The organism is Desulfolithobacter sp. (assembly GCF_054025815.1).
Map to the genome: position 1 here is coordinate 1 of NZ_JBPMMS010000046.1, position 57671 is coordinate 57671.

General features: G+C 57.1%; 51 protein-coding genes and 1 tRNA gene (1 of these 52 running past the window's edge). 36 read left to right on the plus strand and 16 right to left on the minus strand.

Annotated features, from left to right (window positions below; translation table 11 throughout):
• Positions 1 to 1011, minus strand: a 1011-nt coding sequence (locus ACXJJY_RS12650) for a hypothetical protein (RefSeq protein ID WP_456388564.1), incomplete at its 3' end; no start/stop codon positions are given.
• Positions 1012 to 1096: 85 nt separating this feature from the next.
• The gene (locus ACXJJY_RS12655) at positions 1097 to 1948 is read right to left on the minus strand and encodes a hypothetical protein (RefSeq protein ID WP_456388566.1); all 852 of its coding nucleotides are present in this window, start codon (positions 1946 to 1948) and stop codon (positions 1097 to 1099) included.
• A gap of 632 nt (positions 1949 to 2580) precedes the next feature.
• Here ACXJJY_RS12655 and nifH point away from each other — a divergent pair.
• The 17 genes from nifH (at position 2581) to ACXJJY_RS12740 (ending at position 19943) form a co-directional block, all read left to right on the plus strand.
• Entirely contained in the window at positions 2581 to 3405 is an 825-nt protein-coding gene (nifH, locus tag ACXJJY_RS12660; protein ID WP_456388568.1) for a nitrogenase iron protein, read from the plus strand.
• Between the two features lie 67 nt (positions 3406 to 3472).
• Positions 3473 to 3829, plus strand: coding sequence for a P-II family nitrogen regulator (locus ACXJJY_RS12665; protein ID WP_456388570.1), 357 nt, complete (start codon positions 3473 to 3475; stop codon positions 3827 to 3829).
• The gene (locus ACXJJY_RS12670) at positions 3826 to 4200 is read left to right on the plus strand and encodes a P-II family nitrogen regulator (RefSeq protein ID WP_456388572.1); all 375 of its coding nucleotides are present in this window, start codon (positions 3826 to 3828) and stop codon (positions 4198 to 4200) included. The genes ACXJJY_RS12665 and ACXJJY_RS12670 overlap by 4 nt, the downstream gene beginning before the upstream one ends.
• Positions 4201 to 4214: 14 nt before the next feature.
• Entirely contained in the window at positions 4215 to 5855 is a 1641-nt protein-coding gene (gene nifD, locus ACXJJY_RS12675; protein ID WP_456388573.1) for a nitrogenase molybdenum-iron protein alpha chain, read from the plus strand.
• Positions 5856 to 5888: 33 nt separating this feature from the next.
• A complete protein-coding gene (nifK, locus tag ACXJJY_RS12680; protein WP_456388575.1) occupies positions 5889 to 7262 on the plus strand; it encodes a nitrogenase molybdenum-iron protein subunit beta in 1374 nt (457 codons plus the stop codon).
• 98 nt (positions 7263 to 7360) lie between these two features.
• A complete protein-coding gene (locus ACXJJY_RS12685; protein WP_456388577.1) occupies positions 7361 to 8509 on the plus strand; it encodes a dinitrogenase iron-molybdenum cofactor biosynthesis protein in 1149 nt (382 codons plus the stop codon).
• A 20-nt stretch (positions 8510 to 8529) separates the two neighbouring features.
• Positions 8530 to 8829, plus strand: coding sequence for a (2Fe-2S) ferredoxin domain-containing protein (locus tag ACXJJY_RS12690; protein WP_456388579.1), 300 nt, complete (start codon positions 8530 to 8532; stop codon positions 8827 to 8829).
• 104 nt (positions 8830 to 8933) lie between these two features.
• Positions 8934 to 9392: a GNAT family N-acetyltransferase gene (locus ACXJJY_RS12695; protein ID WP_456388581.1), complete on the plus strand. Its 459-nt coding sequence runs from the start codon at positions 8934 to 8936 to the stop codon at positions 9390 to 9392.
• Between the two features lies 1 nt (position 9393).
• Positions 9394 to 9873 (plus strand): hypothetical protein, encoded by a 480-nt coding sequence (locus tag ACXJJY_RS12700; RefSeq protein WP_456388583.1) that lies wholly within the window; start codon positions 9394 to 9396, stop codon positions 9871 to 9873.
• A gap of 62 nt (positions 9874 to 9935) precedes the next feature.
• Positions 9936 to 10157, plus strand: a complete 222-nt coding sequence (locus tag ACXJJY_RS12705) for a Nif11-like leader peptide family natural product precursor (RefSeq protein ID WP_456388585.1) — start codon at positions 9936 to 9938, stop codon at positions 10155 to 10157.
• Positions 10158 to 10495: 338 nt separating this feature from the next.
• On the plus strand, positions 10496 to 11506 hold the full coding sequence (locus tag ACXJJY_RS12710; protein WP_456388587.1) for a transglutaminase-like domain-containing protein: 1011 nt from the start codon (positions 10496 to 10498) through the stop codon (positions 11504 to 11506).
• A 76-nt stretch (positions 11507 to 11582) separates the two neighbouring features.
• Positions 11583 to 12254: a 4Fe-4S dicluster domain-containing protein gene (locus ACXJJY_RS12715; RefSeq protein ID WP_456388589.1), complete on the plus strand. Its 672-nt coding sequence runs from the start codon at positions 11583 to 11585 to the stop codon at positions 12252 to 12254.
• Entirely contained in the window at positions 12251 to 15301 is a 3051-nt protein-coding gene (locus ACXJJY_RS12720) for a molybdopterin-dependent oxidoreductase (RefSeq protein ID WP_456388591.1), read from the plus strand. Before ACXJJY_RS12715 ends, ACXJJY_RS12720 begins: the two co-directional genes overlap by 4 nt.
• Before the next feature lie 238 nt (positions 15302 to 15539).
• Complete coding sequence (gene nifE / locus ACXJJY_RS12725) at positions 15540 to 16904, plus strand: nitrogenase iron-molybdenum cofactor biosynthesis protein NifE (protein ID WP_456388593.1); 1365 nt, start codon at positions 15540 to 15542, stop codon at positions 16902 to 16904.
• A 19-nt stretch (positions 16905 to 16923) separates the two neighbouring features.
• Positions 16924 to 18288: a nitrogenase component 1 gene (locus ACXJJY_RS12730; RefSeq protein ID WP_456388595.1), complete on the plus strand. Its 1365-nt coding sequence runs from the start codon at positions 16924 to 16926 to the stop codon at positions 18286 to 18288.
• 70 nt (positions 18289 to 18358) lie between these two features.
• On the plus strand, positions 18359 to 19636 hold the full coding sequence (locus ACXJJY_RS12735; RefSeq protein ID WP_456388597.1) for a radical SAM protein: 1278 nt from the start codon (positions 18359 to 18361) through the stop codon (positions 19634 to 19636).
• A gap of 106 nt (positions 19637 to 19742) precedes the next feature.
• On the plus strand, positions 19743 to 19943 hold the full coding sequence (locus tag ACXJJY_RS12740; RefSeq protein WP_456388599.1) for a hypothetical protein: 201 nt from the start codon (positions 19743 to 19745) through the stop codon (positions 19941 to 19943).
• Here ACXJJY_RS12740 and nifA read toward each other — a convergent pair.
• Positions 19921 to 21558, minus strand: coding sequence for a nif-specific transcriptional activator NifA (gene nifA, locus ACXJJY_RS12745; protein ID WP_456388601.1), 1638 nt, complete (start codon positions 21556 to 21558; stop codon positions 19921 to 19923). The two genes, ACXJJY_RS12740 and nifA, sit on opposite strands and share 23 nt — an antisense overlap.
• 470 nt (positions 21559 to 22028) lie before the next feature.
• On the opposite strand from nifA, the gene ACXJJY_RS12750 reads away from it, so the two are divergent.
• Both ACXJJY_RS12750 and ACXJJY_RS12755 read left to right on the plus strand, forming a co-directional pair.
• Positions 22029 to 22637, plus strand: a complete 609-nt coding sequence (locus tag ACXJJY_RS12750; protein ID WP_456388603.1) for a tetratricopeptide repeat protein — start codon at positions 22029 to 22031, stop codon at positions 22635 to 22637.
• A gap of 44 nt (positions 22638 to 22681) precedes the next feature.
• Positions 22682 to 22840 carry a hypothetical protein gene (locus ACXJJY_RS12755; protein WP_456388605.1) on the plus strand — a complete coding sequence of 53 codons (159 nt, stop codon included), beginning with the start codon at positions 22682 to 22684 and terminating at the stop codon, positions 22838 to 22840.
• A gap of 28 nt (positions 22841 to 22868) precedes the next feature.
• Here the strand turns inward: ACXJJY_RS12755 and ACXJJY_RS12760 are convergent, their stop codons facing one another.
• The 4 genes from ACXJJY_RS12760 to ACXJJY_RS12775 all read right to left on the minus strand — a co-directional run bounded on the left by ACXJJY_RS12760 (position 22869) and on the right by ACXJJY_RS12775 (position 27986).
• Positions 22869 to 24665 carry a YgiQ family radical SAM protein gene (locus ACXJJY_RS12760; RefSeq protein WP_456388607.1) on the minus strand — a complete coding sequence of 599 codons (1797 nt, stop codon included), beginning with the start codon at positions 24663 to 24665 and terminating at the stop codon, positions 22869 to 22871.
• Positions 24666 to 24742: 77 nt separating this feature from the next.
• Entirely contained in the window at positions 24743 to 26899 is a 2157-nt protein-coding gene (locus tag ACXJJY_RS12765) for a cation:proton antiporter domain-containing protein (protein WP_456388609.1), read from the minus strand.
• A gap of 51 nt (positions 26900 to 26950) precedes the next feature.
• Positions 26951 to 27409 carry a hypothetical protein gene (locus ACXJJY_RS12770; protein ID WP_456388611.1) on the minus strand — a complete coding sequence of 153 codons (459 nt, stop codon included), beginning with the start codon at positions 27407 to 27409 and terminating at the stop codon, positions 26951 to 26953.
• A gap of 367 nt (positions 27410 to 27776) precedes the next feature.
• On the minus strand, positions 27777 to 27986 hold the full coding sequence (locus tag ACXJJY_RS12775; RefSeq protein ID WP_456388613.1) for a hypothetical protein: 210 nt from the start codon (positions 27984 to 27986) through the stop codon (positions 27777 to 27779).
• 337 nt (positions 27987 to 28323) lie between these two features.
• Between ACXJJY_RS12775 and ACXJJY_RS12780 the strand changes: the two genes are divergently transcribed.
• Positions 28324 to 29247, plus strand: coding sequence for a helix-turn-helix domain-containing protein (locus ACXJJY_RS12780; RefSeq protein ID WP_456388615.1), 924 nt, complete (start codon positions 28324 to 28326; stop codon positions 29245 to 29247).
• Between the two features lie 55 nt (positions 29248 to 29302).
• Complete coding sequence (locus ACXJJY_RS12785; RefSeq protein WP_456388617.1) at positions 29303 to 29704, plus strand: hypothetical protein; 402 nt, start codon at positions 29303 to 29305, stop codon at positions 29702 to 29704.
• A gap of 70 nt (positions 29705 to 29774) precedes the next feature.
• On the opposite strand, the gene ACXJJY_RS12790 is transcribed toward ACXJJY_RS12785, so the two are convergent.
• The 4 genes from ACXJJY_RS12790 to ACXJJY_RS12805 all read right to left on the minus strand — a co-directional run bounded on the left by ACXJJY_RS12790 (position 29775) and on the right by ACXJJY_RS12805 (position 32901).
• Positions 29775 to 29851: transfer RNA gene (locus ACXJJY_RS12790), tRNA-Met, on the minus strand.
• A 53-nt stretch (positions 29852 to 29904) separates the two neighbouring features.
• Complete coding sequence (locus tag ACXJJY_RS12795) at positions 29905 to 30357, minus strand: acyl-CoA thioesterase (protein ID WP_456388619.1); 453 nt, start codon at positions 30355 to 30357, stop codon at positions 29905 to 29907.
• Complete coding sequence (locus ACXJJY_RS12800) at positions 30357 to 31589, minus strand: cofactor-independent phosphoglycerate mutase (protein WP_456388621.1); 1233 nt, start codon at positions 31587 to 31589, stop codon at positions 30357 to 30359. The genes ACXJJY_RS12795 and ACXJJY_RS12800 overlap by 1 nt, the downstream gene beginning before the upstream one ends.
• Positions 31590 to 31593: 4 nt before the next feature.
• Complete coding sequence (locus ACXJJY_RS12805; protein ID WP_456388623.1) at positions 31594 to 32901, minus strand: homoserine dehydrogenase; 1308 nt, start codon at positions 32899 to 32901, stop codon at positions 31594 to 31596.
• A 360-nt stretch (positions 32902 to 33261) separates the two neighbouring features.
• Between ACXJJY_RS12805 and ACXJJY_RS12810 the strand changes: the two genes are divergently transcribed.
• The 9 genes from ACXJJY_RS12810 to ACXJJY_RS12850 all read left to right on the plus strand — a co-directional run bounded on the left by ACXJJY_RS12810 (position 33262) and on the right by ACXJJY_RS12850 (position 43898).
• The gene (locus ACXJJY_RS12810) at positions 33262 to 33936 is read left to right on the plus strand and encodes an adenylate kinase (protein WP_267927775.1); all 675 of its coding nucleotides are present in this window, start codon (positions 33262 to 33264) and stop codon (positions 33934 to 33936) included.
• 113 nt (positions 33937 to 34049) lie between these two features.
• Positions 34050 to 34988, plus strand: a complete 939-nt coding sequence (hemC, locus tag ACXJJY_RS12815; RefSeq protein ID WP_456388625.1) for a hydroxymethylbilane synthase — start codon at positions 34050 to 34052, stop codon at positions 34986 to 34988.
• A 23-nt stretch (positions 34989 to 35011) separates the two neighbouring features.
• The gene (gene cobA / locus ACXJJY_RS12820) at positions 35012 to 36574 is read left to right on the plus strand and encodes a uroporphyrinogen-III C-methyltransferase (protein ID WP_456388627.1); all 1563 of its coding nucleotides are present in this window, start codon (positions 35012 to 35014) and stop codon (positions 36572 to 36574) included.
• A 27-nt stretch (positions 36575 to 36601) separates the two neighbouring features.
• Positions 36602 to 37045, plus strand: coding sequence for a cereblon family protein (locus ACXJJY_RS12825; protein ID WP_456388629.1), 444 nt, complete (start codon positions 36602 to 36604; stop codon positions 37043 to 37045).
• Between the two features lie 42 nt (positions 37046 to 37087).
• The gene (locus ACXJJY_RS12830) at positions 37088 to 37612 is read left to right on the plus strand and encodes a hypothetical protein (RefSeq protein ID WP_456388631.1); all 525 of its coding nucleotides are present in this window, start codon (positions 37088 to 37090) and stop codon (positions 37610 to 37612) included.
• Between the two features lie 114 nt (positions 37613 to 37726).
• Complete coding sequence (locus ACXJJY_RS12835; RefSeq protein WP_456388633.1) at positions 37727 to 38425, plus strand: hypothetical protein; 699 nt, start codon at positions 37727 to 37729, stop codon at positions 38423 to 38425.
• A 404-nt stretch (positions 38426 to 38829) separates the two neighbouring features.
• Positions 38830 to 40476: an FG-GAP-like repeat-containing protein gene (locus ACXJJY_RS12840; RefSeq protein ID WP_456388635.1), complete on the plus strand. Its 1647-nt coding sequence runs from the start codon at positions 38830 to 38832 to the stop codon at positions 40474 to 40476.
• A 645-nt stretch (positions 40477 to 41121) separates the two neighbouring features.
• The gene (locus ACXJJY_RS12845; protein WP_456388637.1) at positions 41122 to 42393 is read left to right on the plus strand and encodes a porin; all 1272 of its coding nucleotides are present in this window, start codon (positions 41122 to 41124) and stop codon (positions 42391 to 42393) included.
• Between the two features lie 98 nt (positions 42394 to 42491).
• Complete coding sequence (locus ACXJJY_RS12850; protein ID WP_456388639.1) at positions 42492 to 43898, plus strand: MFS transporter; 1407 nt, start codon at positions 42492 to 42494, stop codon at positions 43896 to 43898.
• 7 nt (positions 43899 to 43905) lie between these two features.
• On the opposite strand, the gene ACXJJY_RS12855 is transcribed toward ACXJJY_RS12850, so the two are convergent.
• Complete coding sequence (locus ACXJJY_RS12855; protein ID WP_456388641.1) at positions 43906 to 45756, minus strand: sensor histidine kinase; 1851 nt, start codon at positions 45754 to 45756, stop codon at positions 43906 to 43908.
• A 255-nt stretch (positions 45757 to 46011) separates the two neighbouring features.
• Here ACXJJY_RS12855 and ACXJJY_RS12860 point away from each other — a divergent pair, with 255 nt between their 5' ends.
• The 6 genes from ACXJJY_RS12860 (at position 46012) to cooS (ending at position 53391) form a co-directional block, all read left to right on the plus strand.
• On the plus strand, positions 46012 to 46449 hold the full coding sequence (locus tag ACXJJY_RS12860) for a HEAT repeat domain-containing protein (protein ID WP_456388643.1): 438 nt from the start codon (positions 46012 to 46014) through the stop codon (positions 46447 to 46449).
• 89 nt (positions 46450 to 46538) lie between these two features.
• Positions 46539 to 48527 carry a DNA repair helicase YoaA gene (gene yoaA / locus ACXJJY_RS12865; protein ID WP_456388645.1) on the plus strand — a complete coding sequence of 663 codons (1989 nt, stop codon included), beginning with the start codon at positions 46539 to 46541 and terminating at the stop codon, positions 48525 to 48527.
• Positions 48528 to 48647: 120 nt separating this feature from the next.
• Positions 48648 to 49661: a polyprenyl synthetase family protein gene (locus ACXJJY_RS12870; RefSeq protein ID WP_456388647.1), complete on the plus strand. Its 1014-nt coding sequence runs from the start codon at positions 48648 to 48650 to the stop codon at positions 49659 to 49661.
• A 2-nt stretch (positions 49662 to 49663) separates the two neighbouring features.
• Positions 49664 to 50614, plus strand: a complete 951-nt coding sequence (locus ACXJJY_RS12875) for a divergent polysaccharide deacetylase family protein (RefSeq protein WP_456388649.1) — start codon at positions 49664 to 49666, stop codon at positions 50612 to 50614.
• A gap of 59 nt (positions 50615 to 50673) precedes the next feature.
• A complete protein-coding gene (locus ACXJJY_RS12880; protein ID WP_456388651.1) occupies positions 50674 to 51330 on the plus strand; it encodes a Crp/Fnr family transcriptional regulator in 657 nt (218 codons plus the stop codon).
• Between the two features lie 183 nt (positions 51331 to 51513).
• Complete coding sequence (gene cooS, locus ACXJJY_RS12885) at positions 51514 to 53391, plus strand: anaerobic carbon-monoxide dehydrogenase catalytic subunit (RefSeq protein ID WP_456388653.1); 1878 nt, start codon at positions 51514 to 51516, stop codon at positions 53389 to 53391.
• A gap of 121 nt (positions 53392 to 53512) precedes the next feature.
• On the opposite strand, the gene ACXJJY_RS12890 is transcribed toward cooS, so the two are convergent.
• From ACXJJY_RS12890 to ACXJJY_RS12905, 4 genes are all read right to left on the minus strand, one after another.
• Positions 53513 to 54874, minus strand: a complete 1362-nt coding sequence (locus ACXJJY_RS12890) for an NAD(P)(+) transhydrogenase (Re/Si-specific) subunit beta (RefSeq protein WP_456388655.1) — start codon at positions 54872 to 54874, stop codon at positions 53513 to 53515.
• Positions 54871 to 55164, minus strand: a complete 294-nt coding sequence (locus tag ACXJJY_RS12895) for an NAD(P) transhydrogenase subunit alpha part 2 (RefSeq protein ID WP_456388657.1) — start codon at positions 55162 to 55164, stop codon at positions 54871 to 54873. The genes ACXJJY_RS12890 and ACXJJY_RS12895 overlap by 4 nt, the downstream gene beginning before the upstream one ends.
• A gap of 10 nt (positions 55165 to 55174) precedes the next feature.
• On the minus strand, positions 55175 to 56311 hold the full coding sequence (locus ACXJJY_RS12900; protein WP_456388659.1) for a Re/Si-specific NAD(P)(+) transhydrogenase subunit alpha: 1137 nt from the start codon (positions 56309 to 56311) through the stop codon (positions 55175 to 55177).
• Between the two features lie 169 nt (positions 56312 to 56480).
• Positions 56481 to 57671, minus strand: partial view of a uracil-xanthine permease family protein gene (locus tag ACXJJY_RS12905; RefSeq protein WP_456388661.1) — the 3' portion only. It continues 72 nt past the right edge of the window; the window shows 1191 of its 1263 coding nt (coding positions 73–1263); its start codon lies beyond the right edge, outside the window — the gene reads right to left on this strand; its stop codon occupies positions 56481 to 56483.

Genomic DNA, 57671 nt, shown 5'->3' on the forward strand with positions numbered 1-57671 from the left:
GGGAGGTATAGGGCTGGAGGACTTGAGACGCTTGGCTATGCGCTCCAACCTGTTGTTCTTGAGACAGTAGCCATTTATCCCCTCGAGAGTAACAGGAAATGGCGTTATGTTCTCAAAGGCATCAAGTTCAGCGCCATGCAGCCAGTCCCGGAAACCGGCAATCTTCTCACCGGCAAATGCCCCGTACTGGATACGGATAGGGATGGGAACGGAACTGTCTGCCACCTGGATGTTAAGGGTCCCTGCCACTCCCTCAGCAGCTATCTGGGCCAGAATGGCCTCAACCTCATCCTGGGAGAGTGAAAGGGTCATACGCAGAGGCTGCCTGAGATGGGCCGGCAGGGTGACGCTTATCCTTTCAGGCCCTATGGCAAAACCTGCACTCAGGGGAGCCATATCCACAGAGGCCCCCAGTCCCTTGATGGATTTGATCTCAAGCCTGTCTTGGGGTTTCAGACTGAAGGACTCCCTGAGTATTGCCTTGAGCAGGGCTGTATCACCGGTGTGATAGGGGGCTGCCAACTCTGCCACAAGGGTAACTGATGGTTTTCCAGGCTCAGCCTGCTGGTTGTACTGGACGGATAAATGATATCCTCCCCTGTCATAAACCAGAAGGAACTCCCTTGGGATATAATAGAACACATTACCTGCAGCCCTGTCCTGGAAGATCATGTGACTGTCCCATCCGGCAGCAGCAGAGATATCCTGCAGCAGTTCTGCAGATTCAATAACATCTGCGAGATCAATGGCTGCAGCAGGATCAGGCCCTTCAGGTTCTGCAGGTTTTACAGGAATAACAGGTCTTGGCAGTTTATGGACGGGAAAAGGCCTTACCTTCAGGGGTTTTAGCAGAAATTTTCTGTTTTCCGGCAGTTTCAACGTCTGGACCTGACGCAGTTTATACACAGGTTTGACATTATCCTGGGCAGATGCAGGCAGGAAAAAGGGCAGAAAAAAGAGAGAATAGCCTGACAGAAAGAGAATCAGGGAAAACAGTTTCAGCAGCTTCATAAATAAGCCCTCCCCTGTTGAACTATGTATGAGAGGCCCACCTGCAAAGTAATAACAGGAGACAGTAGGGCCATGATCTCTGTAGTTAGCGGCCTATAACGCCAGGGAGTTGCAGCACAGGTTTTTCCTGCTTCTCTTCTATCTGCCTGGGTGGCTGCTGTACGACTCCCGGTTTCACTGCCGGATTCACAGGCTTCAAGATGGTGCCAGGCAGAACAGGCCTTAGGGCCGGTTTTTTGCCTCCGGGAATCGCTGTTCCAGGGCCAGAACCTGAGCCCGTCTCCTGGACCTGCCCCTCTTCCAGTTCAACAGCCTCCTCCTGGACAGGATGCTCAGGCTCGATAATCTCTATTTCGGAACTGGTCGTCCAGGTCTTGGGAAAATCAAACACCAGGTGCCCGAATGGACGGTCCGGATTGCTTTCCCGCACCAGAAAGAGCTGAATCTGGTCTGAAAAAACGGTCTGTGCACTGTCGCTGAAACCGGACTCATTCCAATCCGACGCATTGCCCCATTCGTTCTGGGTGTGCAGGGGTCGGCTGATGGTGAGCCGGACAAGACCACGGCGCCCTGTAACCGGAGCAACAGAGCTGACAAAACCATCCAAAGGGACCCCGCCCCGAAAAACCTTGGCCTGCACAGAAACCCCATCCGCCCGTTTAACGTTTTCATAGGCCACTTCCAGGATGATGGAATTGCCGCGCCGCTCCACCAGCCTGACCTGACCTATTTTTCCCTTGTAGTTACCAAGCCATTCGTCAAAAGACTCCTGAACCATCTCCCTGGCGACACCGCCAAAAATATTGAAAATATCGGACAGAACACCGTTTTGCTGTCCCGAATCCCCCTGGGCGGCAAAAACAGCTTGCCCCTGGGGCAGAACCGGTACGGTCACGCTGAAAAACAAAACAACAAGAGTCAAACAAAACGGCTTCATTTTGAACCTCCACTCTTTCCACGGGCTGTGAAGCAGCCGGATGCACAGTACACTTCTGTTTTTCAACAGTCTTGCAATCTCCGGCTACATGACCACTGATGATTTCAATCTGCAGTGGCTAGTATCAACCATTGCATAAAACAGAAAAAAAACCAGCATTAGTTCAATAAAAACCCTGAGCAGTTTATGATGTCAAGATAATTATGACGACTCGCCATACCTGCCTTATATTTCGCAACAATATCAATCTGTAAAAGAAAAATCATCCCCACCTGCAGGCCAGTTCTGCCGGTTTATCGCAAATTGCCACAGCTCTCTCCTTTTCTTCCAGGCAAACGCTCTCCGTACGGACCATCTTTAAAGTATGATGGACTCTTTATCACTCCCCTCCAACATCCAGACAAAAATGTCACTCCTGTTCACAGTTGTCCTCTTATTCACAAAACTGATCCTGCAACCTGTGAAGAACACGGTAAACCAAGCTCTGCAAACCACAGGAAACATACTGATTTAACAGTAAAAAAATAAAACATCCAATCAGGCACGCCCCTTGCCATATCAAGGGCACACCACAGACAAGTACACATCCGGAACACCCGGCAGACCATCCATTTTTACAAGGAGGCAATATTATGAGAAAGGTAGCAATTTACGGAAAAGGCGGTATCGGCAAGTCCACCACCACCCAGAACACAGTTGCAGGACTGGTTGAAATGGGACGCAAGGTCATGGTGGTTGGCTGCGACCCCAAGGCAGACTCCACCCGACTGCTTCTTGGTGGCCTGGCCCAGAAATCGGTCCTTGATACCCTGCGCGAAGAAGGCGAAGACGTTGAACTCGAGGACATCCGCAAAGCAGGGTACGGTGGCACCTGGTGTGTCGAATCAGGAGGACCGGAGCCGGGTGTGGGCTGTGCCGGACGCGGTATCATCACCTCGATCAATATGCTGGAATCCCTTGGCGCCTACGAGGAAAGCGAAGAACTTGACTACGCCTTCTACGATGTTCTCGGCGACGTGGTCTGCGGCGGATTTGCCATGCCCATCCGCGATGGAAAGGCCGAGGAAATCTACATCGTCTGTTCCGGCGAAATGATGGCCATGTACGCGGCAAACAACATCAGCAAGGGTATCGTCAAGTTTGCCCAGTCCGGTGACGTCCGGCTCGGTGGCCTGATCTGCAATTCACGTAAGGTGGATAATGAAAAGGAGATGATCGAAAAATTCGCCGAGAAACTGGGGACCCAGATGATTTACTTCGTCCCCAGGGACAACGATGTGCAGCGGGCGGAGATCAACAGGCAGACCGTCATCCAGTGGAATCCCGACGTCCCCCAGGCCAAAGAGTATCGTGGCCTTGCCAAAGCCATCGACGAAAACGACCAGTTTGTCGTCCCCACCCCCCTGGAAATCGAGGAGCTTGAGAAACTCCTGATGGACTTTGGCCTGATGGCATAGAGAACTTCTGCCGACCTGACCAGGCCCGGCTGCCTGGTTCACCCACAACTCAACCTGGAGATACACCATGATAATGATCAGAGCAATTGTCCGGCCGGAAAAGGCCGATGAAGTCCTCGCCGCCCTTATGGACGCTGGGTATCCGGCCGTAACCAAATACGCTGTTGCCGGGCGCGGCAAGCAGCGCGGCATCAAGATCGGAGACGTGACCTACGACGAAATTCCAAAAACCATGCTGATGAGCGTGGTCAACGGGGAAGACAGGGATTTCGTCATCCAGACCATCATGGATACAGCACGCACCAGCCCCGCCGGTGCCTTTGGTGACGGCAAGATCTTTATCAGCGAAGTCGAGGAAGTCTATACCATCAGCAGCGGAAAAAAGGAGCCCGAATCTCCTGCCGGGGAAGAGGTGGCGTCATGAAAGAGATCATTGCTGTCGTACGGATCAACATGATGAACCAGACCAAGCAGGCCCTGTCCGACGCAGGAATTGACGCCTTCTTTGCCCACGAGGCCCAGGGACGCGGTAAAGGGTTTGTCAACCCGCAGGTCCTCAAAGGTGCGGAGGAAGGGTACGAAGAAGCTGCCGCCCTGTTGGGCGAAAAAGGCAAACTCTACCCCAAACGAATAATCACCGCAGTGGTTCCTGATGCCAGGGTCCCCGAGGTGGTCAAGACTATCATCGCAACCAATCAGACAGGCAAGCCAGGTGACGGGAAAATTTTTGTCCTTCCGGTCAAGGATTCTGTCCGGGTGCGGACAGCAGAAACCGGCGAGAAAGCCATTGTCTGACAAGGAGAAGATCTATGGGAAGTGTAACCGAGAAAAAACCAGTGCAATGGGACCCCGCTGACATCAAGGAGGAACTGCTCAAGAAGTATCCGCCCAAGGTCGCCCGCAAACGTGCCAAGCAGATATTGATCAACGAGGCGCAGGAAAATGAAACTCCGGAAATCCTGGCGAATGTAAGGACCATCCCGGGTATCATCACCATGCGCGGCTGCACCTATGCCGGATGCAAGGGAGTTATCCTGGGCCCCACCCGCGACATCGTCAACCTGGTTCACGGCCCGATCGGCTGCAGCTTTTACGCATGGCTGACCAGGCGCAACCAGACAGATGCCGGAGAGAATGGAGAGCAGTACATGAACTACACCTTCTCCACCGACATGCAGGATTCGGATATCATTTTCGGTGGCGAGAAAAAGCTGGAACAGGCGATCCAGGAAGCTTACGACACCTTTCACCCCAAGGCGATAGGGGTTTTTGCCACCTGTCCGGTGGGGCTCATCGGTGATGACATCCACACCGTGGCCAGGAAGATGAAGGACAAATTCGGTGACTGCAACGTGTTCGCCTTCTCCTGCGAGGGATACAAGGGTGTTTCCCAGTCTGCCGGACATCATATAGCCAACAACCAGATATTCAGACATATCGTCGGCACGGAGGACGAGCCCAGGGAAGGAAAATACAAAATCAACCTGCTGGGTGAATACAATATCGGTGGCGACGGTTTCGAGATCGATCGAATCTTGACCAAGTGTGGAATCACCAACCTGGCGACCTTTTCCGGCAATTCCACCTATGACCAGTTTGCCTCCTGCCATCAGGCCGACCTGAGTTGTGTCATGTGCCACCGCTCTATCAACTATGTGGCCGACATGCTTGAGACCAGGTTCGGTATTCCCTGGATCAAGGTAAACTTTATCGGAGCCGAGGCCACGGCCAAGAGCCTGCGCAAAATTGCCGCCTACTTCGGCGACCAGGAGCTTATTGACCGGGTGGAAGAAGTCATTGCCGAGGAAATGCCGGCAGTGAAGGCGGCCCGCGAAGAAGTTCTGCCCCGGACCAGAGGCAAAAGCGCCATGCTCTTTGTAGGCGGTTCCAGGGCGCATCATTACCAGGAGCTGTTCAGGGAGATGGGCATGAAAACCATCTCGGCCGGCTACGAATTCGCCCACCGGGATGACTACGAGGGCCGTCACGTCCTGCCCAACCTCAAGGTGGATGCGGACAGCCGGAACATCGAAGAAATCGAGGTGGAACCGGATGAGAGACGCTACCGGCCACGGAAAACCACTGACGAGCTCAGGGAACTGGAAAAGACAGGTCTCAAGTTCAAGTCCTACGAAGGGCTGCTGCCGGATATGGAAGAGGGAACACTGATCATCGATGACCTGAACCAGTACGAGGCGGAGAAACTGGTGGAACTGATGAAGCCAGATATCTTCTGCGCCGGCATCAAGGAGAAGTTCTCCATCCAGAAGCTGGGCATCCCCATGAAACAGCTCCATAGCTATGACTCCGGCGGTCCCTATGCCGGTTTCAAAGGCGCCATCAACTTCTACAACGAGATCGACCGGCTGGTCAACAGCCGGGTGTGGAGCTACATGAAGGCTCCATGGCAGGAGAATCCCCAGCTCTCCGGTGCCTACGTCTGGGAATAACCATTCACCCTGCTTTTCAAAGAGGTTAGACAAATGCTACTGAGACATACACCAAAAGAAATAACCGAGCGCAAGGCCCTGACCATCAATCCGGCCAAGACCTGCCAGCCCATCGGTGCCATGTACGCGGCTCTGGGGATACACGGCTGCCTGCCCCACAGCCACGGCTCCCAGGGCTGCTGCGCCTATCACCGCAGCACCCTGACCCGGCACTACAAGGAACCCGTATCCGCAGCCACAAGCTCCTTCACAGAAGGTGCCTCGGTATTCGGTGGCCAGGCCAACCTGATGCAGGCGTTCAACAACATCTTCACTGTTTACGAACCCGACGTTATTGCCGTCCATACCACCTGCCTGTCCGAAACTATTGGCGATGACCTGAAACAGATACGGAAAAAAGCGCTCAAAGAGGGAAAGATTCCGGAGAACAAGTATGTTCTCTGCGCCTCTACCCCAAGTTACGTCGGTTCCCATGTCACTGGTTTTTCCAATATGGTCAAGGCCATGACCGAACTGGCCGAGTCAACCGGCAGGAAAAACGGCAAGGTCAACATCATTCCCGGGTGGGTGGAACCAGCGGACATGGAGGAGATCAAACGGATGGCCGACCTGCTCGGAATCGATACCATTCTGTTTCCCGATACTTCCGGAGTATTGAACTCTCCCCTGACGGGAAAGTACAACATGTTTCCCCAGGGTGGCACCACCATCGAGGAGCTGAAAGCCACCGGCGATGCCGTCGGCACCCTTGCCCTTGGCGAATGGTGTTCAGGCGATGCGGCCCGGGAACTGGACAAGCAGTGCAAGGTACCCTGCACGGTCATCGACATGCCCTTTGGCCTCAAGGCCACCGACCGGTTCATCGATACCCTGCGCACCATCGCCGGAGTTTCGGTTCCAGAGATCCTGGCCCGAGAACGCGGCCAGTTACTGGATCTTATTTCCGACATGCACCAGTACCTCTATCACAAGAAAGTTGCCATTGCCGGAGACCCCGACCAGGTCATCGCCATGACCGAGTTCCTGGTCTCCATCGACATGCTGCCGGTACACATTGTCACCGGTACACCGGGCAAGAAGTTCGAAAAACGGATCCGGGAAATCACCGGGGAACTGCCCTGCGAAGTAAATGTCAGGGCCAGGGGTGATCTTTTCCTGCTCCACCAGTGGATGAAGAACGAGCCGGTGGACCTGCTCATCTCCAACACCTACGGCAAGTATATAGCCCGGGATGAGGACGTGCCCCTGATCCGCTGGGGTTTCCCCATCCTTGACCGCCAGGGCCACCAGTACTTCCCCACCGTAGGCTACAAGGGAGGTATCCGACTTCTGGAAAAAATCCTCGGGGCCCTTCTGGACCGTAAGGACCGTGACGATCCCGAAACCAGCTTTGAACTCGTTCTCTGAAACGGCAGATCGAGCACGCGGGTCTTCCGGCCAGACAACCGGATGGCCCGTGGACACACCTGGCCCGCTCTTAACCTGGTTTATTCGAGGTACCAGCCATGACCACTCTTCCCTTTCCCGCACCCATGACCCAGAAGCGCCGGCTGACTCTGCCTGTGGCGGTCCGGGCCAACAGCAGGATCCGGTTCGCACCAATGGCCATGGTTTCCAGAGCCATGCTGCCGCAGGAAGCCCTGAACCGGCTTGAGTCCAGGCTCAACGAGGGGATGGATATACACCGGGTCATCCTCGATGGGCCAGGTGATCCCCTGGCCGAAATCGAACCGACCCTGACGACCCTCGATCTTTTGCAACGCCTCTACCCGGACAAGGAATCTTCCCTGACGACGCTCGGACTGGGGGCTGCCCGGCATGCCGGGACCCTGGCCGCCAAAGGCGTCAAAGAGGTGACCCTGCTGGTGGACGCCGTAACCACGGAAACCGCCGAAAAACTCTACGCCTGGATCCGCCCGGACAGACGGACCATCCCCCTGTCCCGGTCCACGGCCCTGCTGGTCGCCGAACAACGCGAAGCCGTGAAAGCGCTGGTCAGGTATGGAATCAACGTCTGTATCCAGACCACGGTCTATCCGGGTATCAATGATGACCATGTTGAAGACATCGCCCGCCAAATGAGTGAACTCGGTGCCGACGCCATGACCCTGGTTCCTTTTTTTCCGTCCGCGGAGGATCAGGAAGGTCCCGGACCCACAAACCAGGCCCGGATGAACCAGATCATGGAGCAGTGCGCAAAATTCCTGGATGTGACAATCCAGAAGGATCGAAAACCGACAGACACATTGTCGGACAATACAGATTCCCACTCTTCCGCCTTTACCCCAATCCTGCCCGGGCCGAGCAGGAAAAGGCCCAACGTGGCAGTGGTCAGTGACAGCGGCATGGAGATTGATATCCATCTTGGCCAGGCGGACCGTATCCTCATCTACGGTCCCAGGAAAGACGGTCTCACCTGCCTTCTTGAAGCCCGGTCGGTCCCGGCCACGAAAAAAGGCGGCTCGCGCTGGGAAACCCTGGCCAGAACCTGCCTCTATGACTGCTTTGCCCTCCTGGCCGCCGATGCCGGTGAAAGACCGAGAAAAATACTGGGCAGCCTGGGAATCAGAGTTCTGACCACGCAAGACAACATCGAAGGCACGGTGGACGTGCTGTACGGTGCCGGGCGGAAAAAAATAAAAAGCCAAGAATAGCCAGAGAAAGGAGGAGAGCAATGGCAATACCTGAGCGGCAGATCATCCTGTGCCAGAGTTTCCGGGTGGACGGAGACAAAAAAGGACTCTGTCACAAGCAGACCGATGGATTTTTACAGTACATTGAAGAGGAAATCCTGGATCGGGGGCTGGACTGCCTGGTCACCGCCACCACCTGCCTCAAACAATGTGAAAAAGGACCAATCATGGTCATCCAGCCGGAAAACTGGTGGTTTAAGGGCGTGGACAGCGAGGACGCCATCGATACCATCCTTGATGGCCTGGAAGACGGTGAACCGGCGAAAGAATATCTCATCTAAGTTGAGCGTTTCATCCATCCGGAGTCTCCTGCTGGCCGCTTACCTGCAAGTGTTACAGATGTGAAACCTCAATTCAGGTCTTACTTCATTGTGAACCGATCGTCATGAGCCGCCCGGAAGAATATATCGTCCGCCCGGCCCGGCGGGCTGACCTCCAGGCCCTGACCAGCCTGCTGGAAATTCTCTTTTCCATAGAAGAGGATTTCTTCTTTGACGAAACGCTGCAGCGCCAGGGGCTTGACCTGCTTTTCGACAACCACCGGGCCATTGTCCTGGTGGCCGAACAGCAAGGGCTGGTGGTCGGCATGTGCACAGGCCAGTTACTCATTTCCACTGCCACCGGCAGGGTGAAGGTGATGGTTGAGGACGTGGTCGTCCTTCCCGGACACCAGGGTTGCGGAGTGGGCAGCCGTTTACTTGGAAAACTCGTCGACTGGGCCACTTCCCGGGGTGCGTCCCACCTGCAGCTGCTCGCGGATCGAAACAACCATCCTGCGCTTGGCTTTTACAGCCGTCTTGGCTGGCAGCCAACCAGTTTAATCTGCTTCCACAAGGAGATTTGACATGACCTGTACAGGTGATGACGTACTACCTGTGAACTCCATCAGGAGACAACCCATTGATGACTGGGAAATCTTTCTGAAAGAAGGCCTGCAGTACCTGGCCACCGCCCGCGGAGGCCATGCCAGGCGGCCCGGTGTCTTCACGCCGGAGATACTCTATAATCTTGTGACAATGGCCATTGAAAAATTCGTCATGGCGGCCCTCATGTTTCATGGCACTCTGCCCTTTAACCACACCATGCATGACCTGGTGGAAGCCCTGGAGCAGACGTTTCCCGGTGCCACCGATCCCATGCGGGAACAATTGCTGGCTCTGGACAGGCACCAGGAGATATGTGATCTTGATACCTGGCACATCACCCCGCCCTCCGGGCAAGAGATCACAGAGATGATCGTCCTGGCCGAACAGGTCAGGGAAATGGTTTCAGGAAAACTGCTCAGTCAGATCGACAAAAACAAAATATGCCGGCCCTGCTGCTGAAAAAGACCAAACAGGATCAGAAACAGAAAACAAGAAACAGACACCATAACAGGGAGCTGAACATGGCAAAGAAGAACGTTGAGGCATTACTCATCGCCGGGGGCGAAGACAAGCACCTGCGGGCAAGATATGATGTCCTGGCGACCAGGGAAGAATTTGTTGCCCAGGCGGTGGTGGACGGCTACGACTTTACGGTGGAGGAACTGAACGAGGTTCTGCGGGAGTCTGGAGACGACTTTGTCCGCAACGGCAATCCGCCCAAACGCCAGATCTGGTGGACCTGAAAATCAGCCATGGTTGAAAAAAACGGGATTTCCTGGCCACTGATCTCATACTTTTCTCCGGAACATCAGCTGGCGCCCGAAAAAAAATCCCTCTGCCTCTTTCCGGGACAGAGGGATTTTTTCGGGTGCCATTGAACCAGACGCACACTGCAACCTGATCGAACTGATCACCCCCTGCTGCCTGCCCCGCCTTTCATCCGCACAAATAGATAGATTTTACCTATACCCAAAAAAGGAATCATAGATATTATCTCTTTGACTTACCCTGTATAATCAAATAGTTTCACCTCCGAGAAAGCAAACAATCCCTTATCAGTGTTATTCCAACGGAGGCCTGCATGAAAAAATTACTTCTCCTGCTCACCATGTCCATCCTCTTTCTCCCCGGCCTGTCATCAGCCAAGACGGCATCCGGGACTATTGTCATGGAGTTCAACCTGTCCCGCCATCCTCTTGATCAGGAAGTCAGGCTCTGGATTCCCTATCCGGTCTCGGACCAGAACCAGTTGATCTCGAACATCAAGGTGGAGGGTGATTTTTCCGAATCCGCGGTCTATACAGATCAAAAATTCAAGACTCCCATACTTTATGCCCGCTGGAAACCGGGCGAGGAAGACCGGCATCTCACCCTCTCCTTCCACGCGGTACGCAAGGAAGTGGTGAAACGGGACTTTCCAGCCCGTGAGCCGTGCTGGGACAGAAGCGAGTTCCAGCAGTGGCTCCAGCCCACCAGCCTGGGGCCCATTACCGGTTCGGTCAAGGAGCTGGCCGACAAAATAACCCGGAGCAAGACCACGATCCTGGCCAAGGCCAAGGCGATCTATGACTGGACCTGTGAAAACATGTACCGGGATCCCAAAACCAGGGGATGTGGTAAGGGTGACGTCTGCAGCCTGCTCCAAAAACCTGGAGGCAAATGCACCGACATCCACTCGGTCTTTGTCGCCCTGGCCCGGGCTGCCGGGGTGCCGGCCCGTGAGATTCTGGGGATCCGCATGGGCAAAAAACCGCTGCAGGACATCACCACCTGGCAGCACTGCTGGGCCGAGTTCTATCTGCCGGGCTACGGCTGGGTTCCGGTGGATCCGGCTGATGTCCGCAAGATGATGCTCAAGGAAAACCTGTCGCTGGATGACCCTAAGACCGCTTGGTATCGCAAGTATTTCTGGGGCGCATGGGATCCGTACCGGGTCCAGCTTGCCGTGGGCCGGGACCTCATTCTCAATCCGCGCCAGCAGTCGGGTCCGCTCAATACCTTTGGCTATCCGTACGCCGAAGTGAACGGAACTCCGATAGACTGGCTCGATCCGGGCTCCTTTGCCTACAAGTTCACCTATCTCCAGGACTAAATGATGCCAGGCCGGGGTTTCCGCTCCGGCCTGGACAGCAACCCTGCTTTCCGCCAGCTCCACGAGGAAAAACAAGATGTCAGAACGGAGAAAATTCCTGGCTCATGGCACTGCTTTGCTTCTGGGTGCGGCCGGACTCAAGCCGGCCCTGGCAGGACAGAACCGGGACCGGAAGCCGTCGGCACGCTGGGGTATGATCATCGACCTCAACCGCTGTACCGGCTGCCAGTCCTGTGTCATTGCCTGCAAAAACCGGAACCACACCGCCAGAAACCAGTTCAACACCCGGATACTGATCCGGGAAGAGATCTTTACCCGGAGCCGCGGCCTGCTCTTTACCCCCATCCAGTGCAACCAGTGTGATGATCCCCCCTGCATGGCCGCCTGCGATCGCCAGGCCACCTTCCAGCTCGACAATGGTGTGGTGGTCACCGACTGGGCCAGGTGCAACGGGTGCGGCGAATGTATCAAGGCCTGTCCCTACGGGGCCCGGTTCCCGGACCCGGATCATGGCAACAAAGTGGACAAGTGTGATTTCTGCCTGGACCGTCTTGAGGACGGAGGTGTTCCGTCCTGCGTGGAAGCCTGCAGCTCCGGGGCCCGGCTGTTTGGTGATCTCTTGAGACCGGCTGGAGAATTCGCCCGCTGTCTCAGGGATCCGCAACTCACGCTCCGGGATTCCGACCGGACCGACGGAGCGGCGGTACGCTACATCCCCCATCGCCAGACAAGCAGGAGGACCCCGTGAGCAGTAAACGAAACATGCAAAAACAAAAAACTTCCTTCTCCCGCCGGGAGTTGCTTGCCGGTTCGGCAGCCGCGGCCGCCACTCTCATGGTTCCGCCCGAAGCCGGGGCCGGGAAACAGGAAAAGAAATCCTGGCTCAATCCACGTACCCTCCAGCATGGAAAGACTGACGACTCCAGGACCATCTTTTCGGTCTGCCTGAGCTGCAATAGCCGCTGCGGCATCCGGGCAACAGTACAAAACGGCGTACTCATGGAGATAGCCGGCAATCCGTTTCATCCGTACAACCACATGGGAGAACCGGTACCCTACTCCACCCCGGTTGACCAGGTCCTGGACAAGCCAAGCCCTGTCTGCGGCAAGGCCCACGACTGCGCGGGCTCGGTCTATGATCCGTACCGGATCGTCCGACCGCTCAAACGGGCCGGACGCCGGGGCGAGGGCAAGTTCGAGCCCATCGAATGGGAGCAAATGATCCGGGAAATCAGTGAAGGCGGTCAGCTGTTTGGCCATCTTGGCGAGGACCGCCATGTACCCGGCCTGGCCGAACTCGACAACGACGAGCCCATCGATCCCCAGGCCCCGGAACTGGGACCGGTACGCAACGGTTTTGTCTTCATGACCGGCCGCCTGCAGACCGGCCGCAAGGCCCTCATCAACCGCTTTGTCAAAGACGCCATGGGGTCGATCAACCGGGTCGGCCACACCGATATCTGCGGGATCGGCTTTCGGATGGGCAACTTTGCCCTGAGCGAAAAAAAACAGTGGGAACTCAAGGCCAATCCCTGGGAGGCCGAATACATCCTGGTGTTCGGGGCCAACATCTACGAGGCGCTCCAGCCCGGGATCAACACCTATGGCGCGGCCATCGCCAGACGGCATGCCGAAGGCAAGGTCCGGTTTGTGATCGTCGATCCCCGGGCCCAGAACGCATCTGTCCACGCCGACGACTGGCTGCCGGTCATGCCGGGGCAGGACGGGGCCCTGGCCATGGGGATGATCCGCTGGATGATCGACAACAACGCCTATAACCGCACATATCTCCAGGCCCCATGCCCGGCGGCTGCGGAAAAGATGAACCATAGCTGTTACACCAACGCCACCCACCTGGTCATCGTTGAACCTGGCCATTCGCGCGACCAGACCTTTCTTCGCCAGGGTGATCTGGCTCCATCCGGAGACAGGGACGCGGATGACCGCTATCTGGTCCTGAATCCGGAAAACGGCGCGGTGGTGCCCTTTGACAGCATTGAAACAGCCATGCTCGACCAGGAGAGGATCGTCAACCTGGCCGGAGGGGAACGGGTCCGGGTCAAGACCGCCTTTCGCCTTATGCGGGAAGCAGTCCAGGCCAACACCCTGGAGGAATATGGCTCTTTTTGCGGCATTCCGGCAAAAAAAATCGCCCAAACCGCCCGCGACTTCGCCGCCCATGGGGAAAAAGCAGCGGTATGCCAGTACCACGGGGCCGGCAACTACCTCTGTGGCACCTACGCAGCCTATGCCATCGCTCTGTTGAATGTCATGACCGGTTCCGTCGAAATGCGAGCAGGCTACCTCAGCTCCGGCGGCAAGGTCACGGCCTGGAACAAGGGTATTTATGACCTGAAAAACTTTCCCGGGCGCCGCAAATCTCGCGGAACAATGCTCTCGCGGGAAAAAGCCGTCTACGAAAACAGTTCCGAGTATCGGCGTAAAAAGGCCGACACCGGTAGCGGCTACCCGGCCAGGCGCCCCTGGTTCGCCTTTACCCGTGGCGGCCTCAGCGTCGAAACCATGAACGGTATCGATGCCGGCTATCCCTATCGGTGCCAGGTGCTCTTCCACTACTTTTACAACCCGGTCTATTCCACTCCCGGAGGATCGAGATACAAAGAGACCCTCTCCGATCCGGACCGGGTGCCGCTCTATGTCTCCATAGACACGACCATCAACGAATCCAATATTTTTGCCGATTACATTATCCCGGACGTGACCTGGGCTGAAGGGCATTACGGCTGGATCCACCCCCATGCGCCGGCCTGCCGGTTCACGGCCCTGCGCACCCCGTTCATCGAACCGCTCACCGGCAAAACCGAGGACGGCAAACCCTTCTGCCTGGAAACCTTTCTCATCGACCTGGCCAACAACCTGGGCCTGCCGGGCTTTGGTGCCGAAGCCATCGCTGACCGGGAGGGCAACCTCCATCCCCTGTTCCGAGGCGAGGACTTTTACCTCAGGGGCTTTGCCAACATTGCTGCCAATGGTGGGCTGCCGGCTGCCACGCCCGAAGAACAGCGGTTCGTGGAAGCCAACTATCCCGTGGCCCGCTACCGGCACATCCTGCCGGACCAGCAATGGAAAATCCTTTGCCATGCCCTGGCCCGCGGCGGCATCTTTCCCAGGTACCAGGACCAGTTTGACGGACAGAGATTCAAACATGGTCTGAAAAGGGTGGTGTTTTTCAATGAAGAAATGGCCGCGGCCAGAAACGCTCTCACCGGCAAGCGTTACCCTGGCACAGTCCACTACTGGCCACCAACCGACTCGACCGGAGACGTGGTGGCGGACAAAGACCGCGACTATCCCTTCCTGGTAGTCACTCACAAGATGAACGTCCATACCCAGTCTCGAACCATCAACCACCAAGCGGCCCTTGAAATCTTCCCTGAAAACCATATCGTCATGCACGCCGACGATGCCCGCAGCCTGGGAATACAGGATGGAGACAGGATTCGGCTGGTTTCCAGAAGCACGCCCGGGGGTATCACCGGACAGGTGCAGACCTCAAGACTCATCCGCCCCGGCTGCCTGGCCATTTCCTTCCATTACGGCCACACCTGCCATGGCGCGGGCCGGGTGGAGGTCAGGGACGGCCAATCTGTCTTCCTGGGCGGTTCCAGGGTGGTTTCCGGCAATTCCCTTATTCCTGATCCCAGCCGGGGCAGGGGTATCAACCCCAACGAGATAGCCCGGCTGGACGACCACCTGGGCAGCCTGCCCATGGTCGATGTCCAGGCCGGGATCCCGGACTTCAGCTCCACCCGCGTCCGCGTCCTGCCAATCTGAAACCAGGGCCCGGCCCATTGTCGGCCGGACCCTGGCTCCCCCTTGCCTACAGTTTTGTAGCACCCTTTCCTTTTTGTCCTCTTCCTGACATGTTGGCCTCATCCACCTGGTCGCCGCTAAAGACATATTAAAAGATAACCACCTGAAACAAAAAGAAAAATACAAAAAGAACACATGGCACATCTCTTGCCTTTCTCCTGGCAGCATCTATCCGGAAATACGTATCAGGAGAAAGAGCATGGTGGCAATAGCACTGAAAGAGCGGGCTGACCAGATCCACATCAAGGGGGAAACCCCGTTTTCCATTGTCTGCAACAAGGACAGCCTGGCCGGGGCCGTGAGCCAGCGGGCCTGCACCTTCTGCGGCTCGCGGGTGGTCCTCTATCCCATTGCCGATGCCCTCCACCTGGTGCACGGCCCCATCGGCTGCGCGGTCTACACCTGGGATATCCGCGGTGCCCTGTCCTCGGGACCGGAGCTGCACCGGCTTTCCTTTTCCACCGACCTCCAGGAACGAGACGTCATCTTCGGGGGCGAAAAAAAACTCGCCGCTGCCCTGCGCGAACTCATCGCCCGCCACAACCCCAGGGCCGCCTTTGTCTACTCCACCTGTATCGTCGGCATTATCGGCGACGACCTGGAAGCGGTCTGCCGCGAGATGGAGAAGGAAACCGGGATCCCGGTCATCCCGGTCAAATCAGAGGGTTTCAAGGGAAACAAGCGGGCCGGCTACCAGGCCGCCTGCGACGCCATGTTCCGGCTCATCGGCACCGGAGAGACCGGGTCTGTCTCCCGCTTTTCCATAAATATCCTCGGCGATTTCAACCTGGCCGGCGAGATATGGATGATCCGCAACTATTATGAACGTATGGGCCTCGAGGTGGTGGCCAACATCACCGGCGACGGACGGGTGGATGATATCCGCCGGGCCCATGGCGCCGCTCTCAACGTAGTCCAGTGTTCCGGGTCCACCATGGCCCTGGCCAACATGATGGAAGAAAAATACGGCGTCCCGTCCCTGCGTGTCTCCTACTTCGGCATCGAGGACATGTCTGAAGCCCTCTACGACATCGCCCGATTTTTCCTGAAAAAATTTCCAGAAGACCCGGAGGCCAGAGACATCATGGCCCGAACCAGAGAACTGGTCCGTCAGGAGGTGAGCGACCTGGTCCCGAAACTGGAAAAATACCGCCGGGCCCTGGCCGGGAAAAAGGCCGCCATATACGTGGGCGGCTCTTTTAAAGCCTTTTCTCTGGTCAAGGCCTTTCGCCTGGTGGACATGCAGGTGGTCCTGGTTGGTTCCCAGACCGGCACCACGGAAGATTATGAAGAACTGGCCGCTATCACCGATCCGGGCACGGTCATTGTCGATGACTCCAATCCCCTGGAGCTGACCTCCTTTCTCAAGGAAAAGGGCGTCGACATCTTTGTCGGCGGGGTCAAGGAGCGGCCCATTGCCTACAAGCTGGGGATAGGGTTCTGCGACCACAACCATGAACGAAAGGAAGCCCTGGCGGGATTTGAGGGTATGCTCAACTTTGCCAGGGAAGTCTACAACTCGGTCATGAGCCCGGTATGGCGCTTTGTCCCCGGTAATGATTGAAACCTTACAGGTACCCACCATGAGCAAAAATCCACCGCCCAACTACATCTCAACCACCAATGCCTGCAAGCTGTGCAAGCCCCTTGGGGCCTGCCTGGTCTTCAAGGGTATCGAAGGCACGGTGCCTTACCTGCACGGCTGCCAGGGCTGCGCCACCTACATGCGGCGCTATATCATCAGCCATTACAACGAGCCCATCGACATCGCCTCGTCGTCGCTTTCCGAAAAGCACGCGGTCTATGGCGGCGGCCCCAACCTGAAACAGGGTCTGACCAATGTGGCGGAAAAATACCGGCCGGCCATGATCGGTATCGCCACCACCTGCCTCACCGAGACCATCGGCGACGATGTGCCCATGTATCTTCGCGAGTACCTGCTCGACACCGCCGGTTCCGAAGGCCTGCCCCGATTTGTCCACGTTTCCACCCCCAGCTACTCGGGGACCCACATGGAGGGATTTCACGCGGCGGTGAAATCAGTGGTCGAACAGATGGCCGAAACAGGACCGAAGACCGAAACCATCAACCTCATGCCGGGCTTTGTCTCCTCGGCTGATTACCGGCTCCTCCAGGAGATCCTGAACGATTTCGGCCTTGACTGGACCATGCTCCCGGATCTCTCCACCACCATCGATGGCCCCATCTTCAAAGAATACGTCAAAGTTCCGACCGGGGGCACCCCGCTTGACCGCATCGAGGCCATGGGAAGGAGCCGGCTCTCCATCGAATTTGGCCACACCCTGGCCGACTCCAACTCGGGGGCCCGGATCCTGGAGAAGAAGTTCCAGGTTCCATGCCACCGGCTGGGGTTGCCCATAGGTATTGAAGAGACCGACCGTTTTCTGGCCCTGCTTGCCCAGATCAGCGGCAGGACGGTGCCGGAAAAATACGTCGCCCAGCGGGGCCGGCTGGTGGATGCCTACGTGGATGGGCATAAATACATCTTTGGCAAACGGGCTATTGTCTATGGCGAAGAGGATCTGGTTGTGGGCCTGACCGTCTTTCTGGCGGAAATCGGCATCCAGCCGGTACTCTGCGCCAGTGGCGGCTCGTCGGGAAAACTGGCCCGGACCATCGGGGAGCTTACCGGTGATCTTCTCCTCACGCAGCCACGGGTTTTTGAAAACATGGATTTCTTCGACATCGGCGAAATGGCAAAATCGCTTGAACCGGATCTCATCATCGGTCACTCCAAGGGATATCCTCTTGCCAGAAAGCTGGCCATCCCCCTGATTCGGGTGGGCTTTCCCATCCACGACCGGATCGGCGGTCAGCGGATTCTCCATCTCGGCTACCAGGGGACGCAGCAGCTCTTCGACACTGTGACCAATGCAGTGATCGGCACCAGGCAGGATGGATCTGATGTCGGCTACGCCTATATGTAGTTGTCAGCCACCGGACCTGGCCGCCACATGACAGAACACAAAACTCTGAATTCATATAAAGGAGCACACCATGACACCACCACTCGATTTCAACCGGCACCCCTGTTTCAACGCCAAGGTCAAGGGGCAGTACGGCCGGGTCCACCTGCCAGTGGCACCCAAATGCAATATCCAGTGCAACTACTGCAACCGCAAGTATGACTGCGTCAACGAATCGCGTCCCGGTGTGACCTCCACAGTTCTTTCCCCGGAACAGGCGCTCTATTACATGGGCAAGGTACTGGAAAAGGAACCGCGGATCTCGGTGGCCGGCATTGCCGGACCCGGCGACCCGTTTGCCAATACCGAAGAAACCCTGGAGACCATGCGCCTCATACGCAAAGAATACCCCGAAACCATCCTCTGCCTGGCCTCAAACGGCATGAACCTGACCCCATACGTGCCCGAACTCGCCGAAATCGGGATCTCACATGTGACCGTGACGGTCAATGCGGTGGATCCGGAAGTGAGCAAAAATATCTACTCATGGGTTCGGGACGGCCGGGTGCTCTACCGGGGACGCCAGGGTGCGGAGCTGCTCCTGGCCAGGCAGATGCAAGCAATCAAAGAACTGAAGAAACACTCCATCACGGTGAAGATCAACACCATTGCCATCCCTGGCATCAATGACCATCACATCATCAAGGTAGCGCGAGCCATGCGCGATCTCGGCGCTGACCTGTTCAACTGTATGGCCATGTTCCCCAATGTCGATACGGTATTTGAAAACATCCCGGAACCCTCCAGGATCTACATGACCGGAATCCGCAACGAGGCGGAAAAATATCTTCCACAGATGCGCCACTGCACCCGCTGCCGGGCCGATGCGGTGGGCCTGCTCGACGACGACCGCACCGAGGAGATGCGGGGCTGTCTTTCGGCCTGCGCCAGGCTGCCCAGCCACTCGGTGGCCAAGCGGCCCTATGTGGCGGTGGCGACCCTGGAAGGCGTGCTTGTCAACCAGCATCTCGGCGAGGCCACCCGTTTCCAGATCTGGGGCGAGGACGGCCGGGGAGGCTACAAACTCATCGAGGAACGGTCGGCACCCGCGGCCGGGGGCGGCTCCCAGCGCTGGTTCAACATCAGCCGCATCCTGGGCGACTGCCGGGCCATCCTGGTCAACGATCTTGGCGAGAGTCCCAGGGAAACCCTGAAAAAGAAACAGATCAAGCCCATCGTCATGTCGGGCTTCATCGAAAAGGGGCTTAAGGCCGTCTATACCGGTAAAGGACTGACCAGCCTCCAGGGTAGAAGACGGAAATGCTCTTCCAATGGCGCCTGCACGGGCTCAGGAACCGGCTGCGGCTGAGGCCGGCCGCGTTCACGACAGGGATTGCAGCAGACAGCCCTCAGGCAACCCTGAGAGATGGCACCAGACAGAACTACGAAGAGCACCGGCAACGTGGCGTCAATTCATGTTGCCGGTGCTCTTCGTGTTTCAAGGAACAGACGACGGAAAAGACCCGGAGGGCATGGCGCTGCCGCGCCAAAATGGAAGCACGGAAATTGGGCGGATGGCAACGGAGATAAAGAAAGAAAAAAAGAAAGGCCGGACGGCCGAGAGTGAGGCCGCCCGACCCGAGGAGGCGGGGATCAGTAATATTCCGGCCGTTTGAGGTTGTATTTCTTGATCCGGTAGCCGATCTGTCGCTGGGTCAGGCCCAACTCGCGGGCTGCACGGGCCTGGACCCAGCCATTGCGTCTCAGGGCCGCCTCCACCTGGTCACGTTCCAGCTCCCGAAGCGACTTGCGGACCGGCTCCGCATCAGCAGACAGGGCAGAGCCGGCCAGCACATGTTGAGCAACTGCGGGCCTCCGGTTGACAACCGGTGTTTCCCTGGTCAGCAGATACTCGGGCAGGTCCTCCACCCGCAGGACATCGCCCGTGGAAAGAATCACCAGCCTCTCAATCAGGTTCTGCAGCTCCCGGACATTTCCGGGCCAGTCATATTCGGAGAGAAAGTCAAGGAACTCCCGGCTCATACGGAGATTCTTGCCGTTTCTTTTGTTGCTGCTGCGGAGAAAATGATCAAGCAACAGGGGAATATCATCGCGTCGCTCCCGCAGCGGCGGCAGATTAAGCGGCACCACGTGCAGACGGTAGTAAAGATCGCCCCTGAAGGTCCCGGCGGCCACGGCTTTTTCCAGGCTGACATTGGTGGCCGCAATAATCCGTACATCCACACTCAGGGTCCGGGTGGAGCCCAGCCGCTCAAACTGCTGCTCCTGGAGAACACGGAGCAACTTGGCCTGGAGGGACAGGGGCATCTCGCCGATCTCGTCAAGAAAAAGCGTTCCGCCGTCAGCGAGCTCAAACCGACCCAGACGAACAGCACCGGCTCCGGTAAAGGCCCCTTTCTCATGGCCAAAAAGTTCGCTTTCCAGAAGATTCTCCGGCAGGGCTGCACAGTTCATCTTGACAAGGGGCCTGTTCTTTCGGTCACTGGCCTCATGAATGGCCCTGGCTACCAGCTCCTTGCCGGTACCGGACTCGCCCAGCAGCAGCACAGTGGCCCTGGACGGGGCAATCCGTTCGATGCTCCAGAAAATTTCCTGAATCGCCTTGGACTGGCCGATGATGTAATGCCGGTTGTAGCGCCCATGGAGTTCGGCCTTCAGGCTTTTGTTTTCCAGGACCAACTTTTCCCGATCCTTGCGGATGGCCTGGTGCAGATGAAGGAACTGGGCGATGATGGTGGAAAGAACGGTGAGAAAACGAACATCCTCCTCCAGGTTGACCTCGGCGGCGAACAGCCGGTCCACACTGAGAACGCCGACAACATCGTCACCCAACACTACGGGAACACAGATAAAGGCGAGGGTGGACTTGGAAACCCTGCTCCGGGCTCCGGTCCGATTGAGAAAGAGAGGCTCGCTGTGAATATCAGGAACGATGCAGGGGGTACCGCTCTGGAAGACCTGGCCGTAAATCCCTTCGTCCAGGGCGTAGGTACCACGCATTTCCTCTTCCACGGACAACCCGCAGGAGGCGCGGATCACCAGCCTTGAACGGTCGTTGTCAAGAATGGCCAGGGTCGCCCGCTCCATCTGCAAGGTGTCGTGGAGAACCCTGAACACCTCGGCCAGGGTCGAGTCCAGATGCACGGCCGAACCAATGAGCTGAACAATTCTGTAAAGGGCCCGAACTTCCAGGGTTTCGGTGGTAGTGGGGACGGTTCGTTCTTTCCAGGCGACTGAACTTCCTGCTTCTCTTGTAAACGAATCATGCATTGCTGATACCTGCGTGTGGTAGTTGTCGTTATCCTGAAATATGCAATATTTATTCCATGTATAACGACCGGTTATCCACCACGGTCAGCATCCGGCGGCATCCCGCGACCAGTGGCCATCCACGCCTCCTGCTCCAGGGCTGAAATCTTGGCCAGGCGCCATTCCGGCTCCGACAGATTGTTACATTTTTGCAACAAATAAAGACGATAGGGTCTGCTGCGTGACAAAACTGAAGCATTGGGAACGAAAAAAGCATCGCCGGTGGCGAAAAAAAACAGTCAACACCGGGCATGGGGAAAAACAGAGCCGAACACCCTGGCCTGAAATGAAAAATTACGAATTCCCAGACAGAAACAGCAGAGAAATGGCGATGGTTCCGGTGAAAATGGTTGCCTTTTTCCCAGGATTCGGTAAGTTCTGCGAGCTGTAATCAGCCCATCCAGCCTCAACGGTTCAATCCAGGGAGCACCATGTCCTCTGAAAAAAAATATACCCTTCAGACTCTGCTCATCTCGGTTTTCGTTGCCCTTTTTGCCGGTTTTCTCAGCGGGGTTATCTACTCTGTCTTCAATGCCCCACCCCCAGGCCATAATCATCCGCCCACCAGCCAGAATGCCGGAAATCCAGATGCAGCCCGGGCCATCGCTTCACTGGAACAGGAGACAAAAAACAACCCGGACAACGTAGCCGCCTGGGTCCAGCTCGGCCACGCCTATTTTGACACAAACCAGCCGGCCAAGGCCATCCGGGCCTACAACAGGGCCCTGGAGCTGCAGCCTGGAGACACAAATGTTCTCACGGACCTGGCCGTCATGTACCGGCGCAACAAACAGCCGGAAAAAGCGATCGCCACCCTGGACCAGGCCCTGAAAATCAACCCCCGCCACGAACAGGCCCTGTTCAACAAAGGGGTCATCCTGATCAATGACTTTCAGGACGTGGAAGGAGCACTGGCGGCCTGGGAGGAGCTGGTGCGGATCAATCCCATGGCCAAGGGCCCGTCCGGCGCCCTGGTGTCTGACATCATTAAGCAAGTCAGGGCCCAGGTGGCGGCACAGCAGGAAAAAGAGAAAAAATAACCGTATATCTGAACCCTCCTGGCCGCAAGCGTGACGGACTTTTCATGGATTCCATCAAACAAGACAGACGATCAGAAGAACCAGGCAGCGCTCACAGGCAAAACCGACTCGGCCTGCGTGGAAAAATCCTGCTCGGACTGGCCATCCTCATGGCCATCGAGGGCCTGGCCGTCTTTTTCTATTTCCTGCTGACCGGAGCCTGAAGCCGGCCCCCCTGCACCATCATGACCCTCATCCTCTTCTCCCGGACCCGAGCCTTTTCCGGCCTGGCCCCTTTCTGGACCCGGTAATCTTCCCGGAATTTTTCATCCTTGTGCCCCCGGACCGGTGTTCTCTGTCAACCAGCCCTGAGACCAGCACCTGTTTCTGCTTCTCCCGGCCGGCATCTGTCCGTTCGACAAAACAGGGCATGCCGGTAAAGGGATTTTTCCCTGTCCAGTACATCAGGGTGGACCAGGTGGAGGGAGTGGGCGTGAACACCTGGACCTGGCGCGGAATCAGCTTGAGCTTCTCGCGGGCAAAGCGTCTGAGGGCCACCATATCCTCCCGGGTGCAGCCGGGATGGGCGGCAATGATGTAGTAGGTGAGAAACTGCGGCAGTCCCTCTTTTTCAGTAAGATCGTAAAAAAGCTCACGAAAACGAAGCAGGGCCCTGGTGCCGGGTTTGCCCATGCAGTCGAGCACCCTGTCCACGCAATGCTCGGGAGCCACCTTCATCTGCCCCGAGACGTGATGCCGGACCAGCTCGCGCAGATACTCCCGTCCATGCTTTTTGTCGGCCAGAATCATATCATACCGAACCCCCGAGGCCACCACCACCTTGCGAACCCCTGGTATTCCGCGAAGCCTGTGCATAAGCTCGATCTGAGGCCGGTGATCAATCCTGAGCGCCGGGCAAGGCTCCGGATACAGACACCGCTTGTCCTGACAACATCCTTTTGTTTGTTTACGGCGACATTCAAAGCCGTACATATTGGCCGTGGGCCCTCCCACGTCCTGAATGACGCCTTTGAACAACGGATGGGCTGCGATCTCCCGGGCCTCGACCACGATGGATTCCTGGCTGCGCCAACGCACGGCTCTCCCCTGATGAACGGCAATAGCGCAGAAATTACACTCACCGTAGCAGCCCCGGTGGGTGGTTATGGCAAAACGGATGGTTTCCAGGGCCCGGACCTTCCCGAACCGGCGATACCAGGGATGCAGCTCCCGTTCAAAACCAAGCCCGTGCACCCGATCGAGCTCTTCGGTGCTCAGGCAGGGGGCCGGTGGGTTCTGAACCAGGAAGCGGGAGTCCTGGCGCTGGGCCAGGGGCTGGGCTGTGACCGGATCGTTGTTTTGATAGAAGAGCTCAAACATCCGCATGAAAGCGTCCCGGTCCCCGGCCGCCTCCTTAAAGGACGGCAGGAGCAGGCAGCCAGCCGGCGAAGAAGAGGACACATAACACAGGCCCCGAATCCAACGCGGATCAGCACCTTTATCCAGCGCATCGGCCAGCTCCACCACCGAACGGTCGGCCATGCCGTAGAGCAGATAATCACCCCGGGCGTCAAAAAGAATGGAACGGCGGACCCTGTCGTTCCAGGCATCGTAATGGGCGATCCGGCGCAGACTTGCCTCTATGCCGCCCAGAACTATGGGGCAGGTATTCTTGAAATGACTGCGGATCAGGTTGGCATAGACAATGACCGCCCGGTCCGGCCGGCGGGTATTGACTCCGCCCGGGGTATAGTCATCCCGGTGCCGTCGTTTGCCAGTGGCTGTACGGTTTGCCACCATGGAGTCGATGCAGCCACCGGATACGCCCCAGAACAGCCTTGGCTCTCCCAGCCTGGTTATATCGCGACCCGACCCCACATCCGGCTGAGCGATCACCGCCACCCTGTATCCAGCCGCGGCAAGGATCTTGCCCACCAGGGCCACACCGATAAAAGGCGAATCAATGTAGGCATCTCCGGTAACCAGGATAATATCGGCCCGGTCCCAGCCCAACCGGCGAATTTCTTTTCTGGTGGTCGGCAAAAACATTATTATTTTTTATTCCCCTGCCCGGACCGTCGATGCTCGGGCCGGACCGTCACCGTCAACCTCAGCGGGCCGATCTTTCATGCAGATTCCAGTTCCGCGGCCGCCTCGACAGGTAACTTCCGGGGCGGGTGAACCACGAATACGGAACGGCGGCTGTTGCGGGCCACGGAATCTGCCAGAGAACCAAAGAACAGCCTGTTTATCCCACCTTTCCTGGACGCTGTCATGACGATGAAGTCATGATAACGGGACTCCTGAAGAATTGATTCCAGCCTGGACTCGGCCGCCTCCACACGGAACCTGGTTTGAACATCAAAGAAATGCTCATCCAGCCATTGTCCCAGTCGACGTTCACAGGCCTCCTGTTCCTCCCTGGAACTGTCGAGATGTAAGAGTTGAAGGAAGGTGATCCGGGAGTGCCCAACCGTGGCCACGGCCTCGACCACCGGCAGGAGTTCATCAAGTTCATCGAAAAAGAGAAAAGGAACCAGGATCCGCTCACAGGCCAGGGTTCCGACAAAATGGACAGTCACCACCGGACAAAGGACATTGGCCGCCACCTTGTCCACCACCTTCCGGCAGGCATAGGACTTATGCCCGCGCGCATGACCCAGGACCACGGCCCTGGCATTATTGTATTCCGCTGCGGCCACGATTCCGGAAGCCGGGCTGTCATAAATAACCTCGGTCCTCAGGGGATAACCAAGGCTTGCGGCCTCATCTTTTTCCGGCAGAAACATTGCCTCCAGCTCATCCGCGGAATTCCTGCCCCGCTCCCCCTTGTCGAGGACCCGGACCGACATGGGAAGAGCATTGTAATGATGGGCCAGCATGGTGGCAACCCTGGCCAGGCCCCGCACCGTTGCATGGTGATATGCACCAAAAACGACCACCCCCTTTGGACGGGAGGCCGGATGCAACTTCTCAAGAGTCCAGGGCGGCAGGCGCACGCTTTCCGGACGGCGCAGCCATAAACGACAGGCCAGCCCCCGCCGACCCTCGCAATCCGGCTCACCGGCGATAGCAGCCACCTCCCCTCCCTTGACCAGGTTCATCCGTACCAGCAGGGGGCCGAAGAGCTCCGAGAGAACAACATTTGCCAGGACCACCGGTGTTATAATTGTGGTCCAGCTGCCAAGCTGGGGATCACTGGAGATCATGAACACAAGCCCTATGGCTACCCCGGCCTGGGGGAGCAGAGAAAGACCGAGATAGTTGCGGACCACCGGTGGCGCACCAGAAATATACCCTCCTAGCAACGTGCCGAAATACTTACCCAAAGCTCTGAAGACAAAATAGGCCGTGCCTATCCAGCCCGCCATTTTCAAGGCTCCAAGATCCAGGTGCGCACCTGCCATGGTGAAAAACAGGACATATATCGGAGGCTCAAAGGCATTCAGAGCCCGAAAGAGACGTTCGTCCCTTTCGGCCCGGTTGATGATCGTGAATCCGGCAGCCATCCCCGCCAACAGAGGAGACAGGTGCAGCATCCGGCAAAGTTCGCCGCAAAGCAGCAACAGAGCCAGGCCACCGGTCAGCATTTCGCCCCTGTTATGCAGTTTATGGAGGCAGTAATCGATCAGGAACCCGGTAATGACACCGATCAGCAGCGAGGCCCCAATCTCGTAGAACGAAAAAAGAAGCCCATAATAAACCGAAACGTCTCCCGGGCTGGCCAGTTGCCGGCAAACAGACATGGTTATGCCAAATATCATGATCGCCAGCCCGTCGTCCACGGCAACCACAGCCATCAGGGTCGAAGTCAAAGGTCCCCTGGCGCCGCTTTCCCGCACAACATGCAAAATGGCGGCAGGCGCAGTGGCCACTGCAACCGCCCCGAGCAGAAGCGAAAGAATCAGGGTCTCGCTGATGCCGCCATCCTGCAGTGGCGTGACCATCCAGACGGTCAGAAACGTCCCGACCGCCACAAGTACATAGGCGGCGATTGCCTGAATCACAGAAATCCAGCCCACATCTCCGGCCACCCCCCTCAATGTCCGCAGCTCCACATGTTCGCCAATCCCAAACGCGATCAGCATAAGAGCTATCTCTGTAAAATGACTTAGGTTATGACCAATGGTATCTGCCGTAATCAGACCCAGGGAAGAAGGACCAAGCGCCAGGCCGGCCAGGATAAAACCTGTGACCGACGGCAAACGCAAAAGCTGAAAAAACTTGGCGGACAACAGTCCGACCGCGAGCAGAATGGCTATACCAAGAGTCACGTTAATCACGATCAGTATCCCGAGATGAAATGAACTGAAACCTGAATTGAAGGATGACTTTCAGGGCTCGATGTTTTCGCCATCACTTGGTGATTGACCATTACCGGAACAGGAACCAATCCTGTCGGCCAGTTGCAGGAAATCATTCCTGTCCGGGTACATGCACAGGACATTTGCCCGTAACCGTTGCTTCAGACTCTGGTCGGCAACCAGGCACAAAAGCCTGGACAACAGCCGATACAGAATGTCACCCATATCGAAATCAGTACCTTTGCAGGCCTGTTCTTCCACGGCAAGGGCCGACAGGGCCAGATCACAGCGCTTGCGATCTCCCAGGACAAATGATGCCCAGACAAGATGGTCCGTATCCGGATTGATCTTGGGATCACTCATCCAGAAAGCGGGCGGCAGCCGCACCACCCCGAGCTTCTTGGTCATGGCCACGTCAAATCGCCGGACAAGTATGTCCAGATCCGGCCACCGCCCCTGCTCAAGCCCTGCAAGCATGTCGTCAAACAAGAATCTTATCCCCCTTGCCGATAACCACCGCTTTCACCGCAAATGGCGCGCAACACCCAGCTTACCCAAAAGCAGGAACCACGACAACGATCTCGTGGCGGGATTGCACTTTTTTGAAGCATGCGCACCCTTTTCCGGCCCCATGTAGACAAACAGGCAAACCTTCCCGCCTTTCCCCGTAAACGGCCGGGGCCAGCCTCTTCGCACGGTCGTGACTTTCGCATAGATGCGCGTGGCGCCCACCCTCTGGAAACAAAAAAGGACCGGCCCGTGAAAATCCGAGCCAGTCCTTTTCATCCCCTTAAGAGATTCCCGGCCGACCTGGCGACCAGGATTTTTCTACCGCTTGACAATCAGGAAATCATCCTCAACATCCTTCGATGGCCTTTTTCTTGATTGTCTTAATTTTGACCTTGTCATTCACCTTGAACTTGGCGGCCTTTTTACCACAATCCAGGACCACCACGTTTTCCTTGATCTCGGTTACCGTACATTTTCCGGTCGCGGCCAGGACACTGGTTCCTGCCAGGGCGACCATGGCAACCGCTGCCATGACTGTCTGAATTTTCTTACTCATCAGTACCTCCATAACTTTTCATGTTTCTGTTTTTTGTTTCCCTGTTTCCGGTTTCAAGCCTCACCATTCAGCATTGTAAGAAAAGGGGAACCATTTCCCCTTCTCCCTTGATCGACACTGTAGGGCATGCAAAGGCGGAAAAGAAGACGACATGGGGGCAAACGGGGTTGCATGCAGGTCGATGTCGGGTCGTCATTTAAGTTTTTTCAGTATGTTACCTGTACACATCGATCTTGCCGCAAAAAACAGAAAAGGGGTTTTCAAGAGCTGCTGAAGAGCGTATTATCGAACAGTAACTACAAATATTTCTCTTTTTCCGGCAAGAACCCAGAAGATCATGGCCAGAGAGGACAAACCAGGCGGGGGCATCCCCATAATCCGTATCGATGGAACACGTATCCGCCAACTGCGTGAAGCCCAGGGGCTGACCCAGCTCTGCGTGGCCACCAGTGTCGGAGTGACCACGGACACCATCTCGCGCTGGGAGAACAACCGTACTCCGACTATCAAGCGCGAGAACGGCATCCGACTGGCCGAAGTGCTCGGGGTTGACCTGGAAGAGATTCTCGAAGCCCATACCTCCACCGATAACCGCCAGCAGACAGCAACAGCTCCGCCCCCGGTATCGGAAACAGCTGCCACCTCCTTGCCCGGCAAACGTTTCCTGATCTTCGTTTCCGTTCTCCTGGTGGCACTTCTTTTGGGTGCGGCCTATTTCTGGTCCGGCGGCGACAGGGAAAAGATCGATATCCAGGCCACCCGGATACTTCCTGCCGCCTGTGCCCCGGAACTGCCCTTTCCGGTAGTGATCAGGGTCTTAGCCGGAGACGATCGAACGTACCTGATCCGCGAGGGTCTGCCCGAAGGGGTCGAGGTCCTGCAGACCATGCCAAAGGCCACCATTCTCTCCGGCAATGAGCTCAAATGGCTGCACAGAAAAGACAACAACCCGAAACAGACCGGCTATATGGCCCGGGCCTTTGGCCCGTACGGTACCCGGCTCCGGTTCACAGGCAGCGTGGCCATCCGCCAGGGCAGCAAACAGGAACAGACCACCGGCGGCAATGACACCCTGATCCTGAAACCGGTCCACTGGGCCGATACCAACGGTGATTATATCATCAGTGACGACGAGATTCTGGAAGTGTACGACAGGTACGGTGAACTTCCCGGCCTGGACCTGGACAAAATCGAAGAAATCTGGATGGGGTCGGGATACCGCTGGAACCAGGCCACAAAAACCATCGAGGTCCTGCCTTAAACCAGAAAAACAACGACCCTGAAGCAATGGTAAAGATCACTCTCTGGAGAACGCCATGACAGAGCACGGGAAACGCCTTGCAACCCTGGTAGTCACCGCCATGATTCTACTGTTACCGGCCGGACCGGGCTGGGCCCTGGGAGTCATCACCGGCAGGTACACAACTACCCCCCCCACCCAACTGGCCCTGCAGGTGACCATCAAGCCGCCGGCCCCGGCAAGCCTGATCGTCATCCAGCACCTTCCTCCGGGCATCGAGATCGTTTCCTCAAGCCCTGTCTTCAAGAAATACAACCGCAGAAAGGGCACAGTACGCTGGTTGTTCCGGGACCTTGAACCAGGCGAGATGACCATTCACCTCACACTGAAAACCCCAACACCACCCGGACAGGTCAGAGCGGAAATTCGCTATAAAGACCCGGAGACCGGCAAAATGATGACCATCCATATTCCTTAATGATCAGCATCATAAACAAAAAAACAAAAAAGGCCTGGAGAACTGTCCTCTCCAGGCCTTTATTTTTATTTGGTAGCGGGGGGCGGATTTGAACCACCGACCTTCGGGTTATGAGCCCGACGAGCTACCAGACTGCTCCACCCCGCGTCACGTATAGACAATATTAACAGATACGGGCCTGTTGTCAAGGCCGCGTTTGCTCAAGGACAGGCTTTTTTCCCGATCTGCTCTATCTTTTCCCTTATCCCGGGCGGAAAGGGGGTCAATTTTCCCTGGCGGGTTATGCAGGCGTGGTTCGTAAACCCCTTGACCAGCAAAATTTCCCGCCCGTCCCGCTGACAACTGACCCGGTAGGTAAAACGGCAGGACACCTTTTTCAGCTCCACAAGGGAAGTGGCGATGGTCAGCAAATCATCATATCGGGCCGGGGCCTTGTAGCGGAGATAGGATTCGGTGACCGGCAAAACGAGCCCGGCCTGCTCTATTTCGCTGTACGGCATGGCCCAGGCACGCATCATCTCGGTCCGGCCGATCTCAAAAAGGCGCAGGTAATTGGCGTTATACATCACGCCTCCGGCGTCGGTATCCCCATAGATGACCCGGTATGTGGTGGTAAACACCGGTTCATGCAACGAAAGCTGCAGGCCGGCCATCACTGACCCTCCTGTCCCGGATCGATAAAAGCCTGGAAGAACTCCGGACCACTGACCGGTTTTTCCCCCCGCTCAGCCACGGCCCGCTTGACATTACCCTCTGTATAAGAATTGGAAAGAGGGTCATGTACTCCTCTGGAATCATAAATAATCATCGGCACCGGCCAGTCTTCATGGGTCCGGCGGGCCAGGGGGGTGTAATGATCCATGGTGATCACCACCCTGAAGTCCTCACCGCGCTCTTCAAGGGCTTCGACAATAGGGCCGACGATTTTTTTATCAAAGTCCTCGATGGCCTGGACTTTATCCTCCACCTTGCCCTGATGGCCGGCCTCGTCAGGGGCCTCCAGGTGTACCAGGACAAAATCGTCCTCTTCCAGGGCCGCAAGCGCCGCCCGGGCCTTACCCCGGTAGTTGGTGTCCAGATAGCCGGTGGCGCCTTCGACCTCAAGAACCCTGAGACCGCTGCAGACTCCGAGTCCCTTGAGCAGATCGACCGCCGATATGAGGCTGCCGGAGACCCCGTATTTCTCTTTCAAAGGCTCCATATCAGGGCTGCGTCCCTCGCCCCAGAGCCAGATAGCATTGGCCGCCAGCTGCCCCCGACTCACCCGAGCCCGGTTCACCGGATGATCCGCCAGGAGTGCAGCCGCCCGTTCCATGACCTGCTGCAGATCAGGCACCGTGGCATACCCGTTATAAAACTCTGTCACGTCCTGATCCATATAATCATGGGGCGGCACCGTGGTCAGGCCGTCTACCTCCCCCTGGCGGAGAAGAAGGTGGCGATAGCTGATCCCGGGGTAAAACCTCAACCGGTCGGTCCCGCATTCGGCCTGTATGGTCTCGACCAGGGCCCGACCCTCGTCACTGGAGATATGACCGGCCGAGTAATCAAGCATGATAATCCGGCCATCGCCGGTTCGCTCGACAGTGACCAGGTTGCAGCGAAAGGCCATCGTCCCGGGCGCGATCTCCACCCCCATGGAGGCGGCTTCCAGCGGCGCACGACCGGTATAATAGCGTTCGGGAGCATAGCCGAGCAGGGAGAGGTTGGCCACGTCACTGCCCGGTGGAAACCCTTCCGGCACTGTTTGCACCAGCACTGGTCGCGAACGGCGGGCCAAAGCGTCGATGGCCGGCTTACGGGCCGCTTCCAGCGGGGTCGAATTGTCAAGCGATGCGACCGGCGTGTCACCCATGCCGTCACCGACCAGCAGAATGTATTTCACGGTCCTATTCGTCCTCTTCCAGAATCCGGATCTTGACCGTGGGGGCGGTCACCACGTCCAGGGCGTCAATTTCAGCCAGAGCCTTGCCCACCGAGGACTCCAGGGCGGTATGGGTCCGCATGACAATGGAGACCGGGCCGCTCTGTTTGCGCCCCTTCTGGATCACCGACTCGATGGAGATATCATGGTGGCTGAGGATGCCCGAGACGGCCGAGAGGACCCCGGGCTTGTCCACGGCGGAGATACGGAAATAATAGGGACAGGAGAGTTCTTCCATGGGGGTGATTTTCCGGTCGCTGATCTCTTCGGGGAGGTAGGACAGCGGCGGCACCCGGCCCACGGAATTACTGGCGATGTTGCGGGCGATATCAACGATATCCGCCGCCACGGCCGAACCGGTGGGCATCTTGCCGGCCCCGAGCCCGTAGAGCAGAACATTGCCTACCATGTCTCCGGTAAAATGAATGGCATTGAAGGCGCCACTGATACTGGCCAGCAGGTGATGCTCCGGCACCATAGTCGCATGGACCCGGGCCTCCACGTGATCGCCGTGGTTCCGGCTGATGGCCAGAAGTTTGATTCTACAGCCGAACTCGCGGGCAAACTCGATATCCACCGGCTCAATCCGGGAAATACCCTCGGTGGCGATATCGTTGTGGGTGATATTCATGCCATAGGCCATGGTCATGAGGATGGCCAGCTTGTGGGCCGTGTCGATCCCCTCGACATCATAAGTGGGGTCGGCCTCGGCAAAACCCTGCTGCTGGGCATCCCTGAGCACATCCTCAAAGGGAGTGCCCTCATCGGTCATCCGGGTGAGGATGTAGTTGGCCGTCCCATTCATAATGCCCATGATCGAGAGAATACGGTTGGCAACCAGCCCCTCGCGCAGGGCCTTGATCACCGGGATACCGCCGCCGACACTGGCCTCAAAGCCCACTTCCACTCCATGCCGGGCCGCGGCGGCAAAGATATCCCGGCCTTCCTGGGAAAGCAGGGCCTTGTTGGCGGTCACCACGTGTTTTCCGGCCGCGATGGCATTCATGACAAAGGTTTTTGCCGGCTGGATCCCGCCGATAAGCTCCACCACGATATCGATTTCCGGGTCACCTATCAGCTCGGCGGCATCGTTAGTCAGGGCCACGTCGCCAAACCTGGGTGGCAGCTCGGAGATATTGATATCTGCCACCTTGGCCAACCGGAGGCAAAGCCCGGAGCGCTTTTCCAGCCGTTCCTGCTGGGCGTACAGTACTTCGGCCAGCCCACTGCCGACAGTACCAAAGCCAATGAGTCCTACACGTATTTCTTTCATGATAAGATTCTTGTATTTCTTGTTTCCAGGTTCCGGACGATATAGTTACGGCCGATCTCTGTAATCGACCATAACTGCGGTAACGGTTCTTCCGCACCATATCCGGCCATTTCTACCCTCTTTGCCCGGAGTTGTCAAAAAATATGGCAGGGCCGCATGTTTCCCGATCCCGGGAATAATTCCGCAAATCAACTGTTTCCTGATCCCGGGAAGGGCCATATTTTCATAGCTTAAACGGGCAAGTTACGGTATAGTTTGCCGGTTAATGAAGGGTCATTCATCTCGCCGCACCCTTCATTCCCTGTCATATCATAAAGTTATCAGGTTATCTTTTTTTCAATCCAACACAAGGAGACAGATATGAACATTCTGGCTTTTGGACCGAACGGCAGTGGCAAGGGCACCCAGGGCGCTATCATCAAGGACAAGTATGGCTTGGCCCACATCGAATCCGGCGCCATTTTCCGTGAGCATATCAAGGGCGGGACCGAGCTTGGCAAGAAAGCCAAGGAATACATCGAGCGCGGCGACCTTGTACCCGACGACATAACCATCCCCATGGTCCTGGAAACACTGGGCAAATACAAGGATCAAGGCTGGCTGCTGGATGGCTTCCCCCGCTCCCTGGCCCAGGCCGAGGCCCTGGACAAGGCCCTTCAGGAGTCCGGCATGAAGCTCGACTACGTGATCGAAATCGTTCTTCCGCGCGAGGTGGCCAAGGAACGTATCATGGGCCGCCGCCTCTGCGCCAACGACAACAACCATCCCAACCATATCGCCTTCGAGGCCATCAAGCCGGTGGAAAAGGACGGCAAGCTGGTCTGCCGGGTCTGCGGCGGCGAACTCTCCACCCGGGCCGATGACCAGGACGAAGAGGCCATCAACAAACGTCACGACATATACTACGACGACAAGACCGGCACCATGGCCGCGGTGAACTATTTCAAAAACAAAGGGGATGTAAAGGTTATCTCCGTTGACGGCTCCAAGAACATCAAGGAAGTTTCCGAGTCCATTCTCAAAGAACTGCCGTAAGCACTCTTTTTCACGGTTGGCCGAGAACAAAAAGCGTTTTCATGTCGCATGGCATGAAAACGCTTTTTTCAACTTCTCCAGATTAACGACCTATCGCAAGAGTTTCACTTCCCATGAAACAGACAATCAAAATCGGTACGCGGGCCAGCCTGCTGGCTGTCACCCAGTCCACCTGGGTCAAGAACCAGATCGAAGCACACCACCCCGACACCAGAGTCGAGCTGGTCAAGATCACCACCAAGGGAGACAAGATCCTTGACGTACCCCTGGCCAAAGTTGGCGGTAAGGGTCTTTTTGTCAAGGAAATCGAAGACGCGCTGCTCGAAGAGCGGGTCGACCTGGCCGTGCACTCCATGAAAGACGTCCCCACCGACCTGCCAGAAGGGTTGCATGTGGCTGTCGTCCCGATCCGGGAAGTAGTCCAGGACGCTTTTATTTCGGCAAAGTACGCAAGTCTATCCGAGCTTCCCGATGGCGCGACAATCGGCACTTCGAGCCTGCGCCGCAAGGCCCAGCTCGCCAGCCTGCGGCCCGATCTGAAAATACGGGATCTGAGGGGCAACCTGGACACCAGGCTGCGCAAACTGGACGAAGGCATGTATGATGCCATCATCCTGGCCGGAGCCGGTCTGAACCGGCTTGGCATGCAGGATCGGATCACGACTCTCTTCCCCGTGGAGGAAATGCTGCCCGCCATCGGTCAGGGTTCCCTCGGTATCGAACTTCGCCAGTCGGACAACGAACTCCTGGAAGGACTTCAGTTTCTCCATCACGAAGAAACCGCGATGGCGGTTACAGCGGAGCGCGCATTCCTCCTGCGCCTGGAGGGCGGCTGCCAGGTCCCAATCGGTGCCTATGCCACGGTGAACGGCAACGACCTGACCCTGACCGGCCTGATCGCTTCGGTGGACGGCAAAACCGTGCTCAGGGAACAGGCCAGCGGTTCGGTATCCGAGGCGGCCAGTCTGGGCCGGAACCTGGCGGAAGTACTGCTCAAGCGGGGTGGCAGGGCCATACTCGATGAAGTATACGGAGAAAACAACCAGGCGTAAGCACCTGCAACCATAATCAACTCATGAACAACACGGACGAACAAAACAACAGGACCGGTAAAGTGTACCTGGTCGGGGCTGGCCCCGGGGATCCGGGGCTTATCACCCTGCGGGGGAAATACCTCCTGGAGCGGGCCGAAGTGGTGGTTTACGATTACCTGGCCAGCAAGAAACTGCTCCGGCACGTGCCGGACACGGCCAAACTGATCTATGCCGGCAAAAAGGGCGGCGGTCTGCACGCCTTCACCCAGCAGGAAATCAACACCCTTCTCGTAAAACATGCCCGTGCAGGCAGGATTGTCGTCCGCCTCAAGGGCGGCGATCCGTTCATTTTCGGCCGGGGAGCGGAAGAGATCGAGGAGCTGGTCCGGGCTTCGATTCCCTTTGAAGTGGTCCCGGGCGTAACCTCGGCCACCGCCGCGGCCACCTATGCCGGCATCCCCATCACCCACCGAGCCTACACCGCCTCGGTGGCCTTTATCACCGGCCACGAGGATCCCACCAAAAAAAAATCCAATATCGCCTGGGACAAGCTGGCCACCGGTGCCGGGACCATTGTCATCTACATGGGAATCAAGAACCTGCCCATCATCACCGCCAAGCTGATCGAAAACGGTCGGGATCCCCAGACCCCGGTGGCCGTGGTCCGTTGGGCTTCCACCCCGCAGCAGCACTCGGTGGAAGGAACTCTTGCGACCATAACCGACGTGGTCCGGGAAAGCGGTATCAAGCCGCCGGCCCTGGTTATTGTCGGCGAAGTGGTCAAGCTGCGAAACTCCATTGACTGGTTTGAAAAACGACCTCTGTTCGGTAAACAGGTAGTGGTAACCCGGACCCGGGAACAGGCCAGCGAGCTGGTGGCACTGCTGGAGGAAAACGGGGCCGACTGCCTGGAATACTCCACCATCCATATCGAACCGGTGGCAGACACCAGCGAGGTGGATGCGGCTCTTGGCACAATCGACACCTATGACTGGCTGCTGTTCACCAGCATCAATGCGGTCACCTGGTTTTTCAAACGGTTATACGAACTGAAGATGGATACCCGGGACCTGCGCTGCAAAATCGCGGTAGTAGGCCGGGCCACGGCCGATGAACTGGTCAGGTATGGTATCCGCGCCGACCTGGTGCCGGAAAAATTCACCGGAGAAGGGCTGGCCGAAGCCCTGATCAAGGAAGGAGTCCGGGGAACCCGGATTCTCCTGCCCCGGGCCCTTGAGGCCCGTGAGGTGCTGCCACAGCGACTGACCGAAGCCGGAGCAGAAGTACAGGTCGCCCCGGTGTATCAAAACGTTCCGCCACAGGGACGAAAAGAAGAGCTGCGCGAACAGCTTCAGAGAGGCATGATCGACCTGATCACCTTTACCAGTTCATCCACGGTGCACAACTTCCTGACCATGATCGACGCCCGGGATCATGAGGAACTGCAACGATTGATGGACGGAGTCACGATTGCCGCCATAGGGCCGATCACCGCCCGGACGGTCACCGATGCCGGCCTGAAGGTCGATATACAACCGGAGCGCCATACCATCTCCGACATGATTCGGGCCATTGTCAACCATTACGAACACGGTACCGGGTAGAACGATCCAGGATCCATGCCACCAGGAGTGACGACAGCACGAGAAACCAGTCCAGCGGGCGGTTTGCGCTGGACAGCCCGTGCCCACCTGCGGCAGAAAAGCGAACGCAACCGTCACCTTGCCCGAAATCTGCCCGGCAGCCGCTCCCAAAACCATTCCGGAACAACGGATGACTCGCCCCTGCGCTGCGCCCGTTGTCGCGCCCCTGTCACCAGCCGCTCAGAGGCTATCTCGGTTCACAACAGCCATGAACACGCTTTTTTCAATCCTGCCGGTATCGCCTTCGAAATACGTTGTTTTCGGCAGGCACCCGGCTGTCTTGTCTCCGGACAGCCTACCAGCGAATTCACCTGGTTTGGTGGCTATACCTGGCAACTGGCCATCTGCGCCGGTTGCCGCTGTCACCTGGGATGGTTTTTCGCCAGACCTGCGAGCTCATTTTTTGCTCTTATCGCCGATAATATTCTATGAGACCACGTTCCCAAACCACTACCGTTGAACAGGAGAACAACCATGCCGGATATTCATCAAACATCTTATCGTCAGAGCCTGTTGAAGACCCTGTCAAACAAAACAGCCCTGGCCGCCACTGCCCTTCTCCTGACCGCCTTCATCTTTGGCTGCACCACGAGGCCAACCGGTGTGGCCCCATACAATAGACAGGTCGATGCTCTGTTCCAGAGCGCAACCATTGTGCCGGATCACACCTATTATTTTTTCGGTTCGGAAAACGATCCCGATGCGGTCATCGTTATCGACAACCGCTACCGACTGCAAACCAACCGAGTCTGGGCAAGAGCCGAAGTCTCTGAAAAACAGCTGCAGAGATGGGCCTTCATGGCCCGAACCTACGAAGGAGATCTTGCCTGCCCCTACCGCGGGGTCGTCCTGCGCGGTCCGGATGAGCAACAGGTCGGCATGGGGTATTCCCGCTGGACCTTCACCGCCATAACCTACCCCGAACCCGGGGTGGTGGCCGTATCCGAACCAATCCCCCTGGGCACCTGCCGGGACCAGAAACGTACTGATGACATGTAGACTGGCAAACCCGCATGGTGGATGGCAGAAAAAGTACAATTTTTTGTATTGCCTTTCTCCGGGACGATGGTAATATGTAGTTAAAGGTACATACCATAGAGACACCAGGGGAAAATGAAACCAAGGGAAATCGTTCCAGTATTGATGACAGCCGTCGCGCTCATGACCTGTAGCGTGCTGCCTGCGGTGGCCGAAGACAGCGGTGAGATTCCTGTCTTCAGCGGCAAAGACAATGCTGTCAACAATATTCTTCGCTCGGCCGGCCTCAAGGGACTGGAACCGGAACAGAACGGATTTTCCTTGTCGCTCAAGCCTGTGTCGGACAGTGAAAAGAAACTGTTCAAAGACGGCGACCTGCTTAACGGACAGAATATCACCCTGTCCTACGAAGGTTCTTCCGGCCTGCTTGGTTTTTCCGCCGGCTACCTCTACACCACACCGGATGACAAAACCCAGCCGACCCTCCTGCTGGGCATGAGTGACCTCAAACCCCATGCCCCTCAGAAGGCCTGGTACCTGGCAATGGACCTGTCCAGAACGTTCAGACTGGACGACAACATCTCGCTTGGGATTGACTCCAAAACCGCCCTCATGGATGACCCCTTTGCCGAGGAAGATAACCGTATCCTCTCCCTGCTCCTGAGCATGCCGGTGTTGATTCAAAAGCGGATCACCATCACTCCTGAACTCCAGTGGTCCCGCACCATGTCGGAAAACCAGGCGAGCGTCGATCCCGATTCGAGCGATCTCCAGGTCGAAGAAACCACGCGGGATGTGTTCTATGGCGGGGTTTCCATCACCTTTTCCTATTGATACCGCGCTCCGACCACACGTCCCTTTCCGTCCACGCTCCAAGCACCTGCACTGACTGCTCCTGCAGGCAACCTCCTCTTTGCTGTTTTTTGCTTGCACGGTTTTCCTTCTGATGCTCTAATGCCTCCGATATTTTATCGTTTATCGGTTTTCCAAGAAATGGCTCCAACCATGATGGAATCATAAAAAGTCCTTCACACTTTAAAGATGGCTAAGCACAGATAGCAAGCGAAGCGAGACCTTCGAAAGTTCGATATACAGGTAAGCGAACGGAGTGAGACTCCGAGGCGTAGCGGTGCCGGCCAGGCGGAGGCGTACATATGGTACGACGAGCATTGGCCGTACCCGCTGCAACGCAGTAGATCGGACTTTTTGCGACGCCATCAACCATCAAGAGAATGTTCATGATACTGTCGTTCTTCCGCTGCTCCACGTTGCTGTTCCTGTGCTTTTTTCTGTCCATTTCCACGGCAAACGGCCAGAGCGTCCAGAAAAAAAAGGTCGTGTTCCTTCCTTTTTCCATCGAAATACAAGGACCCTATGACTACCTGGCCGATGGCCTGTCCTCCATCCTGGCTTCGCGGCTGGCCAGGCGGGCACCCATTATCGGACTGCACAGGACCAGCGAGACCAGAAAACTGACCAGTGATCTACAGTCCGGCAGTCAGCAACCGGTCCGATACATCCTGAAACAACTGGGAGCGGATTACCTCGTTCTCGGGAGCGTGGGGAAAAACAGGGAAGAGAATACCACCCGGATATCAGTTTTTGTCCTGAACCCAAATAACTCACAGCCACGGATTTACTCCCGACCCATAGATGATATCAGTCAGGCAGTTCAGGCTGTGGATAGCCTGGCCTGGGACATTGCCGTTGATGTCTTTTCGGTGCAAAGGCCCGGAAAAACCGGGGCAGAAAAGAACAAACAGGCAGATACCGGACTCAACGCTTTCGAGACAGCCCACCCTGAACGGGCCTTCAAGGAAGGCATCTACCAGGACACCGGCTCCGGCCTGGCAGGGGCAAAGGATTTCAGTCTGCTCATGGCCCGCAAGAGCCGTGAACTGGATCTGGACCCGGCAGACCTGGATGTGGCCGATCTGGACGGTGACGGCACAAGGGAAATCGTCCTGGCCACCCGCCAGGCACTGTACATCTACCAGTATGTGGATGAACACTTCACCAGGAAGGGTGTCATCGACCTGGCCGATTATATTGCCATCCATGCCATCAACATCGCCGATCTGAACGGAAACGGACGCCCGGAAATCTATGTCAGCGCCAGCAACCGTATGGAGCCCGCCTCGGCGATTATCGAGTGGAACGGCAAACAGGCAACCTTTATCCGACGGGATGTGAACTGGTACCTGCGGCCCAGTGTTGATCCGACCAGAAAACAGATCCTCCTCGGCCAGAAAAGCGGAATCGACAGTCCCGTGGGAGAGACCATTTACGAACTGAGCTACGGGCCGGGCAACGTCCTGCAGCCGGTGCAGAAAATCTCCATCCCGCCGGGGTATACCCTGTTCGATTTCGCTCTGGTGGACCTGGACCAGGATGGTTCCCAGGAAATCGTCGGCCTGGACCGGGGCAACAAAATGCACATCTTTGACCGGCAGGGAGCTCTGCTGTGGAAATCCGGCGCCAGTTACGGGGCCAGCAGGAACTACTACGGCACCAAATCCATTTCCAGCGAGATGATGTTCAAGATCCACACCAGGATCACTGCCCGCGACATGAACGGCGACGGCAGGCCTGACCTGATCATCGGTCGCAACCGGCTCACCCACGTACCCTATCTGAAAAAAATGCAGTATTTCGAGGGCAGCTCCATAGCCTGCCTCAGCTGGAAGGATGGCCGAATGTATACCCTGTGGGAAACCGCCAAACTGCCGGACTACACCGCCGGATACCAGGTTGTCAATGCCGGTGACCAGACACAGGCCAGAAAGGTTCGCCTCTACTTCTCCCAGTCACCGGAGAGTTATCCGATGTTTTTCTTTGGCTCCAGAGCCTCCACCATCCACATGTACGAGCTGGGAAAGAAGTAAAACCACAGGGAAATAACGCACTGCGGCCAGTCTTCTGACCCTGAGTTTTTTTATTGCGATCCGTCGATCATATTCGGACATGGTTGCTTCGACACCAGTCATGCTGGTTGGGTTGAGGAACGAAACCCAACTATATTTTTTTACTTCCTCGGATCATGCAATATCGGCAGGCACGTCCTATAGGCAGGACTTGTGCATAACAGGGTCGGAGTGGATTATCCCTTGTTCTGTTGGGTTTCGTCCCTCAACCCAACCTACGTGTTGTATGTACAGAATATTTTCATCGTTTGGTGTTGTGCCCGGCGTGACGGGAATGGTCGCTCAGCATGACGCAGAGATCTGACGAAAATACCATTTATGAACAGACACAAGCTCAGGTGCCACCGGAATATGAACAGGGGAACTTTTGTTTCGATGACCGCAACTGCGCCCGCCCACTGGCTGCGCAGGAAAGATCTCCCCAATCCCTTACAGGAACACAAAGACAGCGGTCAGGTAAAAAAAATTGTACACAGGTAAAAAAAACTTGACGACCACGTCGGGAAGGAATATTCTGCGCATGAATAAAAGATATTATTTTGCTCCTGCGGTCGGACTGTCAGGAGCAGGAACAACCGTTCTACATAAACAGAAAGGAGAGAAGAGATGAAGAAAGTAATTGCTGCAGCTGCCGGCCTGATGCTGGTCGGGGCCATGGCTTCCGCCGCCGTGGCTGAAGTAACCATGAGTGGTGATGCCCGTGTCCGTTACATCTACAAAAACAGTTACGACTTTGGCGCCAACGCAGCCAAGGACGGATGGGACTACTTTGATTCCCGTATCCGGGTAAAAGTTGATGCCACTGCCAAAGGCGGTGCCTTCATGAAAGCCCGGATGCGCTTTGATGATTACAAGTGGGACGGCCAGGGCTGGGGTGCGGCCTCTGAGGACAAGAATATCTGGGTTGACTATGGCTACATCGGAATCCCCATGGGTAATGTTACCCTGATGGGTGGCCGGATGGTCGGCAACTTCTCCGAGTTTTTCTCTTACGACACCCGTCCCAGCCGGGTTATGCTTCAGTATAAATCCGGTGGCCTGACCGTCAAGGCCCTGGTGGACACCAAGGATGATGCCAATGTTGGCGACAACGGCCCAACCGATGTCAACGACGACAACGACTTCCGCGCCTATGGTCTTGTTGTCTCCAGCAAGATCAACGACGCCTGGTCGGTCAAGGCATACGCCCGGTATCAGGATGACGAGCGGATGGAAGACATATCTACGACAACTATTATCGATGATCTGGATAACAGTTTCGCAGTACAGGACGGTGATGCTATCGAACTAAACACTGTCACGAACACCACTCCCCACACTGACGCTTCCGGTTTCCTCGGTTCCATTCATGTGGATGGCAAGGTTGACGCCCTGAGCATTGCGGCCGAGCTGGCCTACAAGGAGTCCGATGTCCAGGGAACCGTTGATAACGGTATCGGTATATATGCCAACCTCGCCTACGCCATGGGTGCCATGACCCCGTCTGTCAACATCGGTATCACCCGCAATGGTTATACTGCTGACGGTGATTTTGGCTGGATCATGATCGGTGACATCGAGCCTCTGTCTGTGGTTTCAAATGTCGGTAGCAGCGACACTGAGTGGTGGTGGATCGCCCCGAGCATCAACTACGCCATCAGTGACAACATGAGCCTGACCGGTAACCTGGTCTATGTTGACTTCAGCGATGACGACAACAATCCGGCCACCAACCTGGATGGTTCTGCCTTCGAGCTGTCTGCCATGCTCAAGTACACCGTATCCGAAGGTGCTGACCTCTACTTCGGTGCCGGTATGCTGTCTCCGGATTTCGACGATCCTACCGCAGCCGACGACACCGCCTATGGTGCCATGGCCAAGATGCAGATCAAATTCTAAAGCCTGATGCAGATCTGACACATTTTGCTGTGTAGTAATAAACGGACCCGCCTTCTGGCGGGTCCGTTTATTTGGGGACGTCACTTTGATGAACACAAATGCGCCATAAAGTGATCCTCCCCATAGTCGGCGCCGGGGTGTTCATGTCCACCCTGGACAGCTCCATGGTCAATGTGGCGCTGCCGACCCTGATGCGCACCTTTGGCTCCAGCCTGGCCCTGACCCAATGGGTGGTTCTTGTCTACCTGCTGACCATCACGGGATTTCTGCTGTTCTGGGGATATTTTTCCACCCGCTACGGCCTTGGCCGGGTATACCGCTATGGTCTGCTGATCTTTTCCTTGAGCTCGCTCTGTTCTTCCCTGGCCCCGACCATACACCTCCTGATCCTGAGCCGATTTATCCAGGCCCTGGGCGGTTCCATGATGATGGCGGTTGGTCCGGCCCTGATCCGAGCGGTCTACCCCCCGGGCCAGCTGGGTGCGGCTCTGGGCCGGATTGGCATTGCCACCTCCCTGGGATTGATGACAGGGCCTGTCCTTTCAGGCCTGCTCATCCACTGGTTCCACTGGCGGCTTATATTCCTGATCACCGTACCGGTAGGAGTGACAGCGTACTTCCTTGCCAATGGATTCAACTCTCCAGGCTCCGCAGCCCCGGAGAAGAACGAAAAATTTGATCTGAAGGGCGGCCTGCTCTGGATAGCAGCAGTAACCTCTACAGTGCTGCTCGCCAGCACTTTCACACATCAACAGGGCAAGTCACACACCACCGCCCCGGCAACCATGCTCACAGGGATCATCACCCTGGGCACATGGTTTCTTCTGCTGCTGCACGAGCGATCCTGTCAGACCCCCCTGCTGCCGACACAGCTTTTCAAAAAACGTTTTTTTGCCATGGCAATACTGAGCTCCATGCTCTCCTTCATGGTGCTCTTTTTTGTTATCTTCCTTATTCCGTTCTACCTGACCAATGTCCGGGAACTTGGCTCAGACACCATCGGCCTTGTGATGATGGCCATTCCCCTGTGCGTCTTCTTTGTCGCCCCTGTGGCCGGCATGCTGTACGACCGGATCGGGGCGAGAATCATCGCCACCACCGGTCAGCTCTGCTGCCTGCTCGGCCTGATTCTCCTCACCGGCCTGTCCACGAACACGCCTCTTCAATATATTGGCGTCTGCCTTGCTCTCCTCGGTTTTGGCCAGGCCATGTTCCTGGCCCCCAACTCGGCCGCTGCCCTGGCCGGGGTCAACAGTCACCAGGCCGGGATCACCTCGAGCCTGCTGGCCACGGCCCGAAACATGGGTATGCTGCTGGGGACCGCTCTGGCAGCCCTGCTTTTCACCTGGTATTTTTCCCGCCTCACCGGCGGGCTGGACATGAAAGACTACCGGCCCGACCTGGCGCCGGAATTCCTGAAGGCCCTCAACCGCACATTCCAGGTTGGCTGTCTTCTTGCTTTTGGCTCTGTGACGGCCTCGTGGTGCCGAGGCGAAAAGAGCTGAAAATGGTTCAGGACATCAACGTGTCAGGCAGGGAAACCTTCACTTCCGTCCCGCCGTTCTCTCCCCTTCCGGACTGTATCTCCAGGCGGCCGCCATGGTCCTTGACGATACGCTTGACCAGGGTCAGCCCCATACCGGTGCCATAAGTCTTGGTGGTGAAGAAGGGCGCGGTGGCCCGCTCCAGATTGAAATTGGTTATGCCTGAGCCTGTGTCTCGGACAATAATTGCAATTTCGCCTCCACGCCGCTGCACCTCGATGGTCAGCCGTCCACCGCCGCCCATGGCCTCCACCGCGTTGCGAATCAGGTGTACCATCACCTGGCCAATCTGGTCCGGATCGATATCCAGGACCGGTTCCGGCTCCGGCAGGATCAGTTCATGGTCTATGTTGCAGCGCTGCAATGCGCTGTAGCAGAGTACCAGTGATTTCTGGATCAACTGGTAGAGCGATACGGACCTGCGCACCGGTTTCGTCTGTTCGACAAAGGAGAAGAGATCGATAAGGGTTTTTTCAATCCTGGTGGCCTCCCGGGTCATCATGTTGAGAAACTTGAGCCACTCCGGATCACTGGTCTTCCTGGCAAGTAACCTGGCGGTACCGCCAATGGAGGTGATGGGGTTGCGGATATTATGGGCCAGCTGGGCCGCCATATGGCCCAGGGCGGAATATCGCTCCGCCTCGACCAGCATATCCCTGTTCTTCTCCAGCTCGCGGGTCATGGCCTCCAACTCGCGGATCTTGCGTTCCATGTTCGTATGGAGGCGACAGTGTTCGATGGCCAGGCTGGCCTGGCTGGCAAAGCTCTCCAGGGCCCGGATCAGATCTTCGGTAATGGGCTCCCTGGTGACAAAATGATCCGCGATCAGCACCCCCAACGCGCGACTTGGAGAATAGAGAGGAACCACCACAAACGATTCTTCCTGCAACAGACCTATGAGGCCCGGGTCCACAGGACAGTCGCTTTGCCCGTCCTTCACACAGATGGAGCGCCGTTCCCGGACAGCACGGATCAGAATATGATCCTCCTGCCAGCTCTCCACCCGCATGGCCTGGACAATCCGGTTCACCTCGCTGTCTCCGGTAAAACAGTGGGCCTTTATCTTTTCGATGATCTCCTGAAAACCAAGCTCCCTCTCCCGCATTTCCCGCCAGATGTTCCCGGCATCCTCCCGCCGGCCCGGGCCTATGGCAAGCCGCCCTTCAAGTACCTCACCCTCGTCATCAAAAAAGGCCAGAAAAGCCCGATTGAATCCCAGCCCCTCCCGGGCCGTGATCCCCACCAGGATGGCCAGGAGTATCTCGTCGAGCTCGGTCATGCTGAGATAGGCCGAATTCATCTTCATGGTCAACTCGTGTAAAAGGCCGATCCGGAAACGGACCTGTTCGAGCTGCTGCTGATAGCGACGGTTGTTGATGGTCAGCCGTCGCTTTTCAAGGACCCGGCAGAGCGTCTGGAGAAAATCGGTGAACTGGAGCGGTTTGGTGAGGTAATCGTCAGCGCCCAGGCGCAGACAGGCAAGCGCCGTCTGAAGATCGGTCACCGCTGTGAGCATGATGATGGAGGTGTCTGGAAACCGATCCTTCAGTTCCGGCAGCAACTCCCTGCCGTCACCATCGGGCAGACCGATATCCAGCAGAACCAGGGCCACCGGACGCTTTTCAAGGTGCTCGCGCAACCCGGCCGCAGAATCGGCGCTCAGCACCGGAAAACCGTGCTCGTTAAGAAAGTCGGCCACCAGGCGGACAAGTTCGGGGCAATCGTCGACAATGACGATCGTCTCCCGTTCTTCGAGAAGCTGTTCTCCGGGCAGGGAAGAAGGGGAACATTCGGGATGCAGGGGATCGTCCTTGGCCATGGCCGCTCCTTGTGCTCTGAATCCGGACCAGCGCCGCCAAAGGCCGGCTTTGTTGCCGACTACCACCCCAGCGGCGTGGATTCAGATTTCTATAGGCATGGTTTTGTTCTTACCGCCGAAAAAACCCCATGTCAAGAAGCCAGGGAGACCATTCTCGGATTGCCTGTGCCACCTGATGGTGGTAAGCTGTATTATTGTGGCCATCAATTGTTAGGTTCCCAGACCGAACCTGGTTCTGAAACAGAAAAAAATACCATGTCATCAGACCCTGCAGCCACCGGAGAAGTCAGCGATGAAATTCTGCTTGGAGTAATCGCCGACTTCCTGGAAATGGGCCATGTGGAAAACATTGTCGCCATGTTCAAGGCCGAACCCCGATACTACGGCTGGACCGGTGACCTGCTCCGGGATGAACGGTTTGCCGTCCGGCTGGGTGTTTCTGTCCTGTTTGAATACCTGGTGGAACAGCGGCCCGACCAGGTGGAGCTGGCCATCGATTCCCTGGTTCGCCAACTGGACAGCAACACGCCGGCCTGGATCAGGGGCGAGGCAGTCAGCGTTCTGGGAATCATAGGCACTGAAAAAGCCCTTGCCCGCGTGCGACTCCTGATGAACGACCCTGATCCCCAGGTAGCCGAAGTGGCCAGAGACATTGTCGGACAAAAGGAAAACCCGGATCTGTCAGGTTCCTGATCCGGGCCCGACGGAACCGGAAACACCTCCATTGGCCGGAAAGCAGCGCTCCGGATCTGGAAGACTGCCTGGTCCCTCTTTCACAGACGATGATCGATTCCATAGAAAAGATATTCGGACCCGACGGTGTCCTGGCTACCCACCTCAAAGGGTTTGAACCCCGGCCCGGCCAGATGGAAATGGCCCTGGCCGTGGCCAGGGTGCTTGATTTTCCAGACGAGTTTGACCCTGAACCAGAGAAGAAGGCCGAGTGCCTGGTAGTGGAAGCGGAAACAGGACTGGGCAAAACCATGGCCTACCTGGTACCAGCCGTCCTCTCCGGGCGGCGGGTGGTGGTGTCCACCAACACCCGCAACCTGCAGGATCAGATTCTCAAGCATGAAATCCCCTTTATCCGGCAACATATCGATCCGAACCTGAAAGCGCTCTGCGTCAAGGGACGGCAGAACTATCTCTGTCTCTATCGCTGGCACCAACTCCGCAGCGCTGCCCAGGGCGAGCTCTTTGCCAACGAAAGGACAGACAGGATCAACGAATGGCTGTCCGCCACCACTTTTGCCGACCGGGCCGAACTGAACTGGATGCCCGGCAATTCGCCCCTGTGGCAGAAAATATGCTGCCAGTCCCATTTCTGCCTCGGCAGCGACTGTCCGGACGGACCGGCCTGCTTTCTCAACCGTCTGCGCCGGGAAGCGGCCTCCTCGCGCATCCTGGTGGTCAACCATCACCTGCTTTTTTCCGACCTGGCAGTCCGCCGCTGTGGATACGGAGAGGTTCTGCCCCGGTACGAGGCAGTGATCTTTGACGAGGCCCACCACGCGGAAAACGTGGCCACAACCTTTTTTGGTCTCTCCTTTTCCCGCTACCAGATCCTCGACCTGGTGGCCGATGTGGAGCGCAGCGCCCAGGACAGTCTCGACGGTCGACATCGGGATCAGGTCCTGCAACAGGCACGCGCCCTGGACGGCCTGGCTCACCAGTTTACCAGTACCTTTCCCCCGGAACGGGGACGTTTTCCCCTGCAGCAGCTCCTTGAAACCAGCCCCGAACTGACAAGCCGGCGTGACACCCTGCTGGATGGCCTGCGCCGTCTCGGCAAGACCCTGGAAAATCTCGGCAGCAGCGACGAACCCTGGGAACAATATGGCCAGCGGGCAATGGATCTTGCCGGCCGGCTGGAGCAGATACTGAGTACCAAGCCTGCCGACTCCTGTGAAGATGCCCGGTTTGTCCTCTGGTTTGAGCGCACAGAAAGAAACCTCACTCTGTCCGCCACCCCGGTGGACGTGGCCCAGGACCTGCAGTCCACCCTCTTTACCTCGGTCAGCGGATGTATCTTCACCTCGGCAACCCTGTCTACCGGCAACTCCTTTGATTACTACAAAAGACGAATTGGCCTGCCCGAAAACACCCAAACCCTTTCCTTTCCCTCGCCGTTTGACTACCGCAACCAGACCCTTCTCTACATTCCCGAGGACGGCTTCCCCGAGCCCGCCGCCCCTGGATACACCAAGGCCCTCCATGAACAGCTCCGGGAGCTTCTCACCCTTTCCAGGGGACGGGCCCTGGTACTTTTTACCAGCTACCAGGCCATGGAACAGGCCTGGCACAGCCTGCAGGACACCCTGAACTATCCCCTGCTGCGTCAGGGGACCGCGCCCCGCCACGAGCTGCTGACCAGGTTCAGGAAAGAACGATCATCGGTGCTCCTCGGGGTTTCGAGTTTCTGGGAAGGGGTCAATATCCCAGGTGAATCTCTGAGCCTTTTGATCATCGACAAATTACCGTTTGAAGTCCCCAGCGACCCTGTTATTATGGCCCGGATCAATCGGATAAAAGACAACGGCGGCAATCCTTTCTTCGAATTCCAGGTCCCAAGGGCCATCCTTGGCCTGCGCCAGGGGGTAGGGCGGCTCATGCGCACCACCAGTGACAGCGGTGTCCTTGCCATCCTCGATATCCGGCTCTACACCAAGGGATATGGCCGGAAATTTTTAAAGAGTCTGCCCCCGGCACCTATCTGCCGTGAACTCGGGGAGGTGGAAAAATTTTTTTCCGGCCGAAAGGATTGCGTATGACAATATCAGGTGGAACCACAAGGACACGGATCAAAACCCTCACTTCAGGTTTACAAAACCAGGACACAATTTCATGAAACGATATTCCCTGTTCAACCTGTTCATCCCCCGGCACCGGTCATGAGCCTTCAACCATCTCCATCAGACATCGACAGGCTCAAAGATGCTGTAAGGCGGGAAAAAGGCCTGGTGGAAAAGACCATGCGCCAGGACCTGGCCCAGTGCCTGGCCGGCAACGATCCCCTGCTCGTCGAAGTGCTCGAATACGCCCTGTTTGGCGGTGGCAAACGGATTCGTCCCCTGCTGGCCATTCTTTCGGCCCGGATCTGCGGCTGCGACGACGATGCCATTTACCATCTTGCCGCCGCTTTTGAATACCTGCACGTGGCGACCCTGATCCATGACGATGTCATCGACCATGCCGCCACCCGGCGGGGCCGGGAAGCCGTCGGAGCGAAGTATGGCATGGCGGCTGCCATCCTGGCCGGTGACTGGCTCCATGCCCGTTCCATGTACCTCGTTGGTCAACTGGCCGGACCCGAGGGCCTGAAAGTATTCTGCAGCGCGACCACAGCCATGGTGGACGGCGAATTCCTCCAGTTGCGACACGTGGCCGACCCGCAGGTGAACAGCCGGCAGTACTTTGATGTCATCGAACGTAAAACCGGTCGTCTGATCAGCTCCACCTGTGAAATCGGTGCCATTGTCGCAAGTGCCCCCTCCCGGCAGCGCGAAGCCCTGCGCACCTACGGCGCCCGGATCGGCGCCGCCTTCCAGGTGATTGACGATCTGCTCGATTATCTGGGCGACCAGGAGGCCACAGGCAAGAAAACCGGCAATGATTTCATCGAGGGAAAACTCACCCTGCCCCTTATCCATACCCTGGAAGCGGCCTCGGCGACCGACCGGTCCACCATTACCGACTGTATCCTGGGAGACCGGAAAGATGCCAGTGCCTACACCACCATCTGCTCGATGATGGAACAGTACGAAGGCTACGCCACGGCCAGAAAAACCGCAAGTGACCTGGTTTCCCAGGGGATTGACGCCCTGGACATTTTCAGGGACGGACATCCGGAAACCTATTGGTTGCTGCGCACCCTGGCTCTGTATATATTGTCGCGAAACAGGTAATCATGTCCGGCCTGAAAAAAATTGTCCTTTTTTCCAGGAGCGGTCTCTTCACTCTTCTCGTCGCCCTGATCCTTGAGCTTGGTCTGACCGGCTGTCGTGGGGGCCAGGATCAGGTACGTACGGACAAGACGGACAGAGTTGCGACCGAAATCGCCCAGGCCGGGACAACGGCTTCCACACAGTCGCCCCCTCCCTTTGAAGAGCCCAACCTGCCTGAACCCAAAATCGATAAAGGAGCCGCTGGAGAGATTGAATCCGGCTGCTGCGGCAAGACCGGTCCGGTGGAAATCGTGCCGCGCATCGCCATTATCATCGACGACATGGGATACCATGAAAAGATTGGCAACCGGCTGATCGGGCTGGATATGAACCTCACCTTCTCCTTCCTGCCCCACGCGCCCTTTACCCTGCGCCAGGAAGAACTGGCTTACCAGGCCGGACGGGACATCCTGGTTCACCTGCCCATGGAAGCCCGGGATCCCGCCTGGGACCCTGGCCCAGGCACCCTGCGGGTCACGGATACGCCTGAAAAATTGCGCTCGACCACCATGGACAACCTCCTGGCCGTTCCCCACGCCATCGGCGCCAATAACCACATGGGGTCCAAATTCACCGAGGACAACGCAGCCATGCACCAGGTTTTGTCGATCCTGGCCAGACAAGGATTTTTCTTTATCGATTCTTATACCACCGCAAAGAGTACCGGGATGGACGAAGCACAAAAGCTGGGCCTGCCGACCGGTCGGCGGCACGTCTTTCTCGATAACCGGCACAATGAAAAGGATGTCTGCCGGCAACTCAAGCTGCTGGTTGAAAAGGCGAGAAGAGACGGATGGGCCATCGGCATCGGCCATCCCAACCAGGCCACCCTCCAGGCACTAACCCGTTGCCGTGAGCGCCTCTTGCAAAACGTCCGGATTGTGGGGGTCAGTGAATTGCTCAAAGATTCCTGAATTTTCAAAACCATAGCGATCGGCTTCACCGCGCCAAATAAGGGTATCACGGCAAGGTCATGAAAACAAAAATATCCTCCATCAACCTGCTTAAGGAGCTCGAACAGGAGAAATATCGCCGGTTTCTTGAACAGTTCACCATCATGACCCATCCGGCTGGTCACCTGGTGTTTGAGCCGGAACACACAGACAACCAGGTCTTCCTTGTCCGGTCCGGTCGAGTCCGCATCTACCTCGGCGTCGAAGACAAGGAGTTTTCTCTTGCCACCCTCGGACCCGGTGACATATACACCACCCACACCCGCGCCTATGTCCAGACCTTGACCGAGGTCACCCTGCTCACCATGCCAACAGAAACTTTTCATGCCTACATGGTCATCTACCCGGCCCTGTCGAGAACCATCATCTCCATCCTCGGCGAACTGCTCAAACAATCGTTTTCCATCATCTATTCCCTGGTGTTCAAGGACATCAGCCAGCGTCTGACTGATTTCCTGGTCCACGAGGCTCTCCATAACGGTGAGCAGGACACATGCGGTATCCGTATCCGACTGGATCTGACCATGGGCCAACTGGCCGCCATCGTCGGATCCTCCCGCCAGACAGTATCAACCATTATCGGCGAGATGCTTCGAAGCGAAGTCATTGTCCGTGAAAGCCGCGGCACCTTCCTGATCCCCAGGCTTGAACTGCTCAGAGAATATCCCAACAGTTGACGGTGAAGCGCTCTGTTAGCCGGTAATCAAAACAATATTTCTCTCCTTTCCGGCTCCCGGGAAATAATTTTCATATGTCAGGTATCTGACAGCACAACTGTTGACAGCCAGGTATATTGAACTGTCAAATCGGAAAAACAAAAAACAGCATGAACCGCAAATCGTACGCAAAGGAGATGCATTATGCCCAAGGAACTGCCACCAATCGAGGAACGCTCCCTGTGGAACGACGCCCACAAGATGCTTGCCAAAGCGGAGAAGGAAGGCATTGAAACAGCCTGGGACCGGCTCCTGCAACAGTCTCCGCATTGCACCTTTGGTGAAAGCGGGGTCTGCTGCCGGATCTGTACCATGGGTCCGTGCCGGATATCCAGGAAAGCGCCTCTGGGCGTGTGCGGTGCCGACGCCGACGTAATCGTGGCCCGCAACTTCGGCCGTTTTCTGGCCGGAGGCGCAGCAGGACACTCGGACCACGGTAGGGACTGCATCGAAGCCTTTCACGCCGTGGCCCACGGGGAAACCAAAGATTACCAGATCAAGGACGAGGCCAAGCTCCGGCGAATAGCCGCAGAACTGGGCATTACTGTGGAGGGACGGGAACCGCTTGACATCGCAAAAGACCTGGCCGAAGAATTCTGGGCCAGTTTCGGCAGCCAACGCTCCCAGGTCTGTTTTGTCAGCCGGGTACCGGAAAAGCAGCAGGAAAACTGGCGGAAACTTGGCATCACCCCGCGCGGGGTCGACCGGGAAGTCACCGAAATGATGCACCGGACCCACATGGGCTGCGACAACGACGCCGCCAACACCATGCTCCACAGCGCCCGGATGTGCCTTGCCGACGGCTGGGCCGGTTCCATGATCGCCACAGAGATATCGGACATCCTGTTTGGAACCCCGAAACCACGCAAAGCCAAGGTCAACCTGGGAGTGCTCCAAAAAGACCAGGTTAATATCCTGGTCCATGGCCACAACCCCATTGTCTCGGAAAAGATTATGGAGGCGGTCAACGATCCTGAACTTATCGCCCTGGCCAGGGAAAAAGGGGCCGCCGGCATCAACCTGGCAGGGCTATGCTGCACGGGCAACGAACTGATGATGCGCCAGGGTATACCCATGGCAGGCAACCACCTGATGACCGAGCTGGCCATTATCACCGGAGCGGTGGAGCTTATCGTGGTCGATTATCAGTGCATCATGCCAAGCCTGGTCCAGGTAGGCAACTGCTTCCACACCAAAATGATCACCACCGCCGACAAGGCCCGTTTCACCGGAGCCGAGCATATCAGGTTCGAGATGCGCAACGGCATGGACCAGGCTCGCCGCGTGGTACGAATGGCCATCGAACGCTTTCCGCTCCGCGACCAGGATCGGGTAGAGATTCCCTGCGACCCGGTCGACATTGTTACCGGTTTTTCCAACGAGGCCCTGCTCGAGGCCCTGGGCGGCAGCCTGACCCCGCTTATCGAGGCGATCAAGGCCGGCAAGATCCGTGGCGCCGTGGCCATTGTCGGCTGCAACAATCCCAAGTACAAGCACGACCACTGCAATGTCAACCTGGCCCGTGAGCTGATCAAAAAAGATATCCTGGTTCTTGCCACCGGCTGTGTGACCACGGCCGCAGGCAAGGCCGGGCTTCTGGTTCCGGAGGCCATCGACATGGCCGGTCCGGGATTGAAAGAAATCTGCGGAGCGCTCGGAATCCCGCCGGTGGTCCACATGGGTTCCTGCGTGGACAATGCCAGAATCCTGCAGCTGGCAGCCTTGCTGGCCAATGAACTCGGGGTCACCATCGCCGACCTGCCCCTGGCCGCCTCCTCGCCGGAGTGGTATTCGGAAAAGGCAGCCACTATCGGCACCTACGCGGTGGCCTCGGGTATCTACACCCATCTCGGCCATCCGCCCAACATCACCGGCTCGAAGGTCGTTACCGATCTGGCTCTGAGTGGTCTCGACGACCTGGTCGGAGCCTGCTTCGGCATCGAACCCGATCCTTTCAAGGCCGCGGATCTGATCGACAGCAGGATCCGGCAGAAACGCAAGGCCCTGGGCCTCTCCGCCTGATCAGCCAACCCATAAAAAAGAAAGGCGTCTTTCCGGACAGTTGAATCTGGAAAGACGCCTGCCTCTCACCGCGTCACCACACCGTCATATCACCCTGCAATACCCTGGCAGCGCCCTCCATTCATTCCGCTTCCTTGAATTCGGCGATGAGCGCCTGGAGCGAGGCCTTGGCATCACCGAAAAACATCCTGGTGTTGGGGTAAAAGAAGAGTGCATTCTGAATTCCGGCAAACCCGGCCCCCATGGAACGTTTGAGCACCACCACTGTCCGGGCCCGATGGGTCTCGATGATGGGCATGCCGTAGATGGGGCTGTCCGGGTCATCGAGTGCCGCCGGATTGACGACGTCATTTGCGCCGATCACCACACAGACATCGACACTGTCCATACGCGGATTTATCTCATCCATCTCCACAAGCTGATCATAGGGCACGTTGGCCTCGGCCAGCAGGACATTCATATGACCCGGCATGCGACCGGCCACCGGATGAATGGCATAGAGAACTTCGGTGCCGTTTTTCTCCAGCAGCTCACCCAGTTCACGGACCGCGTGCTGGGCCTGGGCCACGGCCAAGCCGTAACCGGGGACAAAGACCACTGTATCGGCGGCCTCCAGAAGATAATAGACATCTTCGGCCGTGGCGGGCCTGACCTCGCCCTGGGGCCCTTCACTCTTTTTCGACACCGCGCCGAAACCGGAAAAAAGGACATTGGCCAGGGAGCGGTTCATGGCCTTGCACATGATATTGGTGAGTATCACTCCCGAGGCCCCAACCAGAGCGCCGGCCACAATCAGAATATTGTTGTGGATCACGAAACCGGCGGCACAGGCGGCCAGGCCAGAATAGGAATTCAGGAGCGAGATCACCACCGGCATGTCGGCACCACCGATGGGAATGACCGAAATCACGCCGAAAACCAGAGCCAGGACCACGGTAAGCAGAAACCAGCCATAACCACCGGTCATTGCAAACAGGATTCCCGAAATCACGGCCAGGAGCAAAACAGCGCCACTGACAAGGTGCTGGCCACCAAAAATCAGGGGGCGGCCCGGTATCCGTTCACTGAGCTTTCCAAAGGCGACCATGGAGCCGGAAAAGGTTACCCCACCGATAAAGGCCGAGAGGAAGGTCACTGTGAGGAGAAAGGCGGTGTACTCATGGCCCTGGTGAAACTCGCCCCAGGCCAGGAGCAGACTGGCTATACCTCCGAACCCATTGAACAGGGCCACCATCTCCGGCATCTGGGTCATCTCCACCCGGCGGGCGGCCACCAAACCGATGCCGGAACCGATGACCAACCCCAGTACAATCCAGACATAGGCCAGTCCCGATGCCAGCAGGGTCACCACCACGGCCAGCAGCATACCGCAGGCCGAAACCAGGTTGCCGCGCCGGGCCGTGGCCGGCGAACTGAGCATCTTCAGACCGAAGATGAACAGGACCGCTGCCACCAGATAGCTGAAATTGATAAGCAGATTCACGCCGCACCTCCATCATCTTTTTTCTTGAACATCTCGAGCATCCGGTTGGTTACGGCGTAACCTCCGACCACGTTGATGGTGGCAAAGATCACAGCCAGCACCCCGAGCAGGGTGGCGAAAAAACCACTGCCCAGTTTGAGCGAGGCAATGGCCCCGACAAGGGTAATGCCGGAAATGGCGTTGGAGCCTGACATCAAAGGCGTGTGCAGGGTGGAGGGAACCTTGGCAATCAGCTCAAAGCCAAGAAAAATGGTCAGAACAAAGACAAACGCGAGATAGACAGCATCCATGGAATCGGCCTCACTTGCTCATGATTTGCTTATAGGTCTGGCTGAAGATCTCCCCGGCATGGGTGATGAGGGCCCCCTGGACCAGATCGTTTTCCAGGTCGAGCCGGAAGGACTTGCTCTCCCGGTCCCAGAAATGGTCGACAAAGTTACCGAGATTTGCGGAAAACATCTCCGAAGCGGTCACCGCCACCCGGCCGGGCAGGTTGGCAAAACCTATGATCCGGACCCCGCCGGCCTCCACCACTTCGTCTATCCGGGAGCCTTCCACATTACCGCCCGTCTCCACCGCCATGTCCACTATCACCGAACCAGGTTTCATGCGCCTGATAATGGTCCGGTCGATGATCCGGGGTGCCGGGCGGCCAAAGACCTGGGCCGTGGTGATGACCACATCGGCCAGCTCGCAGGCCCGGACCATGCCCTGCCTCTGCTTTTCCAGTTGTTCCGGGGTCAGGGCCCGGGCATAGCCATCTCTGGTGGAGCCGGTCTCTCCCAGGTCAATCTCCACGAACCGGGCACCAAGCGATTGAACCTGTTCCCTGACCTCGGGCCGGGTGTCAAAGGCCTCCACCCGGGCGCCCAGACGCCGGGCGGTGGCAATGGCCTGAAGACCGGCCACCCCGACACCTATGATAAAGACCCGGGCCGGTTTGATGGTTCCAGCCGGAGTGGTCATCATGGGCAGAATCCGATCCAGTTGTTCGCCAGCCAGGATCACCGCCACGTAGCCCCCGAGATTGGCCTGGGAGCTGAGCACATCCATCTTCTGGGCAATGGTGGTACGGGGTATCATCTCCAGACTGAAGGCGGAAATCCTGCGTTCCCGTAACCGCTCCAGGAGAGCCTGTTCATTGAAAGGATCAAGGTAGCTGACCTGTATGGTACCCGGCCTGAGCGCGTCCACCTCTTCCAGGGGCGGCTTGCGTAGCCGCAGGACCATGTCGGCCTGGCCCAGGAGCTCACTGCGGTCTTCCACCAGTCGGGCTCCGGCCTCCTGATACGCCTCATCCTCGAAACGGCACCTGCGTCCCAGCCCGCTTTCCACCAGGACCTGGGCCCCAAGACCGATCAGCTTCTTCACCGTGGCCGGCACCACCGGCACCCGTGTCTCACCGGGATGGGTTTCCCGGGGTATGCAGATCTTCAACTGGCACCTCCTCCCTGCAGGGATGCAATGGTTATCGAATCAATACGTGCATCTTTCACTATAAATTTTTTCTGCGATTGGGCAAGCCGGAGCTGAAAAAAACGGCGGTTTTCCAGATCCGGAAAACCGCCGTCCACACTACCGCAGGTTTGTTGATAACCACCGGCGTCTACAGATCTCCGACCTCAGTGGCCACCGAACCGCTCTTGCCGGGCAGGAGCAGGTTGAGGAGCACGCCGACAATGGCGGAGAGCCCGATACCCTTGACCATGAAACCGGCATACCCCAGAGCCATGTCCCCGATACCGAAAACCAGTATCAGGGAGACGATAACCAGATTGCGCGGCCTGGCCAGGTCGGTTCCCTCCCGGACCAGGGTATTCATGCCGATGGTGGCGATGGTACCAAAAAGAAGGGTCATGATGCCGCCCATGACCGGGGTGGGAATGGTGGCCAGCAAGGCGCCCAGGGTACCGGAAAAGGACAGGACAATGGCCGCCAGGGCAGCCCAGGTCATGACCGCCGGGTTGAAGGCCCGGGTCAGGGTCACGGCCCCGGTGACCTCGGAATAGGTGGTGTTTGGAGGCCCGCCGAGCATGGCCGCCAGGGAGGTGGCCAGCCCGTCTCCCATCAGCGTCCGATGCAGACCCGGTTTTTCCAGATAGTTCTTACCAGTGACATGGCTGATGGCCAACATGTCGCCGATATGTTCGATGGCCGGAGCAATGGCCACCGGAACGATGAACAGGATCGCCTGCCAGTTGAGCTGGGGGAGGACAAAGGCCGGCACCCGGAAGAGCGGCGCCTCCAGCACCGGGGTGAAGTCCACCAGCCCCAGCACCACCGACAGAATGTATCCGGCTGTGATACCGATGAGAATAGAGATCAGGCGGATCATGCCCCGGCCGAGCAGTACCGCGAGGATGGTCACCAGCAACGAGACCAGGGCCACGGCCAGGGCCGGCCCCTGGGCCACCAGCACCGCCGTGCCGTCGCCGGTCTTGCCCATGGCCAGGTGGACGGCCACCGGCGCCAGCGACAGGCCGATCACCATGATGACCGGGCCGACCACCACCGGCGGCAGGACCTTCTTGATGATGCCGCGCCCCCGGGCCTTGATCAGCAGAGCCAGCAGGACATAGACCAGGCCGGCGGCCAGCAGGCCGGACAGGGTGCCAGGAATTCCCCAGGTTTGCACGCCGTAGATGATCGGGGCGATAAAGGCAAAGGAGGAGGCCAGAAAAATGGGGACCTGCCGTCTGGTGATGACCTGAAAGAGCAAGGTTCCCAGGCCGGCGGTGAACAGGGCCACATTGGGGTCCAGTCCGGTGAGGATCGGTACCAGGACCAGGGCGCCAAA

Excerpts from the sequence above, each read along its gene's own strand:
- ACXJJY_RS12700 (WP_456388583.1), top strand. The coding sequence starts at position 9,394 with ATGACCTGTACAGGTGATGACGTACTACCTGTGAACTCCATCAGGAGA.
- ACXJJY_RS12895 (WP_456388657.1), bottom strand. The coding sequence starts at position 55,164 with ATGGATGCTGTCTATCTCGCGTTTGTCTTTGTTCTGACCATTTTTCTT.
- cobA (WP_456388627.1), top strand. The coding sequence starts at position 35,012 with ATGAACAACACGGACGAACAAAACAACAGGACCGGTAAAGTGTACCTG.
- nifK (WP_456388575.1), top strand. The coding sequence starts at position 5,889 with ATGCTACTGAGACATACACCAAAAGAAATAACCGAGCGCAAGGCCCTG.
- ACXJJY_RS12755 (WP_456388605.1), top strand. The coding sequence starts at position 22,682 with ATGGATTCCATCAAACAAGACAGACGATCAGAAGAACCAGGCAGCGCT.
- ACXJJY_RS12850 (WP_456388639.1), top strand. The coding sequence starts at position 42,492 with ATGCGCCATAAAGTGATCCTCCCCATAGTCGGCGCCGGGGTGTTCATG.
- ACXJJY_RS12730 (WP_456388595.1), top strand. The coding sequence starts at position 16,924 with ATGAGCAAAAATCCACCGCCCAACTACATCTCAACCACCAATGCCTGC.
- ACXJJY_RS12805 (WP_456388623.1), bottom strand. The coding sequence starts at position 32,901 with ATGAAAGAAATACGTGTAGGACTCATTGGCTTTGGTACTGTCGGCAGT.
- ACXJJY_RS12785 (WP_456388617.1), top strand. The coding sequence starts at position 29,303 with ATGACAGAGCACGGGAAACGCCTTGCAACCCTGGTAGTCACCGCCATG.
- ACXJJY_RS12870 (WP_456388647.1), top strand. The coding sequence starts at position 48,648 with ATGAGCCTTCAACCATCTCCATCAGACATCGACAGGCTCAAAGATGCT.
- ACXJJY_RS12665 (WP_456388570.1), top strand. The coding sequence starts at position 3,473 with ATGATAATGATCAGAGCAATTGTCCGGCCGGAAAAGGCCGATGAAGTC.
- nifH (WP_456388568.1), top strand. The coding sequence starts at position 2,581 with ATGAGAAAGGTAGCAATTTACGGAAAAGGCGGTATCGGCAAGTCCACC.
- ACXJJY_RS12695 (WP_456388581.1), top strand. The coding sequence starts at position 8,934 with ATGAGCCGCCCGGAAGAATATATCGTCCGCCCGGCCCGGCGGGCTGAC.
- ACXJJY_RS12845 (WP_456388637.1), top strand. The coding sequence starts at position 41,122 with ATGAAGAAAGTAATTGCTGCAGCTGCCGGCCTGATGCTGGTCGGGGCC.
- ACXJJY_RS12740 (WP_456388599.1), top strand. The coding sequence starts at position 19,743 with ATGTTGCCGGTGCTCTTCGTGTTTCAAGGAACAGACGACGGAAAAGAC.
- ACXJJY_RS12795 (WP_456388619.1), bottom strand. The coding sequence starts at position 30,357 with ATGGCCGGCCTGCAGCTTTCGTTGCATGAACCGGTGTTTACCACCACA.
- ACXJJY_RS12735 (WP_456388597.1), top strand. The coding sequence starts at position 18,359 with ATGACACCACCACTCGATTTCAACCGGCACCCCTGTTTCAACGCCAAG.
- ACXJJY_RS12710 (WP_456388587.1), top strand. The coding sequence starts at position 10,496 with ATGAAAAAATTACTTCTCCTGCTCACCATGTCCATCCTCTTTCTCCCC.
- ACXJJY_RS12775 (WP_456388613.1), bottom strand. The coding sequence starts at position 27,986 with ATGAGTAAGAAAATTCAGACAGTCATGGCAGCGGTTGCCATGGTCGCC.
- yoaA (WP_456388645.1), top strand. The coding sequence starts at position 46,539 with ATGATCGATTCCATAGAAAAGATATTCGGACCCGACGGTGTCCTGGCT.
- ACXJJY_RS12705 (WP_456388585.1), top strand. The coding sequence starts at position 9,936 with ATGGCAAAGAAGAACGTTGAGGCATTACTCATCGCCGGGGGCGAAGAC.
- ACXJJY_RS12780 (WP_456388615.1), top strand. The coding sequence starts at position 28,324 with ATGGCCAGAGAGGACAAACCAGGCGGGGGCATCCCCATAATCCGTATC.
- ACXJJY_RS12670 (WP_456388572.1), top strand. The coding sequence starts at position 3,826 with ATGAAAGAGATCATTGCTGTCGTACGGATCAACATGATGAACCAGACC.
- ACXJJY_RS12715 (WP_456388589.1), top strand. The coding sequence starts at position 11,583 with ATGTCAGAACGGAGAAAATTCCTGGCTCATGGCACTGCTTTGCTTCTG.
- ACXJJY_RS12655 (WP_456388566.1), bottom strand. The coding sequence starts at position 1,948 with ATGAAGCCGTTTTGTTTGACTCTTGTTGTTTTGTTTTTCAGCGTGACC.
- ACXJJY_RS12880 (WP_456388651.1), top strand. The coding sequence starts at position 50,674 with ATGAAAACAAAAATATCCTCCATCAACCTGCTTAAGGAGCTCGAACAG.
- ACXJJY_RS12760 (WP_456388607.1), bottom strand. The coding sequence starts at position 24,665 with ATGTTTTTGCCGACCACCAGAAAAGAAATTCGCCGGTTGGGCTGGGAC.
- hemC (WP_456388625.1), top strand. The coding sequence starts at position 34,050 with ATGAAACAGACAATCAAAATCGGTACGCGGGCCAGCCTGCTGGCTGTC.
- nifA (WP_456388601.1), bottom strand. The coding sequence starts at position 21,558 with ATGCATGATTCGTTTACAAGAGAAGCAGGAAGTTCAGTCGCCTGGAAA.
- ACXJJY_RS12875 (WP_456388649.1), top strand. The coding sequence starts at position 49,664 with ATGTCCGGCCTGAAAAAAATTGTCCTTTTTTCCAGGAGCGGTCTCTTC.
- ACXJJY_RS12750 (WP_456388603.1), top strand. The coding sequence starts at position 22,029 with ATGTCCTCTGAAAAAAAATATACCCTTCAGACTCTGCTCATCTCGGTT.
- ACXJJY_RS12830 (WP_456388631.1), top strand. The coding sequence starts at position 37,088 with ATGCCGGATATTCATCAAACATCTTATCGTCAGAGCCTGTTGAAGACC.
- ACXJJY_RS12855 (WP_456388641.1), bottom strand. The coding sequence starts at position 45,756 with ATGGCCAAGGACGATCCCCTGCATCCCGAATGTTCCCCTTCTTCCCTG.
- ACXJJY_RS12685 (WP_456388577.1), top strand. The coding sequence starts at position 7,361 with ATGACCACTCTTCCCTTTCCCGCACCCATGACCCAGAAGCGCCGGCTG.
- nifD (WP_456388573.1), top strand. The coding sequence starts at position 4,215 with ATGGGAAGTGTAACCGAGAAAAAACCAGTGCAATGGGACCCCGCTGAC.
- cooS (WP_456388653.1), top strand. The coding sequence starts at position 51,514 with ATGCCCAAGGAACTGCCACCAATCGAGGAACGCTCCCTGTGGAACGAC.
- ACXJJY_RS12810 (WP_267927775.1), top strand. The coding sequence starts at position 33,262 with ATGAACATTCTGGCTTTTGGACCGAACGGCAGTGGCAAGGGCACCCAG.
- ACXJJY_RS12860 (WP_456388643.1), top strand. The coding sequence starts at position 46,012 with ATGTCATCAGACCCTGCAGCCACCGGAGAAGTCAGCGATGAAATTCTG.
- ACXJJY_RS12840 (WP_456388635.1), top strand. The coding sequence starts at position 38,830 with ATGATACTGTCGTTCTTCCGCTGCTCCACGTTGCTGTTCCTGTGCTTT.
- nifE (WP_456388593.1), top strand. The coding sequence starts at position 15,540 with ATGGTGGCAATAGCACTGAAAGAGCGGGCTGACCAGATCCACATCAAG.
- ACXJJY_RS12690 (WP_456388579.1), top strand. The coding sequence starts at position 8,530 with ATGGCAATACCTGAGCGGCAGATCATCCTGTGCCAGAGTTTCCGGGTG.
- ACXJJY_RS12835 (WP_456388633.1), top strand. The coding sequence starts at position 37,727 with ATGAAACCAAGGGAAATCGTTCCAGTATTGATGACAGCCGTCGCGCTC.